53 protein-coding genes (2 of these 53 only partly in view) are annotated in these 56310 nt (G+C 68.2%); 33 read left to right on the top strand and 20 right to left on the bottom strand.

What is annotated here, in order from left to right:
* From GRX31_RS04810 to GRX31_RS04775, 8 genes are all read left to right on the top strand, one after another.
* A protein-coding gene (locus tag GRX31_RS04810) for a sensor histidine kinase (protein ID WP_160851714.1) crosses the window boundary here: on the top strand, positions 1-677 show its end. It extends 862 nt beyond the left edge of the window; only the last 677 of its 1539 coding nucleotides appear in the window; its start codon lies beyond the left edge, outside the window; the stop codon is at positions 675-677.
* Positions 674-1315, top strand: a complete 642-nt coding sequence (locus tag GRX31_RS04805) for a response regulator transcription factor (protein ID WP_126311271.1) — start codon at positions 674-676, stop codon at positions 1313-1315. The genes GRX31_RS04810 and GRX31_RS04805 overlap by 4 nt, the downstream gene beginning before the upstream one ends.
* Before the next feature lie 157 nt (positions 1316-1472).
* A complete protein-coding gene (locus GRX31_RS04800; protein WP_202396483.1) occupies positions 1473-1976 on the top strand; it encodes a GlcG/HbpS family heme-binding protein in 504 nt (167 codons plus the stop codon).
* Positions 1977-2186: 210 nt separating this feature from the next.
* Entirely contained in the window at positions 2187-4259 is a 2073-nt protein-coding gene (locus tag GRX31_RS04795; RefSeq protein WP_016446545.1) for a putative bifunctional diguanylate cyclase/phosphodiesterase, read from the top strand.
* 3 nt (positions 4260-4262) lie between these two features.
* Positions 4263-5759 carry an AMP nucleosidase gene (locus tag GRX31_RS04790; protein WP_016446546.1) on the top strand — a complete coding sequence of 499 codons (1497 nt, stop codon included), beginning with the start codon at positions 4263-4265 and terminating at the stop codon, positions 5757-5759.
* A 53-nt stretch (positions 5760-5812) separates the two neighbouring features.
* A complete protein-coding gene (locus tag GRX31_RS04785) occupies positions 5813-7096 on the top strand; it encodes a GGDEF domain-containing protein (protein WP_160851711.1) in 1284 nt (427 codons plus the stop codon).
* Between the two features lie 24 nt (positions 7097-7120).
* Positions 7121-8062, top strand: coding sequence for an ATP-binding cassette domain-containing protein (locus tag GRX31_RS04780; protein WP_160851709.1), 942 nt, complete (start codon positions 7121-7123; stop codon positions 8060-8062).
* A 6-nt stretch (positions 8063-8068) separates the two neighbouring features.
* Positions 8069-8890 (top strand): ABC transporter permease, encoded by an 822-nt coding sequence (locus GRX31_RS04775; protein ID WP_160851707.1) that lies wholly within the window; start codon positions 8069-8071, stop codon positions 8888-8890.
* A gap of 14 nt (positions 8891-8904) precedes the next feature.
* Here the strand turns inward: GRX31_RS04775 and GRX31_RS04770 are convergent, their stop codons facing one another.
* Positions 8905-10497, bottom strand: a complete 1593-nt coding sequence (locus tag GRX31_RS04770; RefSeq protein ID WP_160851705.1) for a GMC family oxidoreductase — start codon at positions 10495-10497, stop codon at positions 8905-8907.
* A gap of 157 nt (positions 10498-10654) precedes the next feature.
* On the opposite strand from GRX31_RS04770, the gene GRX31_RS04765 reads away from it, so the two are divergent.
* Positions 10655-11503 (top strand): 3-hydroxybutyryl-CoA dehydrogenase, encoded by an 849-nt coding sequence (locus GRX31_RS04765; RefSeq protein WP_016446551.1) that lies wholly within the window; start codon positions 10655-10657, stop codon positions 11501-11503.
* 75 nt (positions 11504-11578) lie between these two features.
* Here GRX31_RS04765 and GRX31_RS04760 read toward each other — a convergent pair whose 3' ends face one another.
* Positions 11579-12907, bottom strand: a complete 1329-nt coding sequence (locus tag GRX31_RS04760) for a HipA domain-containing protein (RefSeq protein WP_016446552.1) — start codon at positions 12905-12907, stop codon at positions 11579-11581.
* Positions 12904-13308, bottom strand: a complete 405-nt coding sequence (locus GRX31_RS04755; protein ID WP_160851703.1) for a helix-turn-helix domain-containing protein — start codon at positions 13306-13308, stop codon at positions 12904-12906. Before GRX31_RS04755 ends, GRX31_RS04760 begins: the two co-directional genes overlap by 4 nt.
* 213 nt (positions 13309-13521) lie before the next feature.
* On the opposite strand from GRX31_RS04755, the gene GRX31_RS04750 reads away from it, so the two are divergent.
* The 3 genes from GRX31_RS04750 to GRX31_RS04740 all read left to right on the top strand — a co-directional run bounded on the left by GRX31_RS04750 (position 13522) and on the right by GRX31_RS04740 (position 15394).
* Positions 13522-14337, top strand: a complete 816-nt coding sequence (locus tag GRX31_RS04750; RefSeq protein ID WP_047218472.1) for a crotonase/enoyl-CoA hydratase family protein — start codon at positions 13522-13524, stop codon at positions 14335-14337.
* Positions 14338-14439: 102 nt separating this feature from the next.
* Complete coding sequence (locus GRX31_RS04745) at positions 14440-14910, top strand: MarR family winged helix-turn-helix transcriptional regulator (RefSeq protein ID WP_016446555.1); 471 nt, start codon at positions 14440-14442, stop codon at positions 14908-14910.
* Positions 14911-14977: 67 nt separating this feature from the next.
* On the top strand, positions 14978-15394 hold the full coding sequence (locus tag GRX31_RS04740; protein WP_016451896.1) for an organic hydroperoxide resistance protein: 417 nt from the start codon (positions 14978-14980) through the stop codon (positions 15392-15394).
* Here GRX31_RS04740 and GRX31_RS04735 read toward each other — a convergent pair whose 3' ends face one another.
* Positions 15395-16147 carry a 2'-5' RNA ligase family protein gene (locus GRX31_RS04735; RefSeq protein WP_160851701.1) on the bottom strand — a complete coding sequence of 251 codons (753 nt, stop codon included), beginning with the start codon at positions 16145-16147 and terminating at the stop codon, positions 15395-15397. It lies immediately after the preceding gene.
* 30 nt (positions 16148-16177) lie between these two features.
* On the opposite strand from GRX31_RS04735, the gene GRX31_RS04730 reads away from it, so the two are divergent.
* Positions 16178-17242 carry a serine/threonine protein kinase gene (locus GRX31_RS04730; RefSeq protein ID WP_126311265.1) on the top strand — a complete coding sequence of 355 codons (1065 nt, stop codon included), beginning with the start codon at positions 16178-16180 and terminating at the stop codon, positions 17240-17242.
* Positions 17243-17358: 116 nt separating this feature from the next.
* Complete coding sequence (locus GRX31_RS04725) at positions 17359-18309, top strand: diguanylate cyclase (protein ID WP_016446559.1); 951 nt, start codon at positions 17359-17361, stop codon at positions 18307-18309.
* Between the two features lie 73 nt (positions 18310-18382).
* On the opposite strand, the gene GRX31_RS04720 is transcribed toward GRX31_RS04725, so the two are convergent.
* Positions 18383-18850: a hypothetical protein gene (locus GRX31_RS04720; protein WP_160851699.1), complete on the bottom strand. Its 468-nt coding sequence runs from the start codon at positions 18848-18850 to the stop codon at positions 18383-18385.
* 270 nt (positions 18851-19120) lie between these two features.
* On the opposite strand from GRX31_RS04720, the gene GRX31_RS04715 reads away from it, so the two are divergent.
* Positions 19121-20332 carry an MFS transporter gene (locus GRX31_RS04715; protein ID WP_431604981.1) on the top strand — a complete coding sequence of 404 codons (1212 nt, stop codon included), beginning with the start codon at positions 19121-19123 and terminating at the stop codon, positions 20330-20332.
* Positions 20333-20355: 23 nt separating this feature from the next.
* Here the strand turns inward: GRX31_RS04715 and soxR are convergent, their stop codons facing one another.
* Entirely contained in the window at positions 20356-20826 is a 471-nt protein-coding gene (gene soxR, locus GRX31_RS04710; RefSeq protein ID WP_160851697.1) for a redox-sensitive transcriptional activator SoxR, read from the bottom strand.
* A gap of 129 nt (positions 20827-20955) precedes the next feature.
* On the opposite strand from soxR, the gene GRX31_RS04705 reads away from it, so the two are divergent.
* The 7 genes from GRX31_RS04705 (at position 20956) to ureC (ending at position 27029) form a co-directional block, all read left to right on the top strand.
* A complete protein-coding gene (locus GRX31_RS04705) occupies positions 20956-21483 on the top strand; it encodes a RidA family protein (protein WP_034366849.1) in 528 nt (175 codons plus the stop codon).
* A gap of 46 nt (positions 21484-21529) precedes the next feature.
* A complete protein-coding gene (locus GRX31_RS04700; protein WP_160851696.1) occupies positions 21530-22768 on the top strand; it encodes an MFS transporter in 1239 nt (412 codons plus the stop codon).
* Between the two features lie 201 nt (positions 22769-22969).
* Positions 22970-23878, top strand: a complete 909-nt coding sequence (locus GRX31_RS04695) for an urease accessory protein UreD (protein WP_160851694.1) — start codon at positions 22970-22972, stop codon at positions 23876-23878.
* A 17-nt stretch (positions 23879-23895) separates the two neighbouring features.
* Positions 23896-24198 (top strand): urease subunit gamma, encoded by a 303-nt coding sequence (locus tag GRX31_RS04690; protein ID WP_012203116.1) that lies wholly within the window; start codon positions 23896-23898, stop codon positions 24196-24198.
* Positions 24199-24356: 158 nt separating this feature from the next.
* On the top strand, positions 24357-24980 hold the full coding sequence (locus GRX31_RS04685; RefSeq protein ID WP_160851692.1) for a HupE/UreJ family protein: 624 nt from the start codon (positions 24357-24359) through the stop codon (positions 24978-24980).
* A gap of 27 nt (positions 24981-25007) precedes the next feature.
* The gene (locus tag GRX31_RS04680; protein ID WP_026062842.1) at positions 25008-25313 is read left to right on the top strand and encodes an urease subunit beta; all 306 of its coding nucleotides are present in this window, start codon (positions 25008-25010) and stop codon (positions 25311-25313) included.
* A gap of 12 nt (positions 25314-25325) precedes the next feature.
* A complete protein-coding gene (gene ureC, locus GRX31_RS04675) occupies positions 25326-27029 on the top strand; it encodes an urease subunit alpha (protein WP_012203113.1) in 1704 nt (567 codons plus the stop codon).
* Between the two features lie 15 nt (positions 27030-27044).
* Here ureC and GRX31_RS04670 read toward each other — a convergent pair whose 3' ends face one another.
* Together GRX31_RS04670 and GRX31_RS04665 are read right to left on the bottom strand one after the other, a co-directional pair.
* Positions 27045-27449 carry a type II toxin-antitoxin system death-on-curing family toxin gene (locus tag GRX31_RS04670; protein WP_034366858.1) on the bottom strand — a complete coding sequence of 135 codons (405 nt, stop codon included), beginning with the start codon at positions 27447-27449 and terminating at the stop codon, positions 27045-27047.
* A complete protein-coding gene (locus GRX31_RS04665; protein WP_016446570.1) occupies positions 27446-27673 on the bottom strand; it encodes an AbrB/MazE/SpoVT family DNA-binding domain-containing protein in 228 nt (75 codons plus the stop codon). Before GRX31_RS04665 ends, GRX31_RS04670 begins: the two co-directional genes overlap by 4 nt.
* A gap of 65 nt (positions 27674-27738) precedes the next feature.
* Between GRX31_RS04665 and ureE the strand changes: the two genes are divergently transcribed.
* From ureE to ureG, 3 genes are read left to right on the top strand one after another with little or no spacing between them, the layout of a single operon-like run.
* Entirely contained in the window at positions 27739-28395 is a 657-nt protein-coding gene (ureE, locus tag GRX31_RS04660; protein WP_160851690.1) for an urease accessory protein UreE, read from the top strand.
* Positions 28388-29104 (top strand): urease accessory protein UreF, encoded by a 717-nt coding sequence (locus tag GRX31_RS04655; protein ID WP_160851757.1) that lies wholly within the window; start codon positions 28388-28390, stop codon positions 29102-29104. Before ureE ends, GRX31_RS04655 begins: the two co-directional genes overlap by 8 nt.
* Before the next feature lie 20 nt (positions 29105-29124).
* Complete coding sequence (ureG, locus tag GRX31_RS04650) at positions 29125-29766, top strand: urease accessory protein UreG (RefSeq protein ID WP_016446573.1); 642 nt, start codon at positions 29125-29127, stop codon at positions 29764-29766.
* A 19-nt stretch (positions 29767-29785) separates the two neighbouring features.
* Here ureG and GRX31_RS04645 read toward each other — a convergent pair whose 3' ends face one another.
* The 4 genes from GRX31_RS04645 to htpG form a co-directional block, all read right to left on the bottom strand.
* Positions 29786-30541, bottom strand: a complete 756-nt coding sequence (locus GRX31_RS04645) for an exosortase H-associated membrane protein (protein ID WP_012203109.1) — start codon at positions 30539-30541, stop codon at positions 29786-29788.
* A 10-nt stretch (positions 30542-30551) separates the two neighbouring features.
* A complete protein-coding gene (gene xrtH / locus GRX31_RS04640) occupies positions 30552-31103 on the bottom strand; it encodes an exosortase H (protein ID WP_017407194.1) in 552 nt (183 codons plus the stop codon).
* Positions 31104-31252: 149 nt separating this feature from the next.
* Positions 31253-34861 (bottom strand): IPTL-CTERM sorting domain-containing protein, encoded by a 3609-nt coding sequence (locus GRX31_RS04635; protein ID WP_160851688.1) that lies wholly within the window; start codon positions 34859-34861, stop codon positions 31253-31255.
* Positions 34862-35226: 365 nt separating this feature from the next.
* On the bottom strand, positions 35227-37173 hold the full coding sequence (htpG, locus tag GRX31_RS04630) for a molecular chaperone HtpG (RefSeq protein ID WP_160851686.1): 1947 nt from the start codon (positions 37171-37173) through the stop codon (positions 35227-35229).
* 243 nt (positions 37174-37416) lie between these two features.
* Between htpG and aqpZ the strand changes: the two genes are divergently transcribed.
* From aqpZ to GRX31_RS04615, 3 genes are all read left to right on the top strand, one after another.
* Positions 37417-38121, top strand: coding sequence for an aquaporin Z (gene aqpZ, locus GRX31_RS04625; protein WP_016446578.1), 705 nt, complete (start codon positions 37417-37419; stop codon positions 38119-38121).
* Between the two features lie 238 nt (positions 38122-38359).
* Positions 38360-40585 (top strand): TonB-dependent receptor, encoded by a 2226-nt coding sequence (locus tag GRX31_RS04620; protein ID WP_046239192.1) that lies wholly within the window; start codon positions 38360-38362, stop codon positions 40583-40585.
* Between the two features lie 133 nt (positions 40586-40718).
* The gene (locus tag GRX31_RS04615; protein WP_160851684.1) at positions 40719-41399 is read left to right on the top strand and encodes a Fe2+-dependent dioxygenase; all 681 of its coding nucleotides are present in this window, start codon (positions 40719-40721) and stop codon (positions 41397-41399) included.
* 24 nt (positions 41400-41423) lie between these two features.
* Here the strand turns inward: GRX31_RS04615 and GRX31_RS04610 are convergent, their stop codons facing one another.
* The 4 genes from GRX31_RS04610 to GRX31_RS30500 form a co-directional block, all read right to left on the bottom strand.
* Positions 41424-43835 carry a TonB-dependent siderophore receptor gene (locus GRX31_RS04610; protein WP_160851682.1) on the bottom strand — a complete coding sequence of 804 codons (2412 nt, stop codon included), beginning with the start codon at positions 43833-43835 and terminating at the stop codon, positions 41424-41426.
* A 119-nt stretch (positions 43836-43954) separates the two neighbouring features.
* The gene (locus GRX31_RS04605) at positions 43955-45025 is read right to left on the bottom strand and encodes a FecR domain-containing protein (RefSeq protein WP_160851680.1); all 1071 of its coding nucleotides are present in this window, start codon (positions 45023-45025) and stop codon (positions 43955-43957) included.
* Positions 45025-45522: a sigma-70 family RNA polymerase sigma factor gene (locus GRX31_RS04600; protein WP_013804342.1), complete on the bottom strand. Its 498-nt coding sequence runs from the start codon at positions 45520-45522 to the stop codon at positions 45025-45027. Before GRX31_RS04600 ends, GRX31_RS04605 begins: the two co-directional genes overlap by 1 nt.
* A gap of 195 nt (positions 45523-45717) precedes the next feature.
* The gene (locus tag GRX31_RS30500) at positions 45718-47640 is read right to left on the bottom strand and encodes a pseudouridine synthase (RefSeq protein WP_202396482.1); all 1923 of its coding nucleotides are present in this window, start codon (positions 47638-47640) and stop codon (positions 45718-45720) included.
* 176 nt (positions 47641-47816) lie between these two features.
* Between GRX31_RS30500 and GRX31_RS04590 the strand changes: the two genes are divergently transcribed.
* Positions 47817-48356, top strand: a complete 540-nt coding sequence (locus GRX31_RS04590) for a hypothetical protein (protein WP_160851678.1) — start codon at positions 47817-47819, stop codon at positions 48354-48356.
* A 17-nt stretch (positions 48357-48373) separates the two neighbouring features.
* Here the strand turns inward: GRX31_RS04590 and GRX31_RS04585 are convergent, their stop codons facing one another.
* Entirely contained in the window at positions 48374-49240 is an 867-nt protein-coding gene (locus GRX31_RS04585) for an IclR family transcriptional regulator (protein WP_016446586.1), read from the bottom strand.
* 57 nt (positions 49241-49297) lie between these two features.
* Between GRX31_RS04585 and GRX31_RS04580 the strand changes: the two genes are divergently transcribed.
* From GRX31_RS04580 to GRX31_RS04570, 3 genes are read left to right on the top strand one after another with little or no spacing between them, the layout of a single operon-like run.
* Positions 49298-50467 carry an acyl-CoA dehydrogenase family protein gene (locus tag GRX31_RS04580; protein ID WP_160851676.1) on the top strand — a complete coding sequence of 390 codons (1170 nt, stop codon included), beginning with the start codon at positions 49298-49300 and terminating at the stop codon, positions 50465-50467.
* Between the two features lie 14 nt (positions 50468-50481).
* Positions 50482-51489 (top strand): Bug family tripartite tricarboxylate transporter substrate binding protein, encoded by a 1008-nt coding sequence (locus GRX31_RS04575; protein ID WP_160851674.1) that lies wholly within the window; start codon positions 50482-50484, stop codon positions 51487-51489.
* Positions 51489-52697 (top strand): CaiB/BaiF CoA transferase family protein, encoded by a 1209-nt coding sequence (locus GRX31_RS04570; protein ID WP_160851672.1) that lies wholly within the window; start codon positions 51489-51491, stop codon positions 52695-52697. Before GRX31_RS04575 ends, GRX31_RS04570 begins: the two co-directional genes overlap by 1 nt.
* Before the next feature lie 18 nt (positions 52698-52715).
* On the opposite strand, the gene GRX31_RS04565 is transcribed toward GRX31_RS04570, so the two are convergent.
* From GRX31_RS04565 to GRX31_RS04555, 3 genes are all read right to left on the bottom strand, one after another.
* Positions 52716-53630 carry a nucleotidyl transferase AbiEii/AbiGii toxin family protein gene (locus tag GRX31_RS04565; protein ID WP_160851670.1) on the bottom strand — a complete coding sequence of 305 codons (915 nt, stop codon included), beginning with the start codon at positions 53628-53630 and terminating at the stop codon, positions 52716-52718.
* Positions 53627-54364, bottom strand: a complete 738-nt coding sequence (locus GRX31_RS04560) for a type IV toxin-antitoxin system AbiEi family antitoxin (protein ID WP_160851669.1) — start codon at positions 54362-54364, stop codon at positions 53627-53629. Before GRX31_RS04560 ends, GRX31_RS04565 begins: the two co-directional genes overlap by 4 nt.
* A 160-nt stretch (positions 54365-54524) precedes the next feature.
* Positions 54525-55253 (bottom strand): Crp/Fnr family transcriptional regulator, encoded by a 729-nt coding sequence (locus GRX31_RS04555; protein ID WP_016446592.1) that lies wholly within the window; start codon positions 55251-55253, stop codon positions 54525-54527.
* A gap of 320 nt (positions 55254-55573) precedes the next feature.
* Here GRX31_RS04555 and GRX31_RS04550 point away from each other — a divergent pair, with 320 nt between their 5' ends.
* A protein-coding gene (locus GRX31_RS04550) for an AMP-dependent synthetase/ligase (RefSeq protein ID WP_017405426.1) crosses the window boundary here: on the top strand, positions 55574-56310 show its 5' end (the start). 1201 nt of this gene lie beyond the right edge of the window; only the first 737 of its 1938 coding nucleotides appear in the window; it begins with the start codon at positions 55574-55576; its stop codon lies beyond the right edge, outside the window.

Genomic DNA, 56310 nt, shown 5'->3' with positions numbered 1-56310 from the left:
TGCTGTCCAACAGCCAGGCCGCGCGCCGCCTGCTGGCCGAGGACCCGCCCGAGCTGGACGCCGCACGCCAGGCCATGGGGCAGGCTGCCGAGCAGGCCAAGCGCGCATCAGCCGTGGTGGGCAGGCTGCGCCGCCTGGTGGAGCGGCCGGGGCTGGCACCCCAGGCCGAGCCGCTGGATCTGGGCCAGGCCGTTGCCGAGGCGCTGTATCTGCTGGAGCCCGAGCTGCGGCGCCGCCAGGTTCAGGTCATGGTGCAGGCCGCCGATCTGCCCGCCGCCCAGGCCGACCCCGTGGCGGTGCAGCAGATACTGCACAACCTGCTGGTCAATGCACTGCAGGCTATGGACGAGCAGCCGCCCGCAGCCCGCCATCTGCGGGTGGAGCTGGCACGCCGCGACAGCCGCCTGATGGTGGCCGTGCACGACAGCGGCCCCGGCGTGGCGCCCGAGATGCGCCAGCGCCTGTTCACCCCGTTTGCCACGGGCCGCGCCCAGGGCCTGGGACTGGGCCTGACGCTCAGCCAGAGCCTGGCCGAATCCATGGGCGGCAGCCTGGAGCTGGCCGCATCCGCCGCCACCCCGCCGCAAGGCGGAGCGCGCTTCGAGCTGCTGCTGCCTGCGGCCCATGGCCCGGCACCTGCCGCACCCAACGCCCCTCAGGAACCACTGACCCCATGACTGCCGCGCCCGCCCAAGACCTGTCCCCGCTGATCCATCTGGTCGATGACGACGAGGCCGTGCGCGACAGCCTGGCCCTGCTGATCGGCACCGTGGGCCTGCGCGTGCAGTGCTGGGCCGATCCGCTGGCCTTTCTCGACGGGCTGGACCGCCAGGGCATAGGCGCCATCGTGCTGGACGTGCGCATGCCCGGCATCGGCGGGCTGGCCCTGCTGGGCCGGCTGATGGAGCAGGGTGTGGACCAGCCCGTGATCATGCTCACCGGACATGGCACGGTGGACATGTGCCGGCGCGCCTTCAAGGCCGGCGCGGCCGAGTTCCTGGAAAAGCCCGTGGATGACGAGGTGCTGATCGACGCGCTGCAAGGCGCCGTGCGCCAGCATGTGCAGTCACGCGAACGCCAGCAGGCCGACCGCGATGCGCAGCAGCGCTTCGCCCAGCTCTCGGCGCGCGAGCGCGAGGTGCTGGGGCTGATCGTGCAGGGGCTGACCAACAAGGAGATAGGCCGCAGCCTGGAGCTGTCGCCCCGCACGGTGGAGACGCACCGCGCCAACCTCTTCGCCAAGCTGGATGCGCCCAGCCTGGCGCAGCTCATACGCCGCTACGCCAGCCTGGCCGATCCGGCGGCAGGCGCCTGAAGCTCCACCGCCGCGCCCAGCGCGCCTGGCTTCTCCGTATTTCTACGCAGCGGCGCGCGTAACCGTCCGAATGGTGCGCGGCGACGGCATTTTCTACAGTGCATGCATGCCGTCCGGGCTTGTGTCCCGGGCCGTCCTGACCCCCAAGGAGAAGACCATGCAACGCCGCACCACCAAGCTCGCCACCCTCGCCGCCCTGACCCTGGGCCTGATCGCCACCGCCGCCCAGGCCGATGCCGTGCGCACGGAAAAGAACATGTCGCTGGAGCTGGCCAACCAGATCGCCGCACGCAGCGTGGCCGCCTGCGCCGCCGACGGCTATGCCGTCACCGCCACCGTGGTGGACCGTGCCGGCACCGTGCGCGCCGTGCAGCGCGCCGACAATGCTGGCCCCCACACGCTGGAGGCCAGCCGCCTGAAGGCCTACACGGCCGCATCGGCCAAGAACAGCACGCTGGCCATCATGGAAGGCGCGCAGAAGAACCCCGGCGCCGCCAACCTGGTGAATATTCCCGGCTACCTGCTGCTGGGCGGTGGCCTGCCGGTGAAGGTGGGCAACGAGGTGATCGGCGCCGTGGGCATCGGCGGAGCGCCTGGCGGCCACCTGGACGACAAATGCGCCCAGGCCGCGCTGGGCCAGGTGCAGGAACTGCTCAAGTAAGGCGCCCGCAAGGGCTACCACATTGCGCCGCACCGCGCCCGGCCGCGCCTGCCCTTGATGCGGCGCTGCAAAAAAAAGACAGGCCGCCACGGCGGCCCCTGATGCCCGACAGCCGCACGCGCCCCCACGCGTCAGCGGCCGCTCACCCTCGCACAAGAGCGCTATCAAAATCTCTGCGATTCCGCTATAAATCCCCAGCGAGGGGGACGCATGCCAGAGAACATCGATGCGCAAGACACGGGGCCCGATGATGCGCTGTTGCGGCTGATAGCAGACACGGCTCCGGCCATGCTGGCCTATTTCGATGCGCGCACGCTGCGCTGCCGCTTCGCCAACATCAACTACGCACGCAATTTCGGCTTGACGCCCGCCGAGGCCGTGGGCAAGACCGTGCGCGAGATCGTGGGCGAGGCCGTGTGGCAGCTCATCGCGCCGCAGGTGGAGCGCGGCCTGCGCGGCGAGCATGTGCGCTACGAGCGCGAAGTGCCCCAGCCGGACGGCCCGCCGCGCCATATCGAGTCGCTGCTGATGCCGCACTTCGAGCAGGGCCGGCTGCAGGGCGCCGTGGTGCAGATCACCGACGTGAGCCACCACCACCATGTGGCGCAGAAGGTGCGTGACAGCGAAGAGCGCATGCGCAAGTTCACCGAGGTCACGACCGAGGCCATCGTCATGCACCGCGACGGCCTCATCATCGACGGCAACGAGGCCCTGTCCCGCCTGGCCGGCTACACGCTGGACGAGCTGATCGGCCGCCCCATCCTCGACTACATCTGCCCGGAATTCCGCCTCTACGCGCTGCAGTACATGCGCAGCGGCCGCGAGGACCGTTTCGATGGCGCCCTCCAGCACAAGGACGGCCACCGCATTCCCGTGGAGATCGAGGCCAAGACCATGCCGGCCGGGGGCAGGCCCTACCGCATCGTGCTGGTGCGCGACATCACGCTGCGCCAGCTGGCCCAGGAGCGCATGGACTTCCTGGCCCAGCACGACCAGCTGACCCAGCTGCCCAACCGGGTGCGCCTGATCCAGATGCTGCGCCAGGCGCTGTCGCTGGCCTCGGTCAAGCAGCGCACGCTGGCCGTGCTCCTCATCGACCTGGACCATTTCAAGACCATCAACGACTCGCTGGGCCACCAGGCCGGCGACCTGCTGCTGTGCGAGGTCGCCCAGCGCCTGCGCGGCAGCGTGCGCGCCCATGATCTGGTGGCGCGCGTGGGCGGCGACGAATTCGTGGTCGTGCTCACCGATGATCCCGATCCGCAGGAGACCGAGACCCAGGCCAGGCACCTGCAACGCATCATCGAGGCACCCTGCACCATCGACGGCACGCCGCTGGTGGTCTCGCCATGCATGGGCATCGCCATGTACCCGGGCGACGGAAAAAGCGCCGAGGAACTGCTCAATCGCGCCGAAAGCGCCACGCACACGGCCAAGGACAGCGGCCGGCGCAACCTGCAGTTCTACGCACCCGCCCACGGCGGCCAGGCCACCCAGATGCTGATGCAGGAGCAGCAACTGCGCGGCGCGCTGGAGCGCGGCGAGTTCGAGCTGCACTACCAGCCCCAGACCTTCACGGCCGATGGCCGGCTGGCGGGCTTCGAGGCCCTGGTGCGCTGGCGCCACCCGCAGCGCGGCCTGGTGCTGCCCGGCGAGTTCATCGGCTTTGCCGAGGCGCGCGGCCTGATCTCGGCCATAGACCACTGGGTGCTGCGCGAGGCCTGCCGCCAGGCTCGCCAGTGGCAGGACGAGGGGCTGCGGCCCGTACCCCTGTCCGTGAATGTCTCCGCGCTGGAATTTCGCCAGCGCAACATGGCGCGCGAGGTGGCCCTGGTGCTGGAGGAAACCGGCCTGGAAGCGCGCTGGCTGCACATCGAGCTGACAGAGTCCACGCTGATGCACACCAGCGGCCAGGTGCAGGACACCTTGCAGGCGCTGCAGGCCCTGGGCGTGGGCTTGGCCATCGACGACTTCGGCACCGGCTATTCCTCGCTGGCCTATCTGCGCCGCCACCCCATCAACCAGCTCAAGATAGACCGGTCCTTCATCGCCGACGTGCCCGATAGCGAGGACGACACGGCCATCGTCACCGCCATCGTGCAGATGGGCCACAGCCTGCATCTGGACATCGTCGCTGAAGGCGTGGAAACACCTGCCCAATTGGAGCTTTTGCGCGACCTGGGCTGCGGCATGATGCAGGGGTACCTTGTGGCGCCGCCCATGCCGGCCGACAGAGCGCGCGCCTGGCAGTTGCACAACAGTCATCCAGTCCAACGACAATAGCCCATGGTTTCGCTTCACAACCCCTCGCAGGCCTCAAGGGCCGCAGCCACCTTGCACACCGACCCCCAGCGGGCCCTGGAGCATGTACAGCAGATCTACCGCGAGCAGATAGAGCACCTGCGCACGAACATGCAGCGCTTCGTCTCCGGTGAAACCCCGGCCGCCCCCGTCCACGCCTACTACCCCTTCGTGCGCATGCATACGGCCACCGTGTCACGCGCGGACACGCAGCTGGCCTACGGCTTTGTCGAGGGGCCGGGCACGCACGAGGCCACGCTCACGCGGCCCGACCTGTTCTCGCGCTACTACGCCGAGCAGTTCCGCCTGCTGATCAAGAGCCACGGCGTGCCGCTGGAAGTGGGCCTGAGCGACAAGCCCATCCCCATCCACTTCTCGTTTGCCGAGAACGACCACATCGAAGGCACGCTGTCGCGCGAGCGCCGGCAGCTGATGCGCGATGTGTTCGACCTGCCCGACCTCGAGGCCATGGACGACGGCATCGCCAACGGCACCTGGCGCCCCCAGCCGGGCGAGGCCCTGCCGCTGTCGCTGTTCACGGCCCCGCGCGTGGACTATTCGCTGCACCGGCTGCGCCACTACACGGGCACCCAGCCGGAGTGGTTCCAGAACTTCGTGCTGTTCACCAACTACCAGTTCTACATCGACGAGTTCATCCGCCTGGGCCACGCCGAGATGGCCCGGGAGGACAGCGAGTACGTGGCCTTCATCGAGCCCGGCAACGTGGTCACGCGCCGCACCGGCCTGCCGGCCCAGCCCAATGACGAGCTGGGCACGCCGCCGCCGCGCCTGCCGCAGATGCCGGCATACCACCTGGTGCGCGCCGACCACAGCGGCATCACCATGGTCAACATCGGCGTGGGGCCGGCCAATGCCAAGACCATCACCGACCACATTGCCGTGCTGCGCCCGCACGCCTGGATGATGCTGGGCCACTGCGCGGGCCTGCGCAACAGCCAGCAGCTGGGCGACTACGTGCTGGCCCACGCCTATGTGCGCGAGGACCATGTGCTGGACGAGGAGCTGCCGCTGTGGGTGCCCATTCCCGCGCTGGCCGAGATCCAGCTGGCCCTGCAGCAGGCCGTGGCCGACGTCACGCAGATGGACGGGCCCGACCTCAAGCGCATCATGCGCACCGGCACCGTGGCCAGCACCGACAACCGCAACTGGGAGCTGCTGCCCAACAACCTGCCCCAGCTGCGCTTCAGCCAGAGCCGCGCCGTGGCGCTGGACATGGAAAGCGCCACCATCGCGGCCAACGGCTTCCGCTTCCGCGTGCCCTATGGAACGCTGCTGTGCGTGTCCGACAAGCCGCTGCACGGCGAGATCAAGCTGCCCGGCATGGCCAACCACTTCTACCGCGAGCGCGTGGACCAGCATCTGCGCATCGGCATGCGCGCCATCGACATCCTGCGCGAGGGCGGCACCCAGCGCCTGCACAGCCGCAAGCTGCGCAGCTTCGCGGAGGTGGCGTTCCAATAGCGCGGCCACCTTCTTCCAAGGGCCCCGCTTCGCACCGCCATCCAGGGACGCACATGCCATCCACGCTGCCCACCCTGGATTTTTTCTCCATGACCTCGGTCGTGGCCCTCAACATGATGGCCATGTCGGCCGCCCTGCCGCTGGCCATGGGGCGGCGCGTCAGCGGTGCCGCGCGCCATGCCCAGCATTTCTTCCTGATCCAGGCCGGTGCCTGGATCTTCATCCTCATCGCCAGCCGCCTGCCGCAAGGCCTGCTCTCGCGCGAACTGCTGTCGCTGGGCGCAGCAGCCTGCGCGGCATCGGCACAGTGGCAGATGGCGCGCGCCTTGCGCGAATGGCTGGGGCCCCGGCCGCCCTGGCTGGAACGCGGCCTGATCGCGCTGTGCTTTCTGGGGCCGCTGGGCTTCACCCTGCTGCTGCCCCACTTGTCCTTGCGCACCGGCTGGTTCAGCGCCGCCCACGGACTGAGCCTGCTGGCGCTGGCCGGCCTGTGCCTGGCGCCACGCCGCCCCGTGGCACGCAGCTGGCGCTATCTGATGTGCGGCGTGGCCGTCTTCATGGGGCTGGTACTTCTGGTGCGCAGCTACCTGGCCCTGGCCACGCCCTTCCTGCCCAGCTTCACGGCCGACAGCGGCGCCAACCAGATATTCGCCCTGCTGGTCACGTTGAGCAGCACGCTGCTGATGGTGGCCGTGCTGGTGGCCTGGCGCGACGAGACCAACCAGCAGCTGCGCGACATGGCCTTGCAGGACATGCTCACCGGCCTGCCCAACCGCCGCGCCCTGCTGGAGCGCGCCCCCGCCATGCTGGCGCATGCCCAGCGCCACCGGCAGGCCCTGGCCCTGGTGATGCTGGACCTGGACCACTTCAAGCATGTCAACGACGAATACGGCCATGCCATGGGCGACCGTACGCTGTGCCTCTTCGCCCGCCTGCTGCAGCAGCAATTGCGCAGTGACGAAATCGCTGCGCGCTGGGGCGGCGAGGAGTTCTGCCTGCTGCTCTACACCACGGACGACGGTGTGGACACCCTGTGCACCCGGCTGCAGTCCGCGCTGCTGCAGGCCTCGACGCAGACGCTGGGCTTCGAAGTCCGCTTCAGTGCCGGCTGCGCCCACGCGCCCCAGGTCTGGGACGGCCTGCGCCTGGAAATGCTGCTGCCCGCCGCCGATGCCGCGCTCTACGCTGCCAAGCGCCGCGGGCGTGACTGCTGGACGCAGGTGCGGCTGAGCCCACCGCAGCAGCAGGCCTGCGCCGATGCGCCTGCTGTATCGGAGACGCCGGAGACGCCGGATGCGCCGGCCAGGCCCGCACTGGCCGCCAAGCCTGCGCGCTAGCCCCGGACCCCAGGAAAACGCTCCATGCCCGCGCTCTTCGACGCCCTGAACCTGCGCAAGCGCTACGGCGACACCACGGTGGTCGATGACCTGTCCTTTTCCATCGCTCCCGGCGAATGCCTGGGCGTGATCGGCCCCAATGGCGCGGGCAAGACCACCACGCTGCGCATCTGCCTGGGCCTGACGGCACCCGATGCGGGCCATGTTCTCTACCACCCCGAAGACGGCTCGCCGCCGCTGCACATGCCTGCCGATGCACTGGCCATCAAGGCGCGGCTGGGCGTGGTCTCGCAGAACGACACGCTGGACCCCGACTTCAGCTGCGCGGAAAACCTGGGCGTCTACGCGCGCTACTTCGGACTGGGTACGGCGCAGATGCGTGACCGCATACCGCAGCTGCTGGACTTCGCGGCGCTGTCGCACAAGGCCGCGGCCAAGCCGGGCGAGTTGTCCGGCGGCATGAAACGGCGCCTGTCCCTGGCGCGCGCCCTGGTCAACGACCCGCGCCTGCTGCTGCTGGACGAACCCACCACGGGCCTGGACCCGCAGGCACGCCACCTGATCTGGGAGCGTCTGCAGTGGCTGCTGCAGCAGGGCAAGGCCATCTTGCTGACCACGCATTTCATGGACGAGGCCGAGCGCCTGTGCTCCCGGCTGCTGGTGCTGGACCACGGCCGCAAGATCGCCGAAGGCCGCCCGCGCGAACTCATCGCCGAGCACCTGGAGCCCGAAGTGGTCGAGGCCTACGGCAACGGCGCCCTGGGCCTGGCGCATGACGCGGCACTGCGCCCCCTGGCCGGGCGCACCGAGGTCAGTGGCGACACCGTCTTCTTCTATACGCACGACGCGCGCCCGCTGCTGCAGGCGCTGGCCGCGCACAGCCACCTGCGCACCCTGCACCGCCCGGCCAACCTGGAGGACCTGTTCCTCAAGCTCACCGGCCGACAGATCAGAACCGACGGCTGAACCACCATGACCGAACCCGCATCGGACACCCCCAGCATCTGGCGCCCGCCCGACCTGTCGCTGCGCTGGTGGCCGGTGTTCCTGCGCAACCTGCTGGTGTGGCGCAAGCTGGCCCTGCCCAGCCTGATCGGCAACATCGCCGAGCCGCTGATGTGGCTGGTGGCCTTCGGCTACGGCATGGGCGCCTTGGTGGGCGAGGTCACCGTGGGGGCCACGGGCCGGCAGGTGCCCTACATCCTGTTCCTGGCCAGCGGCTCCATCTGCATGAGCGCCATGAATGCCGCCAGCTTCGAGGCGCTGTACTCGGCCTTCTCGCGCATGCATGTGCAAAAGACCTGGGACGGCATCATGAACGCGCCCATCAGCCTGGACAGCGTGCTGCTGGCCGAGATGCTCTGGGCCGCCTTCAAGGCGCTGTTCACGGTCACCGGCATCCTGGGCGTGATGCTGGCGCTGGGCATCAGCCATTCGCCCAGGCTGCTGGTGGCCTGGCCCGTGCTGCTGTGCGTGGGCATCATGTTCTCCAGCATCGCGCTGATCTTCAACGCCCTGGCCAAGGGCTATGACTTCTTCACCTACTACTTCACCCTGGTGCTCACGCCCATGATGTTCCTGTCCGGCGTGTTCTTCCCGCGCGAGCAGCTGCCCGAGGCCGTGCGCCTGGCCTCGGACTGGCTGCCGCTGACCAATGCCGTGGAGCTGGTGCGCCCGCTGTTCATGGACGAGTGGCCGGCCCACCCGCTGCGCCACGGCCTGGTGCTGGCCGCCACCACGGTGGCGGCCTACTGGTTTGCGCTGGCGATGACGCGCAGGCGCTTCAGGGCCTGAGATCCGGCCGTTCTTCAGCGCGCTGCGGCGCGGATCATGTCCACCGCCTTCTCCGCGATCATCACCGTGGGCGCATTGGTGTTGCCGCTGACGATGCGCGGCATGACCGAGGCATCGACCACGCGCAGGCCCTTGAGGCCGTAGACACGCAGCTGCGCATCGACCACGTCCATGGGCCCCGGCCCCATGCGGCAGCTGCCCACGGGGTGGTAGATGGTGTCGGCATGGCTGCGGATGAAGGCCTCGATGCCCGCATCGTCCTGCGCGCCGGCCGAGGCCGGCATCTCGCGCCCGCCCAGGGCCGCCAGCGCCGGCTGGGCCAGGATCTCGCGGGCGCAGCGCACGCCGTTCACCATGCGCCGCAGGTCCTGCGCGTCGGAGAAAAAGGCCGGATCCACCAGCGGCAGGGCCAGCGGGTCGGCACTGGCCAGACGCAGGCTGCCCCGGCTGGCCGGCTGCAGCACGCAGACATGCAGGGAATAGCCGTGGCCCCAGACCGTCTTGCGCCCATGGTCCACCAGCTTGGCCACCACGAAGTGCAGCTGCAGGTCGGGCGCAGCCTCGCCAGGGCTGCTGCGGATGAAGCCGCCCGCCTCGGCAAAGTTGGTGGTCAGCATGCCGCGCCGCTGGCTGCGCCATTGGCCCACGGCGGCCAGCAATCTGCGCGCACCGCCCAGTGACAGGCCGAAGCTGTCGGTCAGCTGCGCGCCATCGACCACCAGCACCACATCCGGGTGGTCATGCAGATGGGCGCCCACGCCGGGCAGGTGGTGGACCACATCGATGCCCAGCGAACGCAGGTGATCGCCCGGCCCCACGCCAGACAGCATCAGCAGCTGCGGCGACAGCAGTGCGCCGCCGCAAAGCAGCACCTCGCGCCGGCAGTGCAGTTGCTGCACCGTACCGCCCTGCAGGTACTCCACGCCCACGGCGCGCCGGCCCTCGAACAGAATGCGCAGCACCTGGGCACCCGTTTCCACGCGCAGATTGGGCCTGGCACGGTGCGGCGCCAGATAGGCCTTGGCGACGTGGTGGCGCTCGCCATTGCGCTGGGTGACCTGGTACAGGCCCACGCCCTCCTGCGCCTGGCCGTTGAAATCCGCGTTGTGCGCATGGCCGGCCTGCACGCCCGCCTGCACGAAGGCCCGGGACAGCGGGTTGGGATCGCGCAGCTCGGCCACGTTCAGGGGCCCGCCCGTGCCGTGCCAGGCGTCAGCGCCGCGCTCGTTGTGCTCGGCGCGCAGGAAGTAGGGCAGGACTTCGCTCCAGCTCCAGCCCGGATTGCCCTGGGCGGCCCAGTGGTCGTAGTCGGCCGGCTGCCCGCGCACATAGACCATGGCGTTGACCGCGCTGGAGCCGCCCAGCACCTTGCCGCGCGGCTGGTGGCCACGCCGCCCGCCCAGGCCCGGCTGCGGCACGGTGGAAAGGCCCCAGCTGTGGCGCCCGCCCTTGGCCATGGCGGCCATGCCTGCCGGGCAGTGGATGAGCACGCTGGAGTCGGGGGGCCCGGCCTCCAGCAGCGCCACCTGCGTCTGCGCATCCTCGCTGAGCCGCCCGGCCAGCACCGAGCCCGCCGAGCCGCCTCCGATCACGATGTAGTCCAGCATGCCTCCCCCTCCCCTGCGGTGTAGCCATCCACTGTTGCAGTCGCCTGCGCGGCGCCGCAAGCCGGGGCAAACCCGGTGGATGCTCCGAATCCCGCTACGATCGCTGGATCGCATTCACGTTCGCATTCACTTTGTTCGTTTGAGGAGACTGACAGTCATGGCAATTCAAACCGTAGGCATCATCGGCGCAGGCACCATGGGCAACGGCATCGCGCAGGCCTGCGCGGTATCGGGCATCGACGTGGTCATGGTGGACATCTCCGATGCCGCCGTCCAGAAGGGCGTGGCCACCGTCTCGGGCAGCCTGGACCGCCTGATCAAGAAGGAAAAGCTGACCGAGGCCGACAAGGCCGCCGCCCTGGCCCGCATCAAGACATCGACCGACTACGCGGCGCTCAAGGGCGCGCAACTGGTCATCGAGGCCGCCACCGAGAACTACGAGCTCAAGGTCAAGATCCTCAAGCAGCTGGACGCCCTGCTGGATGCCGACGTCATCGTCGCCACCAACACCTCGTCCATCTCCATCACCCAGCTGGCCGCCGTGACAGGCCGTGCCGACAAGTTCATCGGCATGCACTTCTTCAACCCCGTGCCCATGATGGCGCTGGTGGAGATCATCGTCGGCCTGCAGACCAGCGACGAGACGCACGCCACGGTCAAGGAACTGTCCGAGCGCCTGGGCAAGAGCCCCATCACCGTGAAGAACGCCCCCGGCTTCGTGGTCAACCGCATCCTGGTGCCCATGATCAACGAGGCCTTCTTCGTGCTGGCCGAAGGCCTGGCATCGGCCGAGGACATCGACGCCGGCATGAAGCTGGGCTGCAACCAGCCCATCGGCCCGCTGGCGCTGGCCGACATGATCGGCCTGGACGTGTGCCTGGCCGTGATGGAGGTCTACCTCAAGGAATTCGGCGACAGCAAGTACCGTCCCTGCCCCCTGCTCAAGGAAATGGTGGCCGCCGGCCGCCTGGGCCGCAAGACGGGCCGCGGCGTGTACAGCTACTGATACACCGCCCCCAAGGCCAAGCGAAGGCGAAGGCAGCTCAGGCTGGCCTTCGCCTTTTGTTTTGGTGGCCGCGCGCTACTTGGTTTTGCGCACCAGCGCCAGCATGTCCTCGATGACGATGTGACGTATCGACCTGAGCATTCTCAGGTGGGCACTTCTTGTGGAATGGTCCATTGCAGAGTCGGCAGGCTGGTGGAGCTGGCCAGCCTCGAATTCTGCGATCAACGTATCGGCCTGCGGAGCCAGCATGCCAAGCATCCTGTCGAGCACACGTCCGCTTGTGCTCTGGGTCAGGCCCAAGGCCGTACCTGCGGCCAGCAGCTTTCCGTAGGTCACGTCGGCAAAGAAGGCCGCACCCGCAAGCGGAACCGTCAGCCGCTCCTGTGGCCATACCGCATGTTCATCGGCGTAAGCCCGCGTGTGATAGACGGCGGTGCTCAGGAGATCGTAGAACGGCGCCAGCCTGACGCCGCCCCGGTCCACCAGGAACGACAGATTCTTCAGATGACTGTCGCTGTTGCCCACCAGGGTGTTGAACAGCAGCCACTGATAGATGCCCATCCGGGCTTGCGCCTTTTCGCGGCAGCGGTCCATCAACGACGCCAGTGTCTGGATGCTGGCTCCTTGATATTTGAAAGTCCGGGCCAGGTCGAGCAGTTGGCAGGCATCCACCACATGCAGTCGCAGCCACTCTTGGGACGCTTCATCAAACACGCGGTCAAAGCGGTTGATGACATAGGCCGGCTCGGGCGTGTACAGCAGGTGTACCGGCGGCACATCAAGCCCCAGGCGCCCGGCAAGCTTCATGGTGAAGGCCTCGTTGACGGTCGAGTGCGGATAGCCTTCGGCCGTGGAGTCCGGCTTGAGGATATGGCTGGAAGCCGTCCCTTGGAAGGGTTCCTGCAGGCGAGCGGTTTTCTCGTCGTACAGCACCACCATTTTGTGCTGCGCTCCAGCCAGGGACATGCGCTTGGGTGATCCGGCATGCAAGGATGTGCGCGGCAAGTTCCTGAGTCTTAGTGACAGTTCGCCGAACTCCAGCCTCCTTGCGCCGCGCTCGGCTGCACCCGCCCCAGGCGGCAGCAGGACCAGGGATCCGGCCGATTCCGCGCCAAGGGCCTGCAAAAGGCCGAAGGCATCGTGCTCATTCACCTCCAGCTCTTTGCTGATCGCACTGCGCAGTGCTTCCTCGGGCAGCAGGTTGTCGAAGAACCATTGGACGCTGCGGTGCGTAGATCCGTCGATGTGCCTGCGCTTTGCCAAGGAAATGCCGGGCGCCAATGGGAAAGCGCGAGGGTCGCCCATCCACTCCTCCTCATAGGCAAAGCCCCAGACATCCCTGTTTTCGACCAGCTTTCCGGCAAGCCGGCCGTTGATGAATACGTCCAGGATGCGTGCGGTCACGGCCTGTTCTTTTCGAAGGCGGTGCGGAAGAACGCATCGTCCGAGTCGCGGGCACCGGGCTCCTCCCTGACTTCAGCGGCTGGCTCTCCGTCCGGTGCGCCCTGGCGCGTTCGGTACTCGTGGGAACCATGGGACTCAGGTGGCAGCCTGGCCTGGCGGCGCTGCAGATAGGCCTGCTCGGTTCCCTCGGGAAGGTCGATGAGCACCTCGATTCCCAGTTCGGACAGCAGTTGCAGCACGCGCCCAAACTGGACCGTGGGCTTGCCGCGCTCCACGTCCCGCACAAAGACATGGCTCACGCCTGCGGCGCCTGCTGCATCGTCCTGGCGCAAGCGCCGCGCCTTGCGAACGGCCCATACCGCGTCACCGAGTGCATCCACAGAGTCGATGGAGATCTTCATGGCTTCAATGAAATCGAAAGCATGGTTTCGATCTTATCGATCGGCAATGGCGCTGGCAATGAATCGAAACGAACTTATCGATTTTCATCGATCAGCTTTCCCAAACCTCAGAAAACGAAAGCATTGCTTAGATATTCATTTCGTTTTCAACCGTCCTCTGCGCGACTGCACCCATCCCTGGCCTGCTCTAAGGTCCATGCGCAGGAGACACGCATGGACATCAACACCCCCACCCCGCCGCCCGAAGGCTGCATCAGCTGCGAAGTGCGCGGCCATGTGCTGCTGATCGGCATCAACCGTCCCGCCAAGCGCAACGGCTGGACGCCCCCCATGTTCCAGCAGCTGGCCGAGGCCTATACCCGGCTGGACGACGACCCGCAATTGCGCGTGGGCGTGCTGCATGCGTTCGGCAGCCATTTCACGGCGGGGCTGGACCTGCCGGTGATGGCGGAGTACCTGCGCTCGGGCAGGAAGGCCATCCCGCAAGGCCTGGTGGAGCCGCACGACTACGGCCTGGTCGGCTACCGGCGCCGCGCCAAGCCCATGGTGGTGGCGGTCAAGGGCATTTGCTTCACGGTGGGCATCGAGCTGATGCTGGGCGCCGACATCGTGGTCGCGGCCGATGACTGCCGCTTTTCCCAGCTGGAGGTGCAGCGCTGCATCATGCCCACGGGCGGCGCCACGCTGCGCATGGCCGAACGTGCGGGCGTGGGCAATGCCATGCTGCACCTGCTGACGGCCGACGAATTCGACAGCGCCGAGGCCTATCGCCTGAACTTCGTGCAGAAGGTGGTGCCGGCCGGTGAGGAGCTGGCCGAGGCGCTGCGCATTGCCGAGCGCATTGCCGCCCAGGCCCCGCAGGCCGTGGTGGCCACGCGGCTCAATGTGCTCAAGGCCATCGAGCTGGGCCAGGCCGCCGCCGTGGCCGATTTCATTCCCGTGCAGCAGCGCCTGGCCAGCAGCGAGGATGCGGCCGAGGGCGTGCGCTCCTTCATCGAAAAACGCCCCGCTCGCTTCACGGGCCGATAGGCCCCCTCGGTCCCTCGACCCCTGCGGATCTTCACCTTCCGATCCGAAGGGGTTTTTCAAATTAAGTTGTGCACAATTTAATTGACAGCAATAATTCAACCCATGCCCAGCAGCCACCCCCTTCCTCTCGACAGCTCCGAGCTTCTGCGCCTGGACAACCAGGTCTGCTTTGCGCTGTACTCGGCATCGCTGGCCATGACCAAGCTGTACAAGCCCCTGCTCGATGGCATCGGCCTGACCTATCCGCAGTACCTGGTGATGCTGGTGCTGTGGGAGCGCGACGGCCTGACCGTGTCCGAGATCGGCGAACAGCTGTATCTGGATTCGGGCACGCTGACCCCGTTGCTCAAGCGCCTGGAAGGCGCGGGCCTGCTGGAGCGGGTGCGCGATGCGCATGACGAGAGGCGCGTGCGCATCACGCTCACGCCGCAAGGCCGGGCGCTGCGCGATGCGGCTGAAAAGATTCCCGCCTGCGTGCTGCAGAGCACGCAGTGCACGCTGCCCGAGTTGCAGGCGCTGACGCAGCAACTGGGCGCACTGCGCCAGCGGCTGGTGCCGCGCCGCAGCGATTGACGACCACCCACAGACGATTTCCTCCACCCGTCCGCACCGCCGGACAACTTTGCAAAAGGAAGACACCATGGCCCAGCTCGAAAAAGTCCTGTACACCGCACGTGCCCACACCACCGGCGGCCGCGACGGCGCCTCGCGCACCGATGACGGACGCCTGGATGTGACCCTGTCCTCGCCGGGCACCAGCGGCACGGGCACCAACCCCGAGCAACTGTTCGCCGCCGGCTACTCGGCCTGCTTCATCGGCGCCATCAAGGCCGTGGCCGGCAAGCAGAAGATCAGCCTGCCCCAGGACCTGGCCATCGACGCCGAAGTGGACCTGGGCACCATCCCCAACGCCTACGGCATCGCCGCGCGCCTGAAGGTCAGCCTGCCCGGCATGGACAGGGCCGCCGCCCAGGCCCTGGTGGACGCGGCCCACCAGGTCTGCCCCTACTCCAACGCCACGCGCGGCAACATCGACGTGCAGATCACCCTGGCCTGATCAGGCCCAGTCCGGCCTCTGCAGCCAGTGCAGCCTGCGGCGCAGGAGGTCGTAGCGGGCGTGACAGGTCAACGGCCCGTGCAGCACATCGGCTGCATAGCTGACCAGCGCGATCTCGCCCACGGCGGCCTGCCAGTGCTCCTGCATTGGCAGGCCGCTCATCCATTGCAGCACCTGGTCACGGGGCCAGGCAGCGCTCCAGGCGCCCAGCGTCACATGGGGCACGTAGGGGCGCATCGCCTCGGTCAGCGCCAGCCCTGGCCCTGTCTGCGCGAGCACGCCATGCAGTCCGTGCAGCGTGCAGCCGTCCGGCCTGCCGTCGCGCACCTGAAGGTAGGGCGCCATCTCGAAACTTCCCCAGCCACCGAACTCCAGCTGCAGCGGCGCGGCCGGCAGGTGCTGCAGCGCGAGCAGGTCGCGCGACAGTTGCGCCGCGCCGTAGGCCTGCGGCAGTTGCGCACCGCCATCCAGAAAGCCCGCGGTGGCCAGGGTCACGTGCAGTTGCCGCTGGCAGTGCGGGACCAGCGCCGCGCCCAGCCAGCGGCGTGCCTGCGCACAGGCGGCTTGCACGGCGTCGCGCACAGGCGGGGTCAGCGCCTGCATCGTCACCACCCAGACCGCATAGCGGCCACGGCCGAGGTGCCAGGCGCTCCAGTCGTCGGATGGCCCGGCCGCACTGGCGATGGCATGGGATTGCAGGAAGTGGGGCAGCAGCGGCACGGCGGGCGGATCGGCGTTGTCGGGCGGACGCAAAGCTTAAGCCAGCCCGGCGACAATCGCCCCATGTCTGCCACACCATACGATCCTGATCTGAGTGCCGTCCCCGATGCCGGTTCGCACGCCTATGCCCGGCTCACGCCCGACGCCGTGCTCGACGCACTGGCCTCGGTCGGCCTGTGGGGCGATGGCCGGCTCACGGCCCTGGCCTCCTACGAAAACCGTGTCTACCAGGCCGTGCTGGAGGACGGCGAACGCGTGGTGCTGAAGTTCTACCGCCCGGGCCGCTGGAGCCGCGTTCAGATCCTGGAGGAGCACGCCTTCAGCGCCGAGCTGACGGCCGCCGAAGTGCCTGCCGTGCCCCCGCTGGTGCTGGCAGGTGCCACGCTGCACAGCTACGCGGGCTTTGATTTCTCGGTCAGCCCCTGGCGCGGTGGCCGCCCGCCCGAGCTGGACGATTTCGAGGTGCTGGAGTGGACCGGGCGCTTCCTGGCCCGCATCCACACCGTGGGCGAAGCCCGCCCGTTTGTGCACCGGCCCGCGCTGGACCTGGCCACCTTCGGCCACGACTCCATGCAATGGCTGCTGGACCGGAAAATGATTCCGCTGGAGGTGGAATCCACCTGGAAAGCCGCCTGCCAGCGCGCCCTTGAGCTGATGGCACCCGCTGCCGACGGCCTGAGCGCAGCCGGCCACTTCGGCCTGCACAGCGCGCGCACGCTGCGCCTGCACGGCGACTGCCATCCCGGCAACGTGCTGTGGACGCCGCTGGACGACGAAGGCCATGGCGGCCCGCATTTCGTGGACCTGGACGATGCGCGCACGGGCCCGGCCGTGCAGGACCTGTGGATGCTGCTGTCGGGCGACCGCAGCCAGCGCACGCGCCAGCTGGGGGCCCTGCTGGATGGCTATGAGCAGTTCCGCCCCTTCGACCGACGCGAGCTGGCCCTGATCGAGCCGCTGCGCACGCTGCGCCTCATCCACTACAGCGCCTGGCTGGCGCGGCGCCAGGACGACCCGATCTTTGCCATCAACTTCCCGTGGTTCGGCACACCCGACTACTGGCGCGGGCAGGTGGACATGCTCAACGAGCAGATCGAGGCGATGCAGGAAGAGCCTCTATACGCCTGAGGCCACCGGGCCGCCTGCCTGCCGAAGACAGAGATCTTTACAAATTGTCCACACCCCCTGCGCCCTATCCAGGGCTGCGGGTTCCGGGGTATTCTCGGCCCGAAATCCCACCGGCCATGCCCTACTCCGCCTTCCCCCCTACGCTGCCCAACCCGCTACAGCCCTTGCCTGCCGGGCAGAAGGTGCTTGTGGTGGACGACGTCCCGGACAACGCCGCCATCATCTGCCAGGTGATCAAGGATCTGTGCAGCGTGCTCATGGCCCACACGGGCGAGGACGCGCTGACCCTGGCCCGCCAGTACCTGCCCGACCTCATCCTGCTGGACATCCGCATGCCCGAGATGGACGGCTTCGAGGTCTGCCGGCGCCTGAAGGCGGACCTGGAAACCGCCCACATCCCCGTCATCTTTCTCACGGCGCTGACCGAGCCCCATTGCGAGGAACTGGGACTGAACCTGGGCGCGGTGGATTTCGTGACCAAGCCCTTTCGCCCGCCCGTGCTCAAGGCGCGCGTGCGCACGCATCTGGAGATTGCACAGCAGCGCAAGATGCTGCAGCTGCTCTCGCACAGCGACGGGCTGACGGGCACGGCCAACCGGCGCTTTTTCGGCGCCCAGCTGGAGCGCGAGTTCATGCGCCTGCAGCGGCTGGGCGAGCCGCTGTCGCTGGTGATGATCGATGTGGACCACTTCAAGGCCTACAACGACCACTACGGCCATCTGGTCGGCGATGAATGCCTGAGCCAGCTGTCCCAGGCCATACAGGGCGCGCTGCACCGGCCTGGCGACCTGCTGGCGCGCTATGGCGGCGAGGAATTCGTCTGCCTGCTGCCCCATACGGCGCTGGACGGCGCGGTGCTGGTTGCGCAGGGCATCGTCGATGCGCTCAGGGCGCTGGACCTGCCCCACGCCGCCTCGCCCCTGGGCCATGCGCTGACCGTCAGCCTGGGTGTGGCCAGCATGGCGCCTTCGCCCGACAACAGCGCCGACCAATTGCTGGCCGATGCCGACCGGCGCCTGTACCTCGCCAAGAACGCGGGCCGGGACCGTATCGTCTGGGCGGGGTGAACCGAAGTCCCCCTGAGCGGCTGCGCTAGGCTGGGCCAGGCGCACCTTCCAGGGCGACGCATACGCTTAAGCGTCAGCAACGCCCGTCGACGCGGCAGGCCGGTACGACCTGACCGCTGGCGTCGCGCCATTGCAACTGGCTGGCGGGTGTCTGGGAGGGGGCTGCAGGTGCGGGCTCCTGCGGTGTTTGGGTGGCGGAGCGCTGCGGGTCGTGCAGCACGGTGGACGAGCCCACGCCCACACCCACCCGCGCGCCGCCCACGCCCGTGGAGGCGCCCACGCCGGCGCTGCCCAGGACCTGGCCGCTCTGGTTGACGCCCACGCCAACGCCCAGCGGCCCCACGCCCGTGCCGACACCGGCGCTCAGCCCGCCGCTGCCCAGCCCGACGCCCACCGATACCGGGCCGACGGGAATGCCTATGTCCACGCCGCCGCCTACCGAGCCGCAACCGGCCAGCAGCAGCGCGCAGGCGACAAGCGCGGCCCCAGCCGCCTTGCGCGATGGCGGGCAGGTGATGAAGGCGGTGGGTGGAACTGGCATGCCGGACTCTCTGGACAAGGGAAAACACAGGGACGGCCACAGGGTACACCCGCCGCCTGGCGCACGATGCCAGCGGTATGCCCGGGTGCATGCCAGGGGCTCGGAGGCGGCGAAACACCCAGGACACGCGGGTTTCTTAGAATTCACCCATTGGCCTGCGGGTCATTCCAGATTCCATGCGCTCCCGGACAGTGCCGCGGCGCCTCGGGGCGCAAGGCCTGCGCGGCGCCTCTTTCCCTCGCTTTCGTCTTCTTCGCGTTCCCTTTTTCTATGCAAACCCGTTGGCCGCCCTATGCGTGGGTGTGTTTTTCCATGTGCGTGGGTGTCATGGGCACGGCCCTGGCCAGCCCGCTGTACCCGCTGTACCAGCAGGCCTGGGGGCTGCAGCCCAGCCACATCACGCAGATCTTCGTGGCGTACATGTTCGGCGCGCTGGCCAGCCTGCTGTTCCTGGGCCGGCTGACCGACCGCTTCGGCTTTGTCGCCGTGCTGCGCGCCGGGCTGATCCTGATGACGCTGGGCGTGCTGGCCTCCACCGTGGCCTGGAACGTGCCCAGCTTTGCGCTGGGCCGCGTGGTGATCGGCGTGGCTTCGGGGCTGATCACCACCTCGGCCTCGGTGGGCATGACCCGGCTCAACAACCGGGGCGACCTGCAGCGCGCCGCGGCCACGACCAGCCTGACCATTGCCTTCGGCTTCGGGCTGGGCCCCGTGGTGGGCGGGCTGATCGCGCAGTGGCTGCCCTGGCCGCTGGTCACGGCCTACATTCCGTCGCTGGGGCTGGGCCTGCTGGCCGTCTATGCGCTGTACCAGGTGCGCATCGCCGAGCCGGCGGAGCTGGCCTCCACCCAGGCACGCGCGCTGCACTGGCGCGATTTCATGCCCACCATCACCCTGCCCGAGCGCCGCTTTGCGCGCCACTACGCGCTGGGCGGCATGTGTGCGTTCTGCGCCTTCGGCATGTTCAGCCTGTTCGCATCGCTGGCGCCCAGCTTCATGCAGCGCATGGTGCCCTGGCATGGGCCGGCCGTTTCGGGCCTGTCCATCGGCGTGATCCTGTTCCTCTCGGCGGGCTTCCAGTACCTGGCGCGCCCGCGCCCGACCAAGGGCTCGGCCATTCTGGGCTTTGCCTGCCTGGTGGCCTGCAACCTCCTGCTGCTGGTCAACAGCTTTGCGGGCTCGGCCTTGCTGTTCGCGCTCAGCGTGATCGCCACGGCGGCGGGCCACGGCCTGTGCAACCTGGCGGGCATGTCCATCGTCAACAAGGTCTCGACACCGGCCACGCGCACGGGCCTGCTGTCCACGTACCTGGTGGTCGGCTACCTGGGGACCATCGTGCCCATCCTGGGCCTGGGCTGGCTCTCGGACCATATCGGCATCACCGAGGCCCTGGTCGCCTACTGCATCGTCATGGGCGCGCTGGCCGGCTGGCTGTGCTGGATGTGCACGCGCACGCCCACGCTGCCCATGCCCAAGCACTAGTTCCGCCAAGGGCGCATGCCCGTTCAGCGAAAGTGCGGCCCCGGCCCGTCTTCGGCCAGGCAGTCGCCGTCATTGCGCAGCGGACAGACCTTGAGGGACAGGCAGCCGCAGCCAATGCAGCCGTCGATCTGGTCGCGCAGCTGGGTCAGACCCTGGATGCGCGCATCCAGCGCGTGGCGCCAGCGCGCGGACAGCGCGGCCCAGTCGGCCTGCGTGGGCGTGCGGCCGCTGGGCAGGTCCTGCAGCGCCTCGGCAATCTCGGCCAGCGGCACGCCCATGCGCTGGGCCACCCTGATGACCGCCACGCGCCGCAGCACGGCACGCGCATAGCGGCGCTGGTTGCCGGGCGTGCGCAGGCTCTCGATCAGTCCCTGGCGCTCGTAGAAATGCAGGGCCGAGACGGAGATGCCACTGCGCCGGGCCACTTCGCCCACGGAGAGGATGGCCGGCCCGTCATGGTCGGACGCGGTGACACCGGCAGAAGACAGATTCATGGCAGCAGGAAAATAGGCGCAGGAAAAATAGGTCCAAGCAGGCCTGCATTTGACCTCAACTTTGGTTGAGGTTTCACACTGGCAAGCCTCACCGGTCCAGCCGGCGCACTTTCGGACTCCAGGCCCACCATGCAACACGACGCACTTCCAGCCGCCTCGGCACAGCCCGCCGCTTCCACGGCCCCGCAACTGCACCATCTGCAGCCCGCCGGTCTCTACGACGCCACGCCCAACGGCTACACCCATGTGGTCACCGTGCACGGGCCGGCGCAATGGGCCTTCGTCTCGGGCCAGGGGGGCGAGAACCAGGCGGGCGACCTGCCCGACAGCTTCGCGGCCCAGGCGCAGCAGGCCCTGTCCAACCTCAAGCTGGCGCTGCAGGCGGCGGGCGCGGACATGGGCCAGGTGGTCAAGCTGACCCTGCTCATCGTCGACCACTCGGAGGCCCGCTTCAACGACTGGCAGGCCGCCGTGCGCCTGCATTGGAGCGACGGTGCCCCCGGCGATGGCGCCCCCAGCAATACCCTGCCGCGCTTTCCGGCCTGCACCCTGATCCCCGTGCCCCGGCTGGCCCTGCCCGGCATGCTGATCGAGGTCGATGCCGTGGCCGCACTGCCCGCCACCGCCCAGCCGGCGCGGCCGCCGCTGTGGGTCTGAGCCATCCGCTTGCCACCCATCAGCAGATACCACAGGCATTCGTCCGATGAACAGATCCTCCCCGGCCCCCGCCCTGCCCTCGCCGCCCATGCAGGCCACCGCCGCGCCCGTGCTGCCCCAGAGCACCCTGCTGCTCATGGCCACGGCCTGCGGCCTGTGCGCGGGCGCCAATTACTTCAACCAGCCGCTGCTGCACTCCATCGCCATCGACCTGGGCATCAGCGAGGCGCGTGCCTCGCTGACGGTGACCATGGCCCAGGTCTCCTATGCGCTGGGACTGCTGCTGCTCGTGCCGCTGGGCGACATGCTGGAACGCCGCCGCCTGGTGCTGGGCCTGATGCTGCTGGCCGCGCTGGGCATGCTGGCCAGCGGCATGGCGCACAGCTTCACCCTGCTGGCGGCGGGCACGCTGATGACCGGGCTGTTCTCGGTCGCGGCCCAGGTGCTGGTGCCCATGGCGGCCAGCTTTGCGGCGCCCGGCGCCAGCGGGCGCGCCGTGGGCCTGGTCATGAGCGGGCTGCTGATCGGCATCCTGGCCTCGCGCAGCGTGGCCGGCGTGCTCTCGGACCTGGGCGGCTGGAATGCCGTGTACTGGGTCGGTGCCCTGGCCACGGCCGGCGTGGCCCTGCTGCTGCGGCGCGCGCTGCCGCTGGCGCAGCCGGCCCAGCGCATCGGCTATGGCGCGGTGATGCGCTCCCTGCTCACGCTGGCGCGCGAGCAGCCGCGCCTGCGCAGCCGGGCGCTGATCGGCGGCATGGGCTTTGCCACGGTGAGCGTGCTGTTCTCCACCATGGCGCTGCTGCTGGCCGGGCCGGGCTACGGGTTCGGCGATGCGCAGATCGGCCTCATCGGCCTGGTCGGCGTGGCCGGCGCCCTCATGGCCAACATGGCCGGCCGGCTGGCCGACCGGGGGCTGGAGCAGCGCACCACGCTGGCCGGCGGCCTGCTCATGCTGGCGGGCTGGGGGGCGCTGTGGCTGGGCGGCACCAGCCTGTGGTGGTTCCTGGCGGGGCTGCTCATCGTCGATGCTGCGCTGCAGGCCCTGCACATCAGCAACCAGAACGTGATCTACGCGCTGGCGCCTTCGGCGCGATCGCGCATCAATGCGGTCTACATGACGGGGTACTTCATCGGCGCCTCGCTGGGCTCGGCCGTGGGCTCGACGGTGTGGCTGCACTGGGGATGGACGGGTGCCAGCGTTGCAGGCCTGGCCCTGAGCCTGTGCACGCTGGCCGTGGTCGCCTGGGACAGAAGCCTGGCGCGCCAGGCCAAGGCACGGGCGTAGGGCATCGCACCAACCTGCGGCACGGCGGCGCAGGAATGCACCGCAAGCGTGCCGCATTCCGCCCCGCGCATGGCAGCGCACGCACCAATCCGATGCGCCAGCGCACCAGCAGGGCGCAGCCGCCACTGCACCGGATTGGCACGCTAAATGCATGACGGAAGGCCGTTACCACCCACACGCCCTGTACCGTCCGCCCCGCCCATGTCCGCAGCGCTACCGATCACCGCCGTGCCCACGTCCGCCTCGGGCTGGCAGGCCATGCTGGAGCTGCGCTTCGGGCACCGTGCCGGCCAGGGCAGCGTGCTTTCCCACGCACGCCACAGAGGCCCGCTGCGCGTGCAAAAACCGCTGCACCCTGAAGGCCCCGGCATCTGCCATGCCGTGCTGCTGCACCCGCCCGGCGGCGTGGCCGGCGGCGATCAGTTGCAGATCGATGTGACCGTGGAGCCCGGCGCCCACGCCCTGCTGACCACACCGGGCGCCACGCGCTGGTACAAGTCCCAGGGCCGCCCGGCCGCGCAGCGCGTGCGGCTGCGCGTGGAAGAAGGCGCCATCCTGGAATGGCTGCCGCAGGAAAACATGCTGTTTGCCGGTGCCGACGCCACCATGGCGCTGGACCTGGAGCTTGCGCCGGGCGCGCGCGCCATCGGCTGGGACGCCACGGTGCTGGGCCGCTATGGCGCAGGCGAGCACTGGAACCATGCCGACGCACCGCCTGCGCGGCTGCAGCTTCACAACCGGCTGAGCCATGCGGGCCTGCCACTGTGGCTGGAACAGGGCGAGCTGCACTGCGGCCATGCCCTGCTGTCCAGCCCGGTTGCCTGGGCAGGCTTGCCCATACAGGCCAGCCTCTGGGCCGTGGCCCCGGAACCCCTGGCGGCCATGGAGCCATTGAGCGAGCAACTGGCCGCCAGCCTGCCCTGGAGCGACGAAGTGCGCGCCGGCGCCAGCCTGCTGGCCGGCCAGGGCGGCGCGCCCTCGGTGCTGCTGCTGCGCGTGCTTGCCCGCCGCATGGAGGCGGCACGGGCCGTGCTGCATGAAGGCTGGCGCCTGCTGCGCCCCGCACTGCTGGACATGCCTGCCCGCCCTCCCCGCCTCTGGGCCACCTGATCAACGGAGACTCATCCATGGAACTCACCCCGCGTGAAAAAGACAAGCTGCTGCTGTTCACCGCAGCCCTGGTGGCCGAGCGGCGCAAGGCGCGCGGCCTGAAGCTCAACTACCCCGAGGCCGTGGCGCTGATCAGCGCCGCCGTGCTGGAGTGGGCGCGCGACGGCAGGACCGTGGCCGAGCTCATGCACCTGGGCACCACGGTGCTGACGCGCGCCGATGTGATGGAGGGCATTCCAGAAATGATCCCGGACATCCAGGTCGAAGCCACTTTCCCGGACGGCACCAAGCTGGTCACCGTTCATCACCCAATAGTTTGACCCCCTGAGCGGCTACGCCGCTTCCCCCAAGGGGGACGGCGCCATCGCTGCGGGGCGGCGCGGCCAGCTTAGGCCCTTGCTGGGCACCCCCAACCAGTCCGCTGCATCCGCTTGTGCCGTGGGCAGATCCAGTCTCGATAGCGATCAAGGAGATCTCCATGTTCAGATTCCGCAACACTTTCAACTACCTGCTCGCCCCGGCCCTGCTGGCCGCCGCAACGGCTACCAGCGCCCATACGGGGGCCGGCGCCCACCTGCATGTCGGCGACGGCGCCATGCAGGCCCTGATGGTCGGGCTGTCCCATCCCATTGCGGGCCTGGACCATCTGCTGGCCATGCTGGCGCTGGGCCTGTGGTGCGGGCTGATGCTCCAGCGCCAGTGGCTGCCGCCCGTGGCCTTTGCCGCCTGCATGGCGCTGGGTCTGGCGCTGACGCAGACCCCGCTGGAGCTGCCGGCCGTGGAGCCCATGGTGGCCGCCTCGCTGCTGGCCTTCGGCCTGCTGCTGGTGGCCCAGCGCCGCCTGCCCGTGGCCCTGGCCATGGTGCTGGCCGGCGCCTTCGCGCTGTTCCACGGATACGCGCATGGCGAGGTCTTCCCCCACGCGCTGCCCGCAGCCGTGTTCTGGGCCTACATGGCGGGCATGGTCGCCACCACGCTGGTGCTGCATGCCCTGGGCGTGGCCTTTGGCCGGGCCATGCGCGGCGGCACGGCATCGGCCTGGGCCGCACGCCTGGCCGGCGTGGCCGCCATGGGCTATGGCGCAGCAGCCCTGGCAGGCTGAGCGCGGGAGCCGCACATGACCGAGCGCATCACCCCCGGCGAACTGCTGGCCGAGCCCGGCGAGATCCTGCTGAACGCAGGCCGGCCCGTGCAGACCCTCACGGTCACCAACACCGGCGACCGGCCCGTGCAGGTGGGCTCGCACTTTCATTTCTTCGAGGTCAACGAGGCCCTGCACTTCGACCGCGCCGCCGCACGCGGCTGGCGGCTGAACATCGCGGCCGGCACGGCCGTGCGCTTCGAGCCGGGCCAGGAACGCACGGTGGAACTGGTGGAAATCTCCGGCGACCGCATCATCTATGGCTTCAACGCCAAGGTGATGGGACCTCTCTGAAAGGGAACATTCATGGCAAGCATCACGCGTCAGGCCTATGCCGAGATGTTCGGCCCCACCGTGGGCGACCGCCTGCGGCTGGCCGACACGGCCCTGGTCATCGAGATCGAGAAGGACCACACGATCTACGGCGAAGAGGTCAAGTTCGGCGGCGGCAAGGTCATCCGCGACGGCATGGGCCAAAGCCAGCGCATGGCCGCCGACTGCGCCGACACCGTCATCACCAATGCCGTGATCATCGACCACTGGGGCATCGTCAAGGCCGACATCGCCATCAAGAACGGGCTGATCGCCGGCATAGGCAAGGCGGGCAACCCGGACATGCAGCCGGGCGTGACCATCGTCATCGGCCCCGGCACGGAAATCATTGCGGGCGAGGGCATGATCGTCACGGCCGGCGGCATCGACACGCACATCCACTTCATCTGCCCGCAGCAGATCGACGAGGCGCTGACCAGCGGCGTGACCACCATGATCGGCGGCGGCACGGGCCCGGCCACGGGCACCTTCGCCACCACGGTCACGCCCGGCCCCTGGCACATGGAGCGCATGCTGCAGGCCGTGGACGGCTACCCCATGAACATCGGCCTGCTGGGCAAGGGCAACGCCAGCCAGGCCGCGCCGCTGCGCGAGCAGATCGCGGCAGGCGCCATCGGCCTGAAGCTGCACGAGGACTGGGGATCGACGCCCGCCGCCATCGACTGCTGCCTGGGCGTGGCCGACGAGACCGACACCCAGGTCGCCATCCACACCGACACGCTCAACGAGGGCGGCTTCGTCGAGGCCACGGTGGCCGCCTTCAAGGGCCGCACCATCCACACCTACCACACCGAAGGCGCGGGCGGCGGCCACGCGCCCGACATCATCAAGGTCTGCGGCGAGGCCAACGTGCTGCCCTCGTCCACCAACCCCACGCGGCCCTACACGGTGAACACGCTGGACGAGCACCTGGACATGCTCATGGTCTGCCACCACCTGGACGCCTCGATTGCCGAGGACATCGCCTTCGCCGAAAGCCGCATCCGCCGCGAGACCATCGCCGCCGAGGACGTGCTGCACGACCTGGGCGCCTTCTCCATGATCTCCAGCGACAGCCAGGCCATGGGCCGCGTGGGCGAGGTCGTGCTGCGCACCTGGCAGACCGCGCACAAGATGAAGGTCCAGCGCGGCAGCCTGCCGGGCGACAACGCGCGCCACGACAACTTCCGCGTCAAGCGCTACGTGGCCAAGTACACCATCAACCCCGCACGCACGCATGGCATCGCCCATGTCGTGGGCTCGGTCGAGGTCGGCAAGCTGGCCGACCTGGTGCTGTGGCGGCCTGCGTTCTTCGGCGTCAAGCCCAGCCTCATCCTCAAGGGCGGCAGCATCGCCAGCGCCGCCATGGGCGACCCCAACGCCAGCATCCCCACGCCCCAGCCCGTGCACTACCGCCCCATGTTCGCGGGCCAGGGCAGCGGCGTGGCGGCGGCCAGCCTCACCTTCGTCTCGCAGGCCGCCCAGCAGGCCGGCGTGGCCGACCGCTACGGCCTGCGCAAGCGCACCGTGGCCGTGGAAAACTGCCGCAGCGTCAGCAAGCGCGACATGGTGCACAACGACTGGCAGCCCGACATCAGCGTCGATCCCGAGACCTACCAGGTCGTGGCCGACGGCCAGCTGCTGACCTGCGAGCCCGCCACCGAGCTGCCGATGGCGCAGCGGTATTTTCTTTTTTAAGGGGGAGCAATGGGGTCAGCGGGGCAAGGGCGCACTGTGCTCACGTATCCAGAGGGCGAACCCGGCCTCGTCCAGTTCGCCTGCGGCCAAGGCCACCATGGTCAGCACACAGGACTCGTCACCCGCCGTCAATTCCCAGCCATTGAGATGGAGAAACAGCTCGGTCGCCACAAAGGCTGTGCGTTTATTGCCATCCGCAAAGGGATGGTTGCGCGCGATGCCAAAGCCATAGCTGGCTGCCAGCTCGGCCGCATCAGGCGCCCCATAAGCGGCCAGATGGCGTGGCCTGGCCAGGGCGGATGCCAGCAACCCGGCATCACGCACGCCCGCCGGGCCACCATGCTCGGTCAGTTGCTCTTCGTGAACAGCCAGCATGACGGCCTCGCTGAGCCAGACCCAAACCTGCATGTTCCCGGTCATTTCGCCAGCTCACGCAAAACACCACGCCGCTTTTTCATGATCAGGCGCGCTGCATCCATCTGCTGCCCGAAGTCCTCGTCATACGGAGAAAGCTTGATGCCACCGTCGGCAACCTCGGTCAGATACACCGTGTCGCCTTTGCCCAGGTTCAGCTTCGCCAGAATCTCCTTGGGCAGGATCAAGCCCACGGAATTGCCGACCTGGGTGAGTTTGAGAGTGGTCATGATGGAATCTCCAGGGAAGTCATTGACTTCGCAATGTTATAACGAACGTTAATACGAAACAATTCATGCTCACCGTCAACAAACACATGCCCCAGGGCGGCGGCCTTGCCGCCGTGCTGGTCAGGCGCGCCGCCACGCTGGAACTGGACTGGGACATGCGCCAGAAGAGCCGCTTTGCGGCCATTGACTCCACGGGGCGCGAGCTGGCCGTGGTGCTGGCGCGCGGCAGCGTGCTGCGCGGCGGCGATGTGCTGGTGGCAGAGGATGGCAGCCTGGTCGCCGTGCGCGCGGCGCCCCAAGCGGTGTTGCGCGTGACGGCGGCCACGCCACTGGGCCTGCTGCGTGCGGCCTACCACTTGGGCAACCGGCATATCCCGGTGGAGGTCACGCCCACGCACCTGCACCTGGAAAACGACCCCGTGCTGCACGACATGCTGCTGCGCCTGGGTGCGCAGGTGGCCCTGGTGGATGCGCCCTTCGAGCCCGAGGCCGGCGCCTATGGCGGCGGCCACCGCCACGGCCATGACACCAGCTTTGCCGAGGACCAGGCACTGGCGCAGAGCGTGTATGCGCTGCATGACCATGGGCACGCACACGGCCATTCACACGACCATTCACACGATCATTCCCACGGGCATGAACATGGCCACGACCACAGCCATGACCATGATCACAAAGGCTGCTGCGGACACGGGCACGGCCACGACCATCCGCATGGCTGACCTGTCGATGCAGGGGCTGTGCGCCCTGCTGCACCTGGCATCGCCCCAGCTGCCCGTGGGCGGCTTCAGCTATTCGCAGGGGCTGGAGGCCGCCATCGAGCACGGCCTGGTCACGGACGCCGGCACGGCGCGCACCTGGATTGCCGATGCGCTGGCCCACGGCTTTGCACGCTGCGAGGCGCCGCTGTGGCTGCTGCTGCGCCGGGCCTGGAGCGCAGGCGACGAGGGGGCGGTGCGCGAGTGGAACCAGTGGTTCATTGCCAGCCGCGACAGCCGCGAGGCCCGTGCCGAGACGCTGCAGATGGGCTGGTCGCTGCACAGCCTGCTGCGCTCCGTGCCCTGGGGCGGCGAGGCCTTTGCGCCCCGCATCGCACAACTGGGCGCCCTTGTGGACACCCCTGGCCTGGCCTATCCCACGGCCTTTGCCTGTGCCTGCGCCGCCGTGGATGCCGACGAGGACCATGCCCTGCTGGCCTATGGCTTTGCCTGGCTGGAGAACCAGGTGGCCGCCGCCATCAAGGCCGTGCCGCTGGGCCAGGTAGCGGGCCAGAGCCTGCTGCTGGCCCTGCATCCGCTGCTGGAGCAGGCCGTGGGCGAGGCACGCCGCCGCGCCAGCGAGGCGCCGCCCCGGCTGGACACCATGCTGCCCCAATGGAGCGTGCTGCAGGCGCGGCACGAACACCAGTACTCCCGGCTCTTCCGGTCCTGATCACTTACCCCAAGTCCACCATGAACACCCGCACCAAGAAACTCCCCCCGCTGCGCGTCGGCATCGGCGGCCCGGTCGGCTCCGGCAAGACCACGCTGCTGGAGATGCTGTGCAAGGCCATGCGCGCCCACTACGACCTGGTGGTCATCACCAACGACATCTACACCAAGGAAGACCAGCGCCTGCTGACGGTGGCCGAGGCCCTGCCGCCCGAGCGCATCATGGGCGTGGAGACCGGCGGCTGCCCGCACACGGCCATCCGCGAGGACGCCTCCATCAACCTCGAGGCCGTGGACCGCATGCTGCGCCAGTTCCCCGAGGCGGACATCGTCTTCATCGAAAGCGGGGGCGACAACCTGGCCGCCACCTTCAGCCCCGAGCTGTCGGACCTGACCATCTACGTGATCGACGTGGCCGGCGGCGAGAAAATTCCGCGCAAGGGCGGCCCCGGCATCACCAAGAGCGATCTGCTGGTGGTCAACAAGACCGACCTGGCGCCCTACGTGGGCGCCAATCTGTCCATCATGGAAGCCGACACGCAGCGCATGCGCGCCCACAAGCCCTATGTGATGGGCAGCGTGAAAAGCGGCAAGGGCCTGCGCGAGGTGATCGACTTCATCACCGAGCGCGGCCTGCTGCCGCCCATGCCCGCTCAGGCCTGAAGACGGCCGCGCACGGCCTTCAGCGCTGCGGCGTGCCGCTGGTGGCCTTGGCCTTGGGCAGGGTGGCCGCGCTGCTGGAAGACACCAGCGGGTGGCCGGTGGAGGTGGCGGCGCCATCGGTCTGGCGCCAGGCCGAGGGCTTGGGCGCCACCATGGGCTGGGGCGCGGCGGCAGGCGCCCGGCTGCGGTTCCAGGCCGGCAGCAGCACGCGGCGCACAAAGCCCATGTCCAGCGCCAGCCACAGCAGTACCGGGCACAGCGTGGGCACCATCAGCCCGCCCATCTGGTAGGCGTAGACGATGGCCTCCAGCTGCCATGTCTGTATGCCCAGCACGTTGAGGTCGAGCCGCGCCGCAAGGCACAGCTGCATCAGCACCTGCGAGACCACGCTGAAGGTCTGCAAGGGCAGCAGCGCCACATAGCCCACCAGGATGCGCCACCACCGGCCCGGCCCCCAGGCCGCCAGCAGCATGGCCACCAGCACGGGCAGGCCGTAGCCGTAGCGGGCGGGATCGACCTCGACGATGGCCTCGGCGCGGCGCCAGCCGGTCTGCTCGTTGGAGACCTGGACCGAGGAATTGACGACCAGGTTGCGGGGCGTCTCCAGGTCCACGCGCTGCACCCAGCCGTTGGCGGCGTTCTCCAGCACCCACTTGCTCATGCCGGACACCGGCACGGCCAGCCAGCCAGCCGCCAGCGTCCAGGCCAGGGTCAGCACCACGATGCCGCCCATGGCCAGGGCCGCGAAGCGCGAGATGGGATTGCGTCCGATCATGGCCTGCTCCTCAGGCGGCCACGGCGGCAGAGGCAGCCGTGGCAGGCGGCAGCGGCGGCTGGCCGCCGTCATCGTGCGACGGCGCCTTGCGGCCGCTCCAGCGCACCCACAGCAGCCAGAACACCAGCACGTCCAGCATGATCAGCGCTTGCCAGAGGTACTCATGCGCGAAGTTGAAGGCCGTGGTGCTCCACTGGCCCAGGTAGAACAGGCTGATGACGCGCAGCACGTTGATGGCCTGCACGGCCACGAAGCCGGCCAGCAGGCCCACCAGCTTCTGGCGCCATGACGAGGGGAAGGCCATCACGGCGGCAAACAGCACGATGTAGGCCTCCAGGCCGTTGCAGCCGGCCTCGATGGAGACGCCGAAGCCCGTGGCCGTGTTCCACAGCACCTTGCCCGTGGCCGAGGCCGTGCTGTCGAACCAGGTCACCAGCGAGGCGCAGATGTGCGCCAGGAAGGCCGTCCAGGGCAGCACGATGTGCTGCTGCACCCAACTGAGCAGGTTCAGCCCGAACATCGTCAGCTGGATGGCCAGAAAGATCAGAAAGAAACGCAGCATGGCAGGTCTTGGAGTGTTGGTTGCCGGGCTTGCGACCTGGCGGTTGCGAAACAGTGTCCCTCTATAGGCTCGCATTATCTTCGGACCGCTCAAAGACGACAAAGGCCGGTGCGTGAATCACGCCACCGGCCCTTGTCGTCACGAGCGCATCACCGACGCTCGCGCCTGCGCATGGTCCCCAGCGCCATCAGCGCCAGCAGGGACGACATCAGCATCAGGCCCCACTGCGACAGCGTGGGAATGCTGGCTGTGCCGCCCGGCCCCGGCTTGAGCGGCGTGGTGGTCGTGCTCTTGTCGTTGTCGGGATTGCCGTCACCGGGCACCGAGACCGTTGCCGAGTTGACCAGCGGGCGGGCGCCCTTGTAGGGCTTGTCCAGCTTGGTCTCCAGCGTGAAGACGGCCGTGCCGCCCTGGGCCAGCTGCGGCACGCTGCAGGTCACGGTGCGCGTGCCGCTGGCATAGCTGCAGCCTGCCGAGGCCGAGACGAACTCCAGCCCGGCGGGCAGCACGTCGGTCACCGAGCCGCCCGCGGGCGACTGCGGATCGCGGCCGTAGTTGGTGACGGTCAGCGTGTAGCTGGCCGTGTCGCCATCGTCCAGCGGGCCGGCGGGGCCCTGCTTGCCGATCCCCAGGTCCACGGCATTGCCCTGGCGGCTGGTGGAGGTCCGGTCGGTGGTGGTGTTGTTGACGATCACATCGCCGCCATTGCTCAGCCATTCCGTCTCGAAGGGCTTGACCGAGGCCTCGTGGTAGATGGTGCCGCCCGAAGCCTTGTCGGGCAGGGTCTGTGCACGCATCTTGAACTTGATGGTCATGCTCTGGCCCGGCGCCAGCGAGGGGATGGTGCACTGCAGAGGCCCGCTGGTCGCGTTCAGCGCCGGCTGCACGCCGCACCAGGATGCGGAGGCGCCGGGAATGCCGGCCAGCGCCAGGCCGTTCTGGTAGCTGAAGGTGGCCGTGGAGCCCGATGCGGGGAACTTGTCGGTCACGACCACCTGGGTGGCGTAGGAGGGGCCGGAGTTGGTCACCGTGATGGTGTATTCGGTGTCCTCACCCAGCACCAGGCCGTCCGCCGTGTGGCGCATGCTGATGTTCACATCCAGCTCGGCACGCTTGAGCCGGGCCTTGGCCTCGGCCTGGTTGTTGGCCTTGGTCAGTTCCTCGGTGGTGGTGTCGACGGCGACCGTGTTGAGGATCTCCGTGTCAGCCGCCAGATCGCCGCGCGAGCGCATCTTGTAGGTCACGGTGTACTGCGCGCCTGTGGGCAGCGGATTGGCCCAGGCGCACTCCAGCGTTCCGCCCTGCACGCCATCGGTGGCAGCCGGAGTGCAGGTGCCGCCGCCGGAGACCGTGGGCGTGCCGATGAAGATGGCGTCTGCAGGCAGCACGTCCTTGAGCGTGACATTGGCGGCCGACGAGGGGCCGTAGTTGGGCACCGTGACCGTATAGGTCAGCGGCTCGCCCGCAGCCGCCACCTTGGGCGAGACCTGCTTTTGCGCTGCGATTTCCGCGATGGCCTGCACGGTGATGCTGGCCGTCGAGGAATCGTTGCCGGGATCGGCGTCATGGATGTCCAGAGACTGGGCCGAGGCCGCGTTGGCATAGGTGCCGGTGGTGGCGCGCTTGGGGCGGATCTTGACCTCGATCACCACCTCGGCCTCCGGGGCCATGGAGGTGATGTCGCAGGTCAGATCGCGCGTCTCGCTGTTGACGCCGCCCGAAGGAGTGCCGCAGCTGGCGTTGGCGCCGGAGACGATGCGGCTGGAGACAAAGCCGCCGCCCGGGTAGGTGTACGGCACGGGATTGCCGGCCTCGTCCACCGGGTTGCCGCCCACGATGCGCACGCCGTCGGTCTGCTTGACCAGGGACTGCAGCGCGTCGCGCACGCGGACATTCGTCACCGTCGTGCTGGCCGAGTGGTTCTTCACCACCAGCTGGTAGGTGACCTCCTCACCGCTCTTGATGGCAGCCGGCGGCACGGGGCTGACCACGCTCTTGACGATGCCCACATCCACCTTGTCGGCAGACACGGTGACGGTCGCGGAGGTGGTGGCCGATGCATTGTCCCGGCCGATCACGCCAGCGGAGGCGTTGTTGGTGAAGTCCAGATGGCCCGAAGCCAGCGTGACCTTGGCCCTGACCTTGATCTGGCGGCTGGCGCCCACGGCCAGGCCCGCGGTCGAGGTGCAGCTCGGGGTGGTGCAGGTCCATTCCCCCGCGCCGGTGCCCGCACCGGACATGCTGACGATGGCCATGCGGCCGTCTGCGGGGTTGTCGGTCACGGTGATCTGCTGATTCGGCAGCACGGGCATGGGGCCGGTGTTGGTCACCGTGATCGTGTACTCGAACTCCTGGCCTGCCAGCACCGGGCGGCCAGGGCCGGCCTTGGCCAGCCTCAGCCGCGCATCGTTGCTGAAGTCCACGGCCGCGCTGGCCGTGTTGTTGGTCGTATTGGGCTCGTTGAGGCCGGGTGCCACACCGATCACGCCCTGGTTGACCAGCTGCGTGCCGGGTGTCCCGCCCGCAGCCACGCTGGCCTTGAAGCGGATGGCCTGCATGTTGGCGTAGCCGGCCACCGGGTACTCGCCCGCATGGGTGCAGGTGATGGTGCCGCTGTTGTGGCCGCAGTTCCAGGGCGCCGTACTGCCGTCGAAGCCCGTGAAGGTCACGCCGGCCGGCAGGGTGTCGGTGACGGTGAGATCGCGCGGCACGAGGGAGCCGCCTTCGCGGCGCGGCTGCAGCGTGTAGGTGACCTCGGTTGCCTGCAGCGCATCCAGCACTGTAGGCGCCACCTGCTTGCGCAGCGAGACATCCACGAACTCGCTGCCGCTGGAGACCACGGCGGCGCTGGCGGTGTTGTTGCCGGACTGGCCGTCGGGCATCTCCGTGCTGGCGTCCTTGTAGCCCTTGACGCTGGCAGCGCCGGCAATGGTGCCGCTCATGTTGGCGATGGCCGGCACGGTGATGGCTGGCAGCACGGCGCCTGGCAGCACCGGGCCGCCGCGCGTGCAGCTAAGTTCGCCCGAGATCAGCGGATAGCCCGAGGCCGGCGTGCAGCTCCAGCCGCTGCCTGAGGGCACGCCCGTGACCACGGCGCCGTTGGGCACGGGGAAACGCACCACGGTACGGCCACCGGCGGGGACCTCGGACGGGCCCTTGTTCTGCACGTCGATGACGTACTGGAAGGCGCCGCCGTTGGCGACGCTGGCGGGAGCCGCCATCGCAATGGCCAGATCGGCGGCCTCGGTGGTGGTGAAGTTGCGGTCCAGCTGCGTGTTGTTCTGGTCGTTGTCGTAGTCGGGCGAGGCCATGCGCGCGCTGGCCACGGCGCGCCAGTTGGTGCCGACGGTCGGCAGGATGACCTCGAAGCCCACGGACTTGAAGCCATCGGCGGGCGCCAGGTTGCCGATGTTGCAGACCAGCGTGTTGTTGCCTGCGGTGAGCACCGTGCCGGCAGCCGGTGCCGTGCAGGTGATGCCGCCCGGGCTGCTGCTGTAGCCCTGGAACACGGCGCCCACGGGCAGCACCTCGGTCAGGGTGACGCCTACGGCGTCGGGACCGATGTTGTTGTGCCTGACCTTGGCCACATAGGTGAAGGTGCCACCGGCAGGCCCTGCCGATGCGTCCTGTCCGTCATAGAGACCATCCTGGTTGACCAGGATGTCGGTATCGGCCGGCGCCGCCACGGCAGCCGCTGTTGCCAGCAAGCCGCCGGACAGCAGCGCACGCGCCAGCCAGCCCTTTCTCGTGAAAGCCATACAAACCTCTCTTTTGCTTCGTTGACAGCGCCGAATGCCGCAGGCACGGACGCACGGGGTGCCCGGCTGGAACAGCTCTGTCAAAAAGCCGACAACCGGACGCACCAAAGGGAGGCATGATGGTTCTTTATTACCAAAAGTAAATATGATCTGTAATATTTAACAAAAGTGAGTATTTAGAAGAATTTGTGAGTTTTCCGTGAGTCCACCGACGACTACCGGTTTTCCTCACGGATTGCAGACGTGAAAAAGCCGGTGGCAGCTTGGCTGGCACCGGCTTGGAAGGCTTGTCTGCCGTGCGCTGGCACGACAGTGAGCAGGCACTGAGGCCTATGGAATGCGCCTGGGCGATCCTTGTGAGGAACTCACGCGAGAAGAGCGTTCACGCGCTTGACGTAGGCGGCCGGGTCCTCGGGCATGCCGCCTTCGGCCAGCACGGCCTGGTCGAACAGGATGTTGGCCAGGTCATGGAAATGCACCGATCCGTCCAGCTTCTTGACCAGCGGATGCTCGGGGTTGACCTCCAGCACGGGGCGGGCGTCCGGCGCCTGCTGGCCGGCCTGCTTGAGCAGGCGCGCCAGCTGCAGGCTCATGCCGCCGTCCTGAACCACCAGGCAGGCCGGCGAGTCGACCAGGCGCGTGGACACGCGCACGTCCTCGGCCTTGTCCTTGAGCGCCTCCTTGAGCTTGGCCAGCAGGGGCTTGAAGGCTTCGGCCGCTTCCTCGGCGGCCTTCTTTTCCTCTTCGTCCTGCAGCTTGCCCAGGTCCACGGCGCCCTTGGCCACGGACTGCAGCGGCGTGCCTTCGAAGTCGGTCAGGTAGCCCATGGCCCACTCGTCCACGCGGTCGGCCATCAGCAGCACTTCGATGCCCTTCTTGCGGAAGACTTCGAGCTGCGGGCTGTTGCGCGCTGCCGTCAGGGAGTCGGCCGTGATGTAGTAGATCGCGTCCTGGCCTTCCTTCATGCGGGCCTTGTAGTCGGCCAGCGAGACCATGGCGTCTTCCTGGCTGGTGGAGGCAAAGCGCAGCAGCTTGGCGATGCGTTCCTTGTTGGCGAAGTCCTCGCCCAGGCCTTCCTTGAGCACGGCGCCGAACTCGGCGTAGAACTGGCTGTACTTGCCTTCCTTGGCCTTGTCCTCTTCACTGACCACGTCGGTGACGCCGTCCGAGCCTTCGCCGGCCTCGTGGCGATCGTGCTTGGCCAGGTCTTCCAGCATGGACAGCACGCGCTTGGTGGAGCCGTCGCGGATCAGGCGCACGTCGCGGCTTTCCTGCAGCAGCTCGCGGCTGACGTTCAGCGGCAGGTCGGCCGAGTCGATCACGCCCTTGACGAAGCGCAGGTAGCCGGGCATCAGCGCCTCGGCGTCATCCATGATGAAGACGCGCTTGACGTATAGCTTGACGCCGGCCTTCTTGTCGCGGTTGTAGAGATCGAACGGTGCCTTGGCCGGAATGAACAGCAGCTGCGTGTACTCGGTGTTGCCCTCCACGCGGTTGTGGCTCCAGGTCAGCGGGTTCTCGAAGTCGTGGCTGATGGCCTTGTAGAAGTCCTGGTACTGCTCGGCCGTGATGTCCTTCTTGGGACGCGTCCACAGCGCGCTGGCCTTGTTGATGGTCTCCCACTCGCCGGTCTTGACCATGGCGCCGGGCTGGTCGTTCTCGCCGTCCTTCCATTCCTCCTTTTCCATGAGGATGGGCAGGCTGATGTGGTCGGAGTACTTGCCGATGACCTGCTTGATCTTCCAGGCATTGAGGAACTCCTCGGCCTCGGGGCGCAGGTGCAGCGTGATGCTGGTGCCGCGCTGGGGGCGCTCGATCTGCTCGACCTCGAACTCGCCCGTGCCGCCGCTGGTCCAGCGCACGCCTTCGGCGGCCGGCAGGCCCGCGCGGCGTGTTTCCACGGTGATCTTGTCGGCCACGATGTAGCCCGAGTAAAAGCCCACGCCGAACTGGCCGATGAGCTGCGAGTCCGACTTCTGGTCGCCCGACAGCTTTTCCATGAAGGCCTTGGTGCCGCTCTTGGCGATGGTGCCCAGGTTGTCGATGGCTTCCTGCTCGCTCATGCCGATGCCGGTGTCGGCAATGGTCAGCGTCTTGGCGGCGGCGTCGAAGGACACGCGCACTTCCAGGTTGGGCTGGTCTTCATACAGCGCGGCATTGTTCAGCGCCTCGAAGCGCAGCTTGTCGCAGGCGTCCGATGCGTTGGAGACCAGCTCGCGCAGGAAGATCTCGGGGTTGGAATACAGCGAATGCGTGACCAGGTGCAGCAGCTGTGCAACTTCGGCCTGAAAAGAATGGGTTTGCTTGCTCATGCAGACAGTGTCCTATGTCCTATGGGTTCACAACAGGGAAAAAATCAGCCCTCATCTCGGGTCGGCGGATGCAATTTCAAGAGCCCGCCGCCCCTGTGGCGACGCAGGCTGTGGACGATTGTTCACTTTCTTGCCCTCTCGGCAGGCCAGGCGCAGCGCTATAACTGCGCCACTTTCCGCCATTCGGCGGGCAGTGCGCGCAGGGCCCGGGCGCAGCGGCGGGCCTGTTTCAGGAGATTTCCCATGCACAGCTCTGTTCAAAAATGGTCCGCAGAATTCCTCGGAACCCTGTGGCTGACCCTGGGCGGCTGCGGTGCGGCCGTGCTGGCCGCCGCCTTCCCGCAGGTGGGCATCGGCCTGGTCGGCGTCTCGCTGGCCTTCGGCCTGACGGTGGTCACCGGCGCCTATGCCTTCGGTCCCATCTCGGGCGGGCACTTCAACCCTGCCGTCTCCGTGGGCCTGGCCATGGGCGGGCGCTTTGCCTGGAGCGAGCTGCCGGGCTACGTCGTGTCCCAGGTGCTGGGCGCCATCACGGGCGCAGGCATTCTCTACGTGATCGCCACGGGCAAGGCCGGTGCCGACATCGGCGGCTTTGCCACCAACGGCTTCGGCACGCATTCGCCGGGCGGCTACGGCATGACGGCTGCCCTGGTCACCGAGGTGGTGATGACGGCCTTCTTCATCCTGGTCATCCTGGGCGCCACGGCCAAGCGCGCGGCAGCCGGCTTTGGCGGGCTGGCCATCGGCCTGTGCCTGACGCTGATCCACCTGATCTCGATTCCCGTGACCAACACCTCGGTCAATCCCGCGCGCAGCACGGGCCCGGCCCTGTTCGGTCCCGAGATCGCCGTCTCGCAACTGTGGCTGTTCTGGGTGGCCCCCATCGTGGGCGCGCTGATCGGCGCCGTGATCTACAAGGCCCTGCTGTCCAATCCGGCCGACGAGTAAGGCCAGGCACGGGCGCAGCAGGCGCCCCGCAGCAAACCCCGGCGGCTGGCGACAGCCGCTTTTTTTCGTCCGGCAGCAGCCGCGTTTTCATTGGACCTTTGGTGAAACACGGTTTTCGTTTGTTGCATGGCGGCAACGCGAAGGACTTTTACCCAGGGCAAACAGGCCAACTTTACGAAGCAGAAACCGAACACTAGTGATTCGCAATAACAATCCGCGGGCTTTCATCGGAGTGAACATGAGCAAAATCCAACAAATCCTCCCCCCCGCGAACCTCACCCAGCTGGCCCTTGCCGCTGCCCTGTGCCTTGCTGGCACCCCGGCCTTTGCGCAGGCCAGCACCACGCTGGGCACCGTGAACGTGACGTCTTCGACCGAAGCGCCCGTGAAGACCGACAACGCCTCCTCGGCCAAGTTCACGGCCCCGCTGGTGGACACGCCCAAGACGGTGCAGGTCATCAACGAGGAAATCATCAAGCAGACCGGCGCGACCAGCCTGCAGGAAGCCCTGCGGTCCACGCCCGGCATCACCTTCGGCAACGGCGAAGGCGGCAACCCCTCGGGTGACCAGCCCTTCATCCGCGGCATGGATGCCCAGGCCAGCACCTTCGTGGACGGCATGCGCGACATCGCGGCCGGTACGCGCGAAGTGTTCAACCTGGAATCGGTGGAGGTCATCAAGGGCGCCGATTCGGCCTATGCAGGCCGTGGCGGCGCTGGCGGCTCCATCAACCTGGTGACCAAGAAGGCCAGGAACGAGAACTTCATCAGCGGCGACGTGGGCCTGGGCACGGACAGCTACCGGCGCGCCACCATCGACGCCAACCGCGTGCTGGGCGAAGGCGTGGGCCTGCGCCTGAACGCCATGGTGCACGACGCCGACGTTCCCGGCCGCAGCGGCCCCGAGAACAAGCGCTGGGGCATCGCCCCCACGGTGACCTTCGGCATGGGCACGCCCACCGAGGTCTCGCTGTCCTGGCAGCACCTGCAGACCGACAACATTCCCGATGGCGGCGTGCCCTACCTGTACACCAGCACGGCGGCAGCCGGCCTGCCCGGCGGCAGCGTGGTGCGCCCCACCTACGGCAGCAACCGCGACAACTGGTACGGCCTGACCAGCCGCGACTACGAGAAGGAAAAGAGCGACCTGTTCACGGCCACCGTGGAGCACAAGTTCACCGACACGAACAAGTTCCGCAACAGCCTGCGCTACAGCAAGTCCGAACAGGACTACCTGTGGACCCAGCCCGACGACAGCAAGGGCAATGTCGTCAATGGCTATGTGTTCCGCCGTGGCAATGCACGCGTGGCCGACATCAAGACGCTGCAGAACCTGTCGGAATTCACGGGCAAGGCACAGACCGGCAGCGTGGGCCACAGCTACGCCTTCGGCCTGGAGCTGTCCAAGGAAAAGGCCGAGTCCCGCACCGCCGCGCTGCAGACCACCAACACCACCTGCACGGCCGCCAGCCTGTGGTGCGCCTCGCTGAACAACCCGGACAGCAGCCCGCTGTGGAACCTGCCCGTCACCCTGGGCGACCCCAGCCACAACAAGATCGACACCGTGGCGCTGTACGGTTTCGACACGCTCAAGTTCAACGACCGGTGGCTGCTCAACGCCGGCCTGCGCCTGGACCACTACAAGCTCAGCGCCTCCGGCCCCGCCGGCCGCAACACGCCGGCCTATGACCTGAGCCGTTCGGACACGCTTTTCAACTACCAGCTGGGCCTGGTCTACAAGCCGGCCACCAACGGCAGCATCTACGCCAGCCTCGGCACCTCCTCGCGCCCCGGCGGCTCCATGCTGGGCAACGGCAACGAGGACCTGGGCATCTCCACCGACCAGCTGGCCAACCTCGCTCCCGAGAAGACCCGCTCGCTGGAGCTGGGCACCAAGTGGGACCTGATGGAAAAGCGCCTGGCGCTGACCGCCGCGCTGTTCCGCAACGACGTGACCAATGCGCGCATCACCGAAAACGGCGTCACCTACATGGGCGGCAACAAGGTGGTCAACGGCGTGGAGCTGGGCTTCACGGGCAGCGTGCTGCCGGGCCTGAGCGTCTTCGGCGGCTACACCTACATGGACAGCGAGCAGAAGAACGCAGGCGCAGGCAACGTGGCCAACGGCCAGCCCTTCCCCAACACGCCCAAGCACAGCTTCAGCCTGTGGACCAGCTACAAGCCCATGGCCAAGCTGACCGTGGGCCTGGGCATCTACGCCCAGAGCAGCGTGAACCAGAGCTACATCCGCTCCACCGTGGATGGCGGCATCGTCACCAAGGGCGCCAGCGGCTATGCGCGCTACGACGCCATGGTGGCCTACCAGATCGACCGCAACCTGACCGTGCAGCTGAACCTGTACAACCTGGGCGACAAGGTCTACTACAGCGGCGTGCGTTCGCCCCACTACGCGACCATGGCGGCAGGCCGCTCGGCCGTGGCCTCGCTCAAGTGGACGTACTGATCTGCTGATCGCCCCGGGCGAACGCGCAGCGGCTTGACGCTGCGCAGATCACCGCAAAGCCCCGCAGGCCATCGCCGCCTGCGGGGCTTTTTTGCGGGACACTCATTGATTCCGCCCTTGAGGACCGCCTGCCATGATGCTCCGCATACCCGCCCTGCTCAGCCCCGACGAAGTGCGCCAGTGCCGCCAGGCGCTGGAGCAGGCCCCGTGGCAGGACGGCCGCGCCACGGCCGGCCCCCTGGCGGCCCAGGTCAAGGCCAACCTGCAGCTGCCGCTGGACAGCCAGGCCGGCCAGGCGATAGGCAACCTCATCCTCGACAGGCTGGGCACCAGCGCGCTGTTCATGTCGGCCACGCTGCCGCTGAAGGTGCTGCCGCCGCGCTTCAACCGCTACGAAGGCGGCGGCACCTACGGCAACCACATAGACAATGCCATCTTCACCATCCCCGGCACGGCCATCAAGGTGCGCAGCGATGTCTCCACCACCGTATTCCTCAGCGAGCCCGACGAATACGAAGGCGGCGAGCTGGTCGTGGAAGACACCTTCGGCCACCAGAGCGTGAAGCTGGCCGCAGGCGACGCCATCGTCTACCCCGGCACCAGCCTGCACCGCGTCAACCCCGTCACGCGCGGCACGCGCTACGCCAGCTTCTTCTGGACCCACAGCCTCGTGGCCTCGGACGAGCAGCGCCGCCTCCTGTTCGACCTGGACCAGCAGATCCAGCAACTGACGCTGCGCCACCCGGGCGACCCCGCCCTATCCGCGCTGTCCGGCACGTACCACAACCTGTTGCGGATGTGGTCGCAGGCCTAGTGGCACAGCCGCCAGGCAGCCGCATCAGAACCTGTAGCGGGCCGTGACCAGCACATTGCGCGGATCGCCATACACGCCCGTGCCATAGGAACCCAGGCCCGGCATATAGGTCTTGTCGAACAGGTTGTTGACGTTCAGCGTCACCGACCACTGGCGGTCCACGTCGTAGCGCGCCATCAGGCCCACCAGCGCATAGGCACGCTGGTCGGCGCGCGCGTAGGGAGCGGCGGACTGCTGGTAGTAGGTCAGGCTCTGCCAGGCCAGCGACCCACCCACGGTCCACTGCGGGTTGAGACGGTAGCTGGTGCTGAGCTTGAACAGGTGGCGCGGCTGGTTGGTGTTGACCGCGCTGAGGATCACGTCGGGCTGGGCCGGCGCACGCGAAGTGCGGTAGGTGTAGCCGCCGTAGATGTTCCAGGCCGGCGTGATGCTGCCCGACACTTCCATCTCCACGCCCTTGCTGGTCACGCCGTCGATGGCCGCATAGACCTCTTCCCCGGATTGCGGGTTGGCGCTGACGTACTGCGCGGCATTGCGCTGCTGGATGTGGAACAGCGCCAGCGAGGCGTTGAGCCGGCCGTCCAGGAACTCGCCCTTGACGCCCACTTCGCGGCTGCGGCCCGTGAGCGGCGGCAGCGGGCTGCCGGCAGCGTCCTTGTAGTAGGTCTGCGGATTGAAGATATCGGTCTGGCTGGCGTACAGCGACAGCTGGCGGTTCAGGTCATACACCACGCCCGCATAGGGCACGGTCTTGTGCGCCACGCGCAGCGCGTTGTTCACGACGTAGCTTCCGTTCAGGCCCGTGGTGTCGTCCAGCATGTCGTACCAGCTCACGCGCGCACCCAGGATCACCGACAGATCGTCCGTGGGCCGCAGGCGCGCGGCGCCGAAGACACCCTTTTCCACGATGCGCGTCATGCGGTGGTTGCGCAGCTGGAAATCGGGCCGGGGCACCTGGCCGTCCCACTCGAAGTAGTTGCCCACGGGGCCGTAGGCATTGCTGTAGCCGGGCGCATGGCGGCGCTGGCGCGACCAGCTGGCGCCGAACGACAGCTCATGCTCGCGCCCGAACAGCTGCAACGGCCCGGACAGCGCCGCATTCACGGCCTGCGTGGTGGCATCGGTGGGAATCTTGTTGGACAGCATGTTGATGCCCAGGCCGCTGACCGGGTCCACCATGCCGTGGGCTGCCACGCCGACCTCCACGTCGCGCGACTGGCGCAGCCGGCTGGCAGACAGGTCCATCTTCCAGCCATTGCCGAAGCTGTGCTTGAGTTCGGCAAACACGTTGGTGCTGTCGTTGTCCCAGTACGACCAGCGCGCCGCAGGGTTGAGCGAGGTGGGGAAGTGCGTGCGGCTGCCATCCTTGAAGAACAGCGGGATGTGGCCGAAGCTGGCCCCGTTGGCGCGCGTCTGCATGTGGTCAATGCCCAGGCTGGCCACGGTGCCCGGGCCCAGGTCGGCCTCGATGATGCCGTACAGGCTGCGCACGTTGCGGCTGTAGTCGTCCACATGGGACCTGGCGTTCTGCGCCACGGCCACCACGCGGGCGCGCACGCGGCCGTCTTCGGTCAACGGCGCGGAGATGTCGCCCACGCCGCGCAACCGGTCATGGCGGCCGATGGCCGCCTCGGCCGAGGCCTGGAAGGTCTTGGTGGGCCGCTTGCGCACCAGATTGACCACGGCCGACGGATAGCCCGCGCCCGTGAGCAGGCCTGTGGCGCCCTTGACCACCTCCACGCGGTCATAGATGGCGCTGTCGGCCAGCGAGGTGGTGTACTGGTTGGCCGAGTCCATGGTGTTGGGCACGCCGTCGAACTGGAAATTCTCGATGGCATAGCCGCGCGAGTAGAAGGTGGTGCGCTCGCTGTCGTTGCGGCCCACGGTGATGCCGGGCGTCTTCTCCAGCACCTCCGGCAGGCTGGTCAGGCCCTGGTCGTCCATCAACTGGCGCGTGACCACGCTGACCGACTGCGGCGTCTCGCGCTGCGACAGGCCCAGCCGTGTGGCCGTGCTGGACTGGCGCGTGGCGTAGGAGCCCGTGCCTTCGGAGACCGCGCTGCGCTCGGCAGCGGCCGTCACGTTGACCGTGGCCAGCGTGGCACCGGCGGCCGCCACGGGCGCCACCTGCTCCACGCGCCGCAGCGCATAGCCGCCGCCGGCCTGGCGCACGGCCTGCCAGGCGGTGCCGGCCAGCAGCGCCTCGAAGGCAGCCTCCACCGTGAAGCTGCCGCGCAGGCCCGCGCTGCGCTGTCCGGCCGTCTGCTCGGCCGTGAATATCAGGGCCACGCCGGCCTGGGCGGCCGTGCTGCGCAAGGCGGCATCCAGCGGGCCGGCAGCGACGTCATAGCTGCGCTGGGCCTGGGCCAGCACGGCGGCGGGCATGAGCGCGATGGCCAGCGCCAGCGCGGGGCGGGGCATGAAAAGGGGTTGCATGGTCCTGGGTTCTCCCTGTGTTCCGATGTCGAAAATCAAAGCTCTCGGAAGCAAGGAAGCGCGGCTCGGGAAATCGGGTCACCCCCGGCGCAAAAAAAGCGAAAAGGAAGAAAAAAGCCTCAGCCGCGCACCTGCGCAGGCTCCACCACCACCCACCAGCGCGTGCGCCAGCGCAGCTGCACGGGCAGCGCACCGGGCAGCATGGCCAGCACGGCGTCCGTGCCGTCGATGCCCCCTTCGTCCAGCGGGAACACGCCTGAGAACCGCAGCCCGGCCACGGCCGGATCGGCGTGCAGCCAGCCGGGGCGGTAGCGGTTGAGCTCGGCCAGGAAGTCGTCCAGGCGCTGGTTGTCCACCCACAATTGGCCCCGGCTCCAGGCGTCATCCGCAGGGCCTGCCGGCTGCACCGTGCCCCAGCCCGTGCGCGTGAAGTCCATGGCCTCGCCCGCCTGCAGACGCCGTGCGGATGCGCCTGTGCCGGCCGGGCGCAGTTCCACGGCGCCCTCGAACACCGCCACGCGCGCACCTGCCTGGTTGCTGCGCACCATGAAGCGCGTGCCCAGGGCGCGCACGCGGCCGTGGGCGGTCTCCACCACAAAGGGCAGATCGCCCAACGTTCCTGCGGGATGGCCGGTGGTGAACAGCGCCTCGCCGGCCAGCAGGCGCAGCCGGCGCTCGCTGCCGTCGAACTGCAAGGCCACGGCGCTGCCGGGGCCCAGCAGCATGTCCGTGCCGTCGGGCAGGCTCCAGCGGCGGCGCTGCGTGCCGGTGGAGTAGTCGGCCGCCATCTGCTGCCACTGCGGCGTGCGGCTGGCCAGCCAGCCCGCGCCCGCCGCCGTGCCCATCCCCGCGAACAGGCCCAGCAGGCGCCGCCGCGCAGCCCGGGGAGCAGCGGACAGGCCGCGATAGCCCGCGCCACCGGCATTGAGCCCCGTCAGCGCGCCCGTGACGGCCTGCAGATGGGCCCAGGCGCGGCCATGGTCGGCGTCTTCATCGAGCCAGCGCTGCCAGCGCGCCCGGTCGGCGGCCGAGGCCTGGCCCGATTGCAGCAGCGCAAACCAGCCGGCAGCCGCCCGCGCCACGCCGGCCGGCAAGGGCCGGCCCAGCGCCTGGGGCGCCTGGATACTGTTGCCGGGTAGCGGCGTGGCGCTGGACAGGCGCCGAGGATCGGAAGGAGGCACCGGCGCCATCAGGACAGCGCCAGCACGAAGCAGCGCTCATAGCCCTGGGCCAGGTAGCGCTTGACGCTGGTCATGGACACGCCCAGGCGCGTGGCGATGTCCGCATAGCTCAGGCCTTCGAGGTGGGCCAGCAGGAAGGCCTCGCGCACCTTGGGCGCCAGCGCGTCCAGCGCCTGGTCCACGGCCTGCAGTGATTCGAGCGCGATCAGCCGCTCCTCGGGCGAGGGAGCCAGCTCGGCCGGCAGCAGGGCCAGGGTGTCGAGATAGGCGCGCTCCAGCAGCCGGCGCCGGTGCTGGCGGATCACAAGATGGCGAGCCACGGTGGCCAGGAAGGGGCGCGGCTGCTCGATGCGGCCGGCCATGCCCGAGGTGATCACGTTGACAAAGGTGTCGTGCGCGATATCGGAAGCCTCGAACACATTGCCCAGCTTGCGGCGCAGCCAGCCTTGCAGCCAGCCGTGGTGTTCGACATAGAGGGTGTGTACAGGATCGGCCGGTGCGCGCATGAAAAGACGGACGCGCCCCGGACTGGCGTGCCGCAGCGCTGAAGCTCGTTTGAGAATGGTTCGCATTCTAAACACGAGCTCAAAACCGTCGCTGCCCAAATCAGGGGCACCGAGGAAGGGCCGTCCCGCACCGAGGGTGCCGTCCCCCTCCCGCGAAGCGAGAGAGGGGGAAGCGGCGCAGCCGCTCAGGGGGTGCTAAAAATTCTCGTGTGCACCCAGATAGCGCCACTGGCCCACAGGCAGATTGCCCAGCGTCACGCGGCCGATGCGGATGCGCTTGAGGCCCACCACGCGCAGGCCCACCAGTTCGCACATGCGGCGGATCTGGCGCTTCTTGCCTTCGGTCAGCACGAAGCGCAGCTGCTCGGGGTTCTGCCAGTCCACCTTGGCGGGCTTGAGTTCCTCGCCGTCCAGCGACAGGCCATGGCACAGGCGTGCCAGCTGCTCGGCCGGGAACACGGATTGCACGTCGATGTCGCGGTCGCCGTAGGTCACGCGTACCAGGTACTCCTTGTCCATCTCCGAGTCTTCGCCAATGATCTGGCGCGCCACGCGGCCATCCTGGGTCATGACCAGCAGGCCCACGGAGTCGATGTCCAGCCGGCCGCAGGGCGCCAGGCCCTTGAGCTGCGCGAAGTTGAAGCGCGTGCGGCTGGTGTCCTGGTTCCAGTGGTTCTGGGGAGTGACCAGGACCACGGCGGGCTCGTGGCCATCCTCGGCCTGTCCGCTGACGTAGCCCATGGGCTTGTGGATCAGGATGGTGACCTGCTGGTCCTGGCGGTCACGTGCCTCGCGCTCGACCGTGATGCGGTCGGCGGCCACCACGTTCTGGCCCATGACGGCGAGTTCGCCGTTGACGCGGACCCAGCCCTTGTCCACCCACTCGTCGGCCTCGCGGCGCGAGCACAGGCCCATGTCGGCCAGGCGCTTGTTGATGCGCACGGCGCCCGGAACCTGCTCCTGCACGGGCGCGGGGGCACGCTTGACGGGAATCTCGCGGCTGGCGCCACCGTCGGCGGGACGGTAGGTGCGGATGCCGCTGAGCGGACGGTAGGCGGGTTCGGCCTGGGCCGGCGCATCGCGGCGCGGGCCGCGGGCGTCATCACGGCGGGGACCGCGCGCATCGTCGCGGCGGGGGCCCCGGGCGTCGTCACGGGGGCGATCACGGAAGCCGCCTTCCCGGGGGCCGTCACGGGGGCCGTCACGTTGCCCATCACGCGGACGCTCGTCGCGCTGGCCATAGGGCCGGTCGCGGCGATCATCCGGGCGGGGCGGACGCGGGGGACGGGAGTCGCGCATGTCGCCCGCATGGCGCGTGTCACGCGCATCACGGGGATCGCGCTGCTCGCGCGGGGCACGGTTTTCGCCGCCGCCCTGGCCACGCCAGTCGCCACGCGGCTGGGAACGGTCCAGATCCTCGGCACGGCCGAAACCGCTGCTGCGCGGGCGCTGATCACGGACGTCGCCGCGGGGTGCCGCATCACGGGCATCGCCGCGAGGGCCTGCATCACGGCGGTCGGAGCGCTCGTAGCGTTCATTGCGCCCGCCGCGTTCATTGCGGTCATTGCGGTCGTTGCGCGGGCCGCGTGCGCCCGCAGATCTGCCTGCGCCACCAGAGGGGCGGCGGGCATCGCCAGCCGGCTCGGCCTGTGGCTTTTCGGGGCGGCGCAGCACAGGGCGCGCGGAGGGCGCTGCCGCCTCGTCGGCGCCGGGCCGGGACGGTTTGGAAGAAGTAGGGGATGACATTAGGCCGCCATTGTCGCGCGGCACGGCCTGCAGCGGCAGCGCCCTGCGGCCAATACGGGCATTGCGCTCGGCTATCGGCCCCGCGCTGCCCCGGCCCGCCGGGACCCCTGCGCGGTCCCGCAGCGAAGCGCCTGCACGAAGGACGGCACACCCGTTGTGCGAGCCCGATTCCCGTCCATGGCAATGCACCTGGCCCCCAGGCCCATCCCATTCGCTGTATCCGTCGCGATATGCATATTCATATGAATCCCCAATGAAAGATGGATCAGGTTGAATCAACTCGCCACGAAAATTCGCCATCCGGCCAATGAGGAAATAACAGCCCATGGCATTGAATATGTAAAAAACTGTATTTCTCACGAGCGCATTCATTCATTTTCCATTGCAAACCAATCCATTGGGCTTGCCATTTCCCATGTATCTCCCCATAGAATGGCGCCCGTCCAGAGACAGGGGCCCTCTTTCGAGACAACAGCCCTGCGCGCAGCGCCCGCTGCGGCATCCAGACCATCACGCCCGGAATCCCGCCTCATTCAACAAGGAAAACCATGAGCGATACACCCAACCTATTGAATTCCATGCCCTTGAAAGAACAATTCAAGGCGCTGCTCATCACCAAAATGGACTTGACGGGAATCGAGTGGTCCGATATGGAGACCGCCATCGGCCCGAATGCCGACAAATACAGTCCGCTGTGGGAGCGCATGGTCAGCGGGAAAAAGGGATTTTTCGCCGCACTCAGTCCCTGCTGGACGGCCATTCCCTTCATGGGCGTATCCTGGGCCATTGCGCGCCGCGTCTACGCCTATGCCGTGGTGGCCTTCATCACCCTGTTGATCATCAACCTGCTGATGCCCGGCACGGGCGGCGCCGGCCGCGTGCTCGGCATCGCGGTGGCGATTTCCTTCACTGTCAAGCGCACCTACCTGCAGTGGCTGGTCACGCGCGTACAGCAGGTCAACCAGATGGGCCTGGCGGGCGCTGCGCGTGAAGAGGCGCTGCGCCAGATCGGCGGCCTGGACCAGAAGAACGGCTGGATCTCCTTCGGCGTGCTGCTGGCCATCGGCATCGTGCTGGCCGCCTTCTGAAGCGCCAGGCCCGCAGATCAGCGGTCCACGGGCAGCCGGTCGCACAGGGCCACCAACTGCGCCAACTGGGGGCCCACATCCCGGATCAGCGTGCGGGCCGGCATGCGCAGGCCCGGCACGGCGCAGTTGAACAGCAGCCGGCGCGACCCGTAGCGGATGCGGGAGGCCGCGCCCACCGCGCACACGCCCAGGCCGGAGTCGCCCATGTTGACTGCGAAGCCCCGGGCGGCATAGTGCGCCAGGCTTTCGCTGGCGTTGTCCCTGCAGCGCGCGTATTCCTCGGGCCGCTGGCTGCGCACGCGGTCCAGGAAGCGCTGCAGTTCCCCGGCATCGAGCTGGGCAAGCCCTGCCCGGCCCATGGCCGTTTCCAGCACGCCGCGAACCGCGCCCACGCCGGGGCGCTTGAGCGTGCCGCCTTCCCAGGCGCAGGTATCCAGGTAGACCACATCCAGGTCCATGACCACGCCCACCGATACCGCCCCCTTCACGCGGTCGGCCAGGGCCTGCATGGGCAGGCGCAAAGGCCCCAGCAGCGGCGTGTTGATCACATAGGGGTAGCCCAGGGCGACGGCGGCCGGGCCGACGAAGTAGCGGTCCAGCCGCTCGTCATGGTCCAGGTAGCCCATGGTCTGCAGGCTGCGGCACAGCCTGGACACGGTGGGGCGCGGCAGGCCCAGGCGGCGGGCCAGCTCGCTGTTGGCATGCGGGCGCGGGTCGCTGACGAAGCACTGCAGGATCATCAGCCCCTTGGCCAGCGTGCCTGCGAAATACGGGTCCTGCTCGCGGATGCGGCAGACATCCTGCGAGTCCCTGGGTTGGTGGGCAATGGGGGTGTGGGGCACGTGGCGATTGTGCGGACCACCGCCGCAAAGCCGCAACTGCATTTCAATATTTGAAACTGCATTGCAGCCCTGGTGCCCGCGCTTCCTACAGTGCGGCCCATGAGCCAAGCCCCCACCCCCCATCCCGCCGACGCCCGCCTGCAGGCGTTGATTGCAGACATCCGCCATTTCGTGCGCCACCGCTGGCATCCGCTGGAGGAGCAGATCGAGCGCGATGACGAGATCCCGCCTGCCGTAGTCCAGGAACTGCGCGACAAGGGCTATTTCGGCTGGAGCATTCCCCAGGCCTACGGCGGCCTGGGCCTGAGCACCGAGGAGCTGGTGCGCTGCGCCTTCGAGCTGTCCCAGGCCTCGGTGGCGCTGCGGGCCCGCGTGGGCACCAACACCGGCATTGGCTCCGAAGCCCTCGTGGCCGACGGCACCGAGGCGCAAAAGCAGCGCTGGCTGCCGCGCATGGCGCGCGGCGAGCTCACGGGTTGCCTGGCGCTGACCGAGCCGGACGCGGGCTCGGAGGCAAGCAACATCCAGACAACGGCGCGCCGCGAGGGCGACCACTATGTGCTCAACGGCAGCAAGCGCTTCATCACCAATGCGCCGCTGGCCGATGTGTTCACCGTCATCGCCCGCACCGGCGAAGGCAGCACGGGCAGCGAGGGGCTGACGGCCTTCTTCGTGGAGCGCTCGCCGGGCCTGGTGACAGGCCGGCCCTATCGCAAGATGGGCCAGGCGGGCTCGCCCGTGTCCGACGTGCATTTCCAGGACTGCCGCGTGCCGGCCGACCAGATCATCGGCGGGCGCGAGGGCCAGGGCTTCAAGACCGTGATGAAGGTGCTCAACAAGCAGCGCCTGCACCTGGCCGCGCTGTGCACGGGGCCGGCGATCCGCATGCTGGACCTGGCGCTGGCCCATGTGCGCCAGCGCGAGCAGTTCGGCCAGCCGGTGGCGAACTTCCAGCTGGTGCAGGCCATGCTGGCCGACAGCCGCACCGAGATCTTCGCGGCCCAATCCATGATCCTGGAGGCCGCCCGCGCCCGCGACCGGGGCGAGGACGTGGCGCTGTCCGCCTCCATGTGCAAGTACTTCGCCTCCGAAATGTGCGGCCGCGTGGCCGACCGCGCCGTACAGATGTTCGGCGGCGCGGGCTATGTGGCCGACTTCAGCCCCATCGAGCGCTACTTCCGCGACGTGCGCCTGTTCCGCCTCTACGAAGGCACCAGCCAGATCCACCAGCTCAACATCGCCAAGCTCATGCTGCGCGAGAGCGCCTGACACCGGAGGCCCCCATGACACACCCCCTCACCCCGAAGCACCTGGCCAACCTGGGCCTGCTGGCCGCGCTGTGTGCCTGCGCGCAGGCTACCCAGGCGTCCCAAGCGGCACAGACGGCCCAAGCGGCTTTTCCCGATCGGCCCGTGCGCGTGATCGTTCCCTTTCCCGCAGGCGGCAGCACCGACCTCGTGGCCCGTGCCCTTTCGGTGGAACTGGGCAAGGCCCTGGGACAGCCCGTGGTGGTGGAGAACAAGCCGGGCGCGGGCAGCCTGGTCGGCTCGGAACTCGTGGCCCGCGCCGCGCCCGACGGCTACACCCTGCTCATGGCAGGCCTGAGCAATGTCTTCCTGCCCCATGTGCACGCCAACCTCAAGTGGAATCCGCTGACCGACTACGAGTACATCGGCCTGGTGGCGGACCTGCCCAACGTCATCGCCGTCAACGCCAAGACCCCCTACCGCACGCTGGCCGAACTGGTGGCGGCCGACAAGGCCAGGCCCGGCACACTGTCCTTCGGCTCGGCCGGCACGGCCACGCCCTCGCACCTGGTCTGCGAGATGGTCAACCACCGGCTCGGCACCAAGATGCAGCACCTGCCCTACAAGGGCAACGCCCCGGCCGTCAACGACCTCATGGCCGGCCACATCCCGGTGATGTGCAACAACCTGGGCGGCACCCTGCCCTACATGCAGGGCGGGCAGATCCGCATCCTGGCGCAGACCGGCAAGAGCCGCTCGCCCGCCGCGCCCGACATTCCCACCTTTGCCGAGCTGGGCGTGGCCGGGCTGGACACCGGCCTGTGGGTGGGCCTGGCCGCGCCCAAGGGCACGCCGCAGCAGATCGTGGCCACGCTCAACCAGTCTCTGGCCAAGGCCATGGCCTTGCCCGAGACACGCGACAAGCTGGCACGCCTGGGCGCCACGCCGCTGCCCACGCAGGCGGCGGACTTCCACCAGCGCGTGGCCGAAGACCGCCGCGCCTGGGAGCCCGTGCTGAAGAACGTGGACCTGAAAGGCAACTGATGCAGCGCCAAGGCTATCCGCTGGAGGGTGTGCGCATCCTCGACATGGCCACGGTGCTGGCCGCCCCCTTCTCGGCCACCCTGTGCGGCGACCTGGGCGCCGACGTCGTCAAGCTGGAGCTGCCCGGCGGCGGCGACACGCTGCGCAGCCTGGCCCCCGTGCACGACGGCCACGCCGTGTTCTGGAAAACCGCCAACCGGGGCAAGCAGGGCATCTCGCTGGACGTGCGCAAGGCCGAGGGCCGCATGCTGTTCCTGCGGCTGATCGAGGATTTCGACGTGCTCGTGGAAAACTTCCGCACCGGCACGCTGGACCGCTGGGGGCTGGACCTGGCCACCTTGCATGCCCGCAACCCGCGCCTCATCGTGCTGCGCCTGACGGGCTTCGGCCAGACCGGCCCCTATGCGCGCCGGCCGGGCTTTGCGCGCATCTTCGAGGCCATGAGCGGCTTCGCCCACCTCACGGGCGAGGCGGGCGGCCCGCCCCAGCACATGAACTACCCGCTGGGCGATGCCGTGGCCGGGCTGTTCGGCGCCTTCTCCATCGCGGCCGCACTGGCCGAGCGCAATGCACAGCCTCCAGGCGAACGGCGCGGCCTGGAGATCGACCTGTCGGCCACCGAAGCCATGCTGCGCCTGCTGGACCCGCTGGCGGCCGAGTACCAGCTGGGCGGACAGGCACGCAGCCGCACGGGATCGTGCGCGGGCTACACGGCGCCCTCCAACGTCTACCGCACGCGCGACGGCGCCTGGCTCACCGTGGTCGCCACGGGCGATGCCATCTTCGCGCGCCTGTGCCAGGCCATGGACCGCGCCGACCTGGCCGCCGACCCGCGCTTTGCGGACAACGCCGCGCGCATACGCCACCTGCAGGCGCTGGATGCGCAGATCGTGCAATGGTGCGCAGCCCTGGACTGCGCCCAGGCCACGGCCGCGCTGGCCGCGCACGACATTCCGTTCAGCAAGGTCTGCTCGGCCGAGGACGCGCTGCAGGACCCGCATTTCGTGGAACGCGGCAGCTTCATCACCCTGCCCGACCCCGACCTGGGCCCCCTCACCGCCCCCGCGCCCGTGCCACGCTTCACGGGCCGCCAGGCCCCTTCGCCCCGCAGCGGCCCGGCCACTGGCCAGGACAATGCATGCATCTATGCGGCGTTGGGGCTGGATGCGCAGCAGCAGGAGAGGCTGCGGCGCGAGGGCGTGATCTGAAAATGTGCAGTGCTGGCGTCAGATGGCCAGCCGTGCGGCCAGCAGGTCCGCCTGCTCGGCGAACTTGCGGGGATGGGACGTGCGCAGCTGCGCCAGGTTCTGCACCTTCCATCGCACGCCGGGCAGGTGTTCGAGATGGGCGATGTCCAGCGCCGGCCAATCGGGGACTCCTGCGGCCAGCGACAGCAAAAAGCGCCGCTCACTGGCATCCAGCCCTTGCTGGAGCTCCCGCAGCAACCGCTCGCGTGCTGCGAGCAGAGATTGCAGCGACACAGGCTCGGCCGTCATGCCCCGGAAGTTGTTTTCGAAATCGTGCCGGACATCACGCAAGGGAGGAAACAGCACTTCGTGCAACGGCCGGTTGCTGCAGGCCAGATAGACCACGAACGCGCGCCGGATGCCAGGAGTGATGCCGCCGTGCGCGAACAGCTGCATCACATCGAACAGATCACGCGGGTGCTGCCGGTCCAGGGCGGCCACAAGCTTGCCGCCGTACACGTCCTCTGCCGAGACCACGGGAATCTCCAGGTCGGCCATCAGCACATCGCGCGCAGCGGGCGTAAGCGATGCCCGCCGTACCGGCAGCACCGTGCCCCGCATGACATAGTTCACTTCGATCTTGACCTGCACGGGACCACGGCGCACCAGCAGCTTGGTCTGGCCCGCTGCAGCCACCGGCGCATGGGTCTGGAAGCCCCGCTTCGTCAGGCGTATAGACGCTTGCCGGATGGCCTCATTGATCCGTTGCAGCGCCTCGTCGCGCGACGGCCTGTGGTCGGGAAACACCAGGTCCAGATCAACGGACAGACGCGGCATATCGCGCACGAACAGGTTGATCGCGGTTCCGCCCTTCAGCGCGAACGTGTCATCCACAAACACCAGCGGCGCGACCTGTGTCAACAGGCGCGCAGTGTCGAGATAGGTCTGGTTCATGGCTTGAGCACCAACAGGCCATCGGCCGACCGGGACACCCAGGGCCTGTCGCTTCCCGTCGGCAGCGAGGCCGTCTCCAGCCTGGCGACCCAGGGCAGCGCCCCCTCGCGCCCGAGTTGAAGGCACAGGCGCACGGTCTTGACGCTGGTGCAGCGCTGCAGAAGTTCACGCAGCACATCGGCGCGCAGGCTGTACGCGCTCTCCACCAGCTCCCTGGCTTCCTGCAGCGGCTGGCGCACGCCCACATCGCTCAGAAGCTCCAGCAGCGCACGCTCCGGCGCCGACACCTGTGCGGCCCCGCTGCGTTGTTCGAAGGGCCCGACATGCAGCAAGGCACCGGGTTGCTCGTCGAACAGCCTCTTGCGGTGGTATTCAGCGGGAAAACGCTCGGTGAACCATGGCGGCAGCTGCCCGGCGGCCCAGCCATACAGCTGCAGCACCGGCTGCTGCGCCACATACTGGCGCATGCCGTACCAGTCCAGCGCCGACTTGCCCCCCACATGCAGGCCCTCCAGGCGGCGCTGCAGCACGCCCAGGCTCGGATGCAGGGCCAGACTGTCGTTGGGCCGGCAGAAGACCCCCCGCATCAGGCGCTTCAGCCAGCCCGCGCGCACGTAGTGGACAGCCAGGTCTGCGGAGATGCCCAGCCCTGCCAGATCCTGCGAGGTGATGGGTGTGCCCGCAGGCAGCTGCGTGTAGAGCGCGTTTAATTTGCTTGCCCCGGTCGTAGTCATGCTGCGATTCAAGCACTTATTCCAAACACGGGCAACTTTGATATTTCCTTCCAATCGTAGTTCTACTACGATTTTCAATACTTTTCAAAATTTCATGGCAACATGCATCGGTACTGGTCCATGCCGATGGGTATGGCGCCAAAGCGGACGCCGCGCATGCTCAGGCCGCCCGCCGCGCCGTCGCAAACAGCCCGCTGCGCAGCGCTTCCAGGTCGAGCACGCGCAGGCCGCCGTACTCCACGACGATGGCGTTTTCGCGCTGCAGCACGGACAGCGCCTCGTTGACGCGCTGGCGTGACAGGCCCACCAGGTAGGCCAGCTCCTGCTGGGTGATGCGCAGCACCTCGCCGACGCCGGGATACAGCAGCGGGTGAAAGAGCGCCGCCAGGCTGCGGGCCACGCGCAGGTCGGGGTTGGTGAGGCGGTCGATTTCGCGGGCCGAGATGAACTGGCCCAGGCGCTCGTTGAGCTGGCTCATGACGAAGCGGTTGAAGCCGATGGAGTGGTCCAGCAGCCAGTGGAAGGTGTCGATGGGCAGGCCGGCGACCACGCTTTTGCGGATGGCCTGCACGTTGTAGCGGTAGGGCTCGCGCTTGACGGCCGTGCCCTCGCCGAACCAGCCGCCCGGAGGCAGGCCGGCCAGCGTCATGCTGGCGCCATCGGCGCCATCGGTGTTCATCTTGAGCAGGCCTTCGACCACGCCGAACCAGTAGGTGGGTGCGCGGCCGGTGCGGCAGACGTAGTCGCCGGACTGTGCGTCGCCGACGACCAGCGCCTTGTGCGCGCGCTCGCGCTCGGCGGGCTGGAGCAGGGCCAGCCAGGGAATGCCATCGAGTTCCTCGGGTCGGGGCGCACGGCGGCGCTGGTGCAGTGACAGTTCTTGGCTCATGGAGTCGCGGCGAGGGTGCGCGGATGAATCAACAAAACCACCCAAGCATTGCCCGAGGCCAGTGGCTGGCGTGAGCGGGATTTCCAGAAGGACGGCGACCCGCTGCGAACGGGCTGGAGCGCAAGCCCCCCAACGGGCAATGAGACCGTTTTGGCACCATTTGTTACGGCGCGTTTTCCCGATGATGAGTTTCCCGAAGATTGTCGTCAAACAGACACCACGGCGTCAAAGCCAGTCCTACGATGCAGTCCAAGCCGGTGGGTCTCAGCCTGGGCATTTGCACCACGCGGCCACCATCCACGAACAACCAAGGACATGGAATGACGACCACGTTCCCGCACCTGCTGCTCCAGCATGCTGCCCAGCGCCCACAGGCACCGGCGCTGCGCGAGAAGGAATACGGCATCTGGCAGACCTGGAGCTGGAGCGAGGCCGCGCAGACCGTGCGCCACATGGCCTGCGGCCTGGCGGCGCTGGGCCTGGCACGCGGCCAGAATCTGGCCTTCATCAGCGACAACCGGCCCCATGTCTACATGGGCTTCCTGGCCGTGCAGGCGCTGGGCGCCGTGCCGATCCCGCTGTACCAGGACGCGGTGGCGGCCGAGATGCGCTTCGTCATCGAGGATGCCGAGATCGACTTCGCCTTCGCCGAGAACCAGGAGCAGGTGGACAAGCTGCTGGAGGTGCGCGAGAGCGTCCGCGGCCTGGGCCACATCATCTATGACGACCCGCGCGGCCTGCGCCACTACGACCAGCCGGGGCTGATCAGCACCGAGGCGCTGCTGCAAAAGGGCAAGGAATGGGAGGCCGCCCACCCGGGCGCCTGGGATGCCATGCTGGCGGCGCTGTCGCCCGACGACGTGTCCGTCATCCTCTACACCTCGGGCACGACGGGCAAGCCCAAGGGCGTGTGCCAGACCCACCGCAGCTTTGGCGAGTCGGCACGCGGCGGTGTGCAGGTGGACCGCCTGGGCCCTGGCGACAACGTGATCTCCTACCTGCCTCCGGCCTGGGTGGGCGACCACCTGTTTTCCTTCGCGCAGTGGCTGGTGGCGGG

Origin of the sequence: Delftia sp. CH05 (genome assembly GCF_009827015.1) — a bacterium.
Taxonomy (GTDB): Bacteria; Pseudomonadota; Gammaproteobacteria; order Burkholderiales; family Burkholderiaceae_C; genus Comamonas; species Comamonas tsuruhatensis.
This window is presented reverse-complemented; position numbering and strand designations above follow the sequence as displayed.

Excerpts from the sequence above, each read along its gene's own strand:
- GRX31_RS04805 (WP_126311271.1), top strand. The coding sequence starts at position 674 with ATGACTGCCGCGCCCGCCCAAGACCTGTCCCCGCTGATCCATCTGGTC.
- GRX31_RS04800 (WP_202396483.1), top strand. The coding sequence starts at position 1,473 with ATGCAACGCCGCACCACCAAGCTCGCCACCCTCGCCGCCCTGACCCTG.
- GRX31_RS04795 (WP_016446545.1), top strand. The coding sequence starts at position 2,187 with ATGCCAGAGAACATCGATGCGCAAGACACGGGGCCCGATGATGCGCTG.
- GRX31_RS04790 (WP_016446546.1), top strand. The coding sequence starts at position 4,263 with ATGGTTTCGCTTCACAACCCCTCGCAGGCCTCAAGGGCCGCAGCCACC.
- GRX31_RS04785 (WP_160851711.1), top strand. The coding sequence starts at position 5,813 with ATGCCATCCACGCTGCCCACCCTGGATTTTTTCTCCATGACCTCGGTC.
- GRX31_RS04780 (WP_160851709.1), top strand. The coding sequence starts at position 7,121 with ATGCCCGCGCTCTTCGACGCCCTGAACCTGCGCAAGCGCTACGGCGAC.
- GRX31_RS04775 (WP_160851707.1), top strand. The coding sequence starts at position 8,069 with ATGACCGAACCCGCATCGGACACCCCCAGCATCTGGCGCCCGCCCGAC.
- GRX31_RS04770 (WP_160851705.1), bottom strand. The coding sequence starts at position 10,497 with ATGCTGGACTACATCGTGATCGGAGGCGGCTCGGCGGGCTCGGTGCTG.
- GRX31_RS04765 (WP_016446551.1), top strand. The coding sequence starts at position 10,655 with ATGGCAATTCAAACCGTAGGCATCATCGGCGCAGGCACCATGGGCAAC.
- GRX31_RS04755 (WP_160851703.1), bottom strand. The coding sequence starts at position 13,308 with ATGAAGATCTCCATCGACTCTGTGGATGCACTCGGTGACGCGGTATGG.
- GRX31_RS04750 (WP_047218472.1), top strand. The coding sequence starts at position 13,522 with ATGGACATCAACACCCCCACCCCGCCGCCCGAAGGCTGCATCAGCTGC.
- GRX31_RS04745 (WP_016446555.1), top strand. The coding sequence starts at position 14,440 with ATGCCCAGCAGCCACCCCCTTCCTCTCGACAGCTCCGAGCTTCTGCGC.
- GRX31_RS04740 (WP_016451896.1), top strand. The coding sequence starts at position 14,978 with ATGGCCCAGCTCGAAAAAGTCCTGTACACCGCACGTGCCCACACCACC.
- GRX31_RS04730 (WP_126311265.1), top strand. The coding sequence starts at position 16,178 with ATGTCTGCCACACCATACGATCCTGATCTGAGTGCCGTCCCCGATGCC.
- GRX31_RS04725 (WP_016446559.1), top strand. The coding sequence starts at position 17,359 with ATGCCCTACTCCGCCTTCCCCCCTACGCTGCCCAACCCGCTACAGCCC.
- GRX31_RS04720 (WP_160851699.1), bottom strand. The coding sequence starts at position 18,850 with ATGCCAGTTCCACCCACCGCCTTCATCACCTGCCCGCCATCGCGCAAG.
- GRX31_RS04715 (WP_431604981.1), top strand. The coding sequence starts at position 19,121 with ATGCAAACCCGTTGGCCGCCCTATGCGTGGGTGTGTTTTTCCATGTGC.
- soxR (WP_160851697.1), bottom strand. The coding sequence starts at position 20,826 with ATGAATCTGTCTTCTGCCGGTGTCACCGCGTCCGACCATGACGGGCCG.
- GRX31_RS04705 (WP_034366849.1), top strand. The coding sequence starts at position 20,956 with ATGCAACACGACGCACTTCCAGCCGCCTCGGCACAGCCCGCCGCTTCC.
- GRX31_RS04700 (WP_160851696.1), top strand. The coding sequence starts at position 21,530 with ATGAACAGATCCTCCCCGGCCCCCGCCCTGCCCTCGCCGCCCATGCAG.
- GRX31_RS04695 (WP_160851694.1), top strand. The coding sequence starts at position 22,970 with ATGTCCGCAGCGCTACCGATCACCGCCGTGCCCACGTCCGCCTCGGGC.
- GRX31_RS04690 (WP_012203116.1), top strand. The coding sequence starts at position 23,896 with ATGGAACTCACCCCGCGTGAAAAAGACAAGCTGCTGCTGTTCACCGCA.
- GRX31_RS04685 (WP_160851692.1), top strand. The coding sequence starts at position 24,357 with ATGTTCAGATTCCGCAACACTTTCAACTACCTGCTCGCCCCGGCCCTG.
- ureC (WP_012203113.1), top strand. The coding sequence starts at position 25,326 with ATGGCAAGCATCACGCGTCAGGCCTATGCCGAGATGTTCGGCCCCACC.
- GRX31_RS04670 (WP_034366858.1), bottom strand. The coding sequence starts at position 27,449 with ATGACCGGGAACATGCAGGTTTGGGTCTGGCTCAGCGAGGCCGTCATG.
- GRX31_RS04665 (WP_016446570.1), bottom strand. The coding sequence starts at position 27,673 with ATGACCACTCTCAAACTCACCCAGGTCGGCAATTCCGTGGGCTTGATC.
- ureE (WP_160851690.1), top strand. The coding sequence starts at position 27,739 with ATGCTCACCGTCAACAAACACATGCCCCAGGGCGGCGGCCTTGCCGCC.
- GRX31_RS04655 (WP_160851757.1), top strand. The coding sequence starts at position 28,388 with ATGGCTGACCTGTCGATGCAGGGGCTGTGCGCCCTGCTGCACCTGGCA.
- ureG (WP_016446573.1), top strand. The coding sequence starts at position 29,125 with ATGAACACCCGCACCAAGAAACTCCCCCCGCTGCGCGTCGGCATCGGC.
- GRX31_RS04645 (WP_012203109.1), bottom strand. The coding sequence starts at position 30,541 with ATGATCGGACGCAATCCCATCTCGCGCTTCGCGGCCCTGGCCATGGGC.
- xrtH (WP_017407194.1), bottom strand. The coding sequence starts at position 31,103 with ATGCTGCGTTTCTTTCTGATCTTTCTGGCCATCCAGCTGACGATGTTC.
- GRX31_RS04635 (WP_160851688.1), bottom strand. The coding sequence starts at position 34,861 with ATGGCTTTCACGAGAAAGGGCTGGCTGGCGCGTGCGCTGCTGTCCGGC.
- htpG (WP_160851686.1), bottom strand. The coding sequence starts at position 37,173 with ATGAGCAAGCAAACCCATTCTTTTCAGGCCGAAGTTGCACAGCTGCTG.
- aqpZ (WP_016446578.1), top strand. The coding sequence starts at position 37,417 with ATGCACAGCTCTGTTCAAAAATGGTCCGCAGAATTCCTCGGAACCCTG.
- GRX31_RS04620 (WP_046239192.1), top strand. The coding sequence starts at position 38,360 with ATGAGCAAAATCCAACAAATCCTCCCCCCCGCGAACCTCACCCAGCTG.
- GRX31_RS04615 (WP_160851684.1), top strand. The coding sequence starts at position 40,719 with ATGATGCTCCGCATACCCGCCCTGCTCAGCCCCGACGAAGTGCGCCAG.
- GRX31_RS04610 (WP_160851682.1), bottom strand. The coding sequence starts at position 43,835 with ATGCAACCCCTTTTCATGCCCCGCCCCGCGCTGGCGCTGGCCATCGCG.
- GRX31_RS04605 (WP_160851680.1), bottom strand. The coding sequence starts at position 45,025 with ATGGCGCCGGTGCCTCCTTCCGATCCTCGGCGCCTGTCCAGCGCCACG.
- GRX31_RS04600 (WP_013804342.1), bottom strand. The coding sequence starts at position 45,522 with ATGCGCGCACCGGCCGATCCTGTACACACCCTCTATGTCGAACACCAC.
- GRX31_RS30500 (WP_202396482.1), bottom strand. The coding sequence starts at position 47,640 with ATGAATGCGCTCGTGAGAAATACAGTTTTTTACATATTCAATGCCATG.
- GRX31_RS04590 (WP_160851678.1), top strand. The coding sequence starts at position 47,817 with ATGAGCGATACACCCAACCTATTGAATTCCATGCCCTTGAAAGAACAA.
- GRX31_RS04585 (WP_016446586.1), bottom strand. The coding sequence starts at position 49,240 with ATGCAGTTGCGGCTTTGCGGCGGTGGTCCGCACAATCGCCACGTGCCC.
- GRX31_RS04580 (WP_160851676.1), top strand. The coding sequence starts at position 49,298 with ATGAGCCAAGCCCCCACCCCCCATCCCGCCGACGCCCGCCTGCAGGCG.
- GRX31_RS04575 (WP_160851674.1), top strand. The coding sequence starts at position 50,482 with ATGACACACCCCCTCACCCCGAAGCACCTGGCCAACCTGGGCCTGCTG.
- GRX31_RS04570 (WP_160851672.1), top strand. The coding sequence starts at position 51,489 with ATGCAGCGCCAAGGCTATCCGCTGGAGGGTGTGCGCATCCTCGACATG.
- GRX31_RS04565 (WP_160851670.1), bottom strand. The coding sequence starts at position 53,630 with ATGAACCAGACCTATCTCGACACTGCGCGCCTGTTGACACAGGTCGCG.
- GRX31_RS04560 (WP_160851669.1), bottom strand. The coding sequence starts at position 54,364 with ATGACTACGACCGGGGCAAGCAAATTAAACGCGCTCTACACGCAGCTG.
- GRX31_RS04555 (WP_016446592.1), bottom strand. The coding sequence starts at position 55,253 with ATGAGCCAAGAACTGTCACTGCACCAGCGCCGCCGTGCGCCCCGACCC.